The sequence below is a fragment of the Novosphingobium sp. GW835-FHT14H07 genome (assembly GCF_058793515.1).
The window spans coordinates 113908-171037 of sequence record NZ_JBXAFX010000006.1 but is presented as its reverse complement, the minus strand read 5'-3'; the positions used below and the strand labels follow the sequence as shown (position 1 = coordinate 171037).

Annotated in this window: 49 protein-coding genes (2 of these 49 running past the window's edge); 30 read left to right on the top strand and 19 right to left on the bottom strand. The window is 61.7% G+C overall.

From position 1 onward, the window contains the following. The 4 genes in view from AC1Q5P_RS08110 to AC1Q5P_RS08095 are tightly spaced (at most 33 nt apart) and all read right to left on the bottom strand, a layout consistent with a single transcriptional unit that may run on beyond the window. Positions 1 to 821, bottom strand: partial view of an acetyl/propionyl/methylcrotonyl-CoA carboxylase subunit alpha gene (locus tag AC1Q5P_RS08110; protein ID WP_492518675.1) — the 5' end (the start) only. 1051 nt of this gene lie to the left of the window's left edge; the window shows 821 of its 1872 coding nt (coding positions 1-821); its start codon is at positions 819 to 821; the stop codon falls past the left edge of the window. 14 nt (positions 822 to 835) lie between these two features. Next, the gene (locus tag AC1Q5P_RS08105) at positions 836 to 2437 is read right to left on the bottom strand and encodes a carboxyl transferase domain-containing protein (protein WP_492518674.1); all 1602 of its coding nucleotides are present in this window, start codon (positions 2435 to 2437) and stop codon (positions 836 to 838) included. After that, positions 2434 to 3420 (bottom strand): alpha/beta hydrolase, encoded by a 987-nt coding sequence (locus tag AC1Q5P_RS08100; RefSeq protein WP_492518673.1) that lies wholly within the window; start codon positions 3418 to 3420, stop codon positions 2434 to 2436. Before AC1Q5P_RS08100 ends, AC1Q5P_RS08105 begins: the two co-directional genes overlap by 4 nt. A 33-nt stretch (positions 3421 to 3453) precedes the next feature. Then, positions 3454 to 4617, bottom strand: a complete 1164-nt coding sequence (locus tag AC1Q5P_RS08095) for an isovaleryl-CoA dehydrogenase (protein WP_492518672.1) — start codon at positions 4615 to 4617, stop codon at positions 3454 to 3456. Between the two features lie 100 nt (positions 4618 to 4717). Here AC1Q5P_RS08095 and AC1Q5P_RS08090 point away from each other — a divergent pair, with 100 nt between their 5' ends. Further along, a complete protein-coding gene (locus AC1Q5P_RS08090; protein ID WP_427463394.1) occupies positions 4718 to 5575 on the top strand; it encodes a LysR family transcriptional regulator in 858 nt (285 codons plus the stop codon). On the opposite strand, the gene AC1Q5P_RS08085 is transcribed toward AC1Q5P_RS08090, so the two are convergent. Further along, positions 5568 to 6125: a murein L,D-transpeptidase catalytic domain family protein gene (locus AC1Q5P_RS08085; protein WP_230487648.1), complete on the bottom strand. Its 558-nt coding sequence runs from the start codon at positions 6123 to 6125 to the stop codon at positions 5568 to 5570. The two genes, AC1Q5P_RS08090 and AC1Q5P_RS08085, sit on opposite strands and share 8 nt — an antisense overlap. A 206-nt stretch (positions 6126 to 6331) precedes the next feature. Then, positions 6332 to 7522: a cytochrome P450 gene (locus AC1Q5P_RS08080; protein WP_492477795.1), complete on the bottom strand. Its 1191-nt coding sequence runs from the start codon at positions 7520 to 7522 to the stop codon at positions 6332 to 6334. Positions 7523 to 7628: 106 nt separating this feature from the next. Here AC1Q5P_RS08080 and AC1Q5P_RS08075 point away from each other — a divergent pair, with 106 nt between their 5' ends. Beyond that, a complete protein-coding gene (locus tag AC1Q5P_RS08075) occupies positions 7629 to 8513 on the top strand; it encodes a helix-turn-helix domain-containing protein (protein WP_492518671.1) in 885 nt (294 codons plus the stop codon). A gap of 125 nt (positions 8514 to 8638) precedes the next feature. Further along, positions 8639 to 9286, top strand: coding sequence for an RBBP9/YdeN family alpha/beta hydrolase (locus AC1Q5P_RS08070; protein ID WP_039333817.1), 648 nt, complete (start codon positions 8639 to 8641; stop codon positions 9284 to 9286). Here AC1Q5P_RS08070 and glgX read toward each other — a convergent pair. From glgX to AC1Q5P_RS08035, 7 genes are all read right to left on the bottom strand, one after another. Beyond that, positions 9210 to 11051 (bottom strand): glycogen debranching protein GlgX, encoded by a 1842-nt coding sequence (gene glgX / locus AC1Q5P_RS08065; RefSeq protein WP_492518670.1) that lies wholly within the window; start codon positions 11049 to 11051, stop codon positions 9210 to 9212. The two genes, AC1Q5P_RS08070 and glgX, sit on opposite strands and share 77 nt — an antisense overlap. Then, a complete protein-coding gene (locus AC1Q5P_RS08060; protein WP_492518669.1) occupies positions 11048 to 12676 on the bottom strand; it encodes an alpha-D-glucose phosphate-specific phosphoglucomutase in 1629 nt (542 codons plus the stop codon). The genes glgX and AC1Q5P_RS08060 overlap by 4 nt, the downstream gene beginning before the upstream one ends. Then, positions 12673 to 14151, bottom strand: coding sequence for a glycogen synthase GlgA (glgA, locus tag AC1Q5P_RS08055; RefSeq protein ID WP_492518668.1), 1479 nt, complete (start codon positions 14149 to 14151; stop codon positions 12673 to 12675). Before glgA ends, AC1Q5P_RS08060 begins: the two co-directional genes overlap by 4 nt. After that, a complete protein-coding gene (gene glgC, locus AC1Q5P_RS08050) occupies positions 14148 to 15407 on the bottom strand; it encodes a glucose-1-phosphate adenylyltransferase (RefSeq protein ID WP_082013340.1) in 1260 nt (419 codons plus the stop codon). The genes glgA and glgC overlap by 4 nt, the downstream gene beginning before the upstream one ends. A 16-nt stretch (positions 15408 to 15423) precedes the next feature. Continuing rightward, positions 15424 to 17589 carry a 1,4-alpha-glucan branching protein GlgB gene (glgB, locus tag AC1Q5P_RS08045; protein ID WP_492518667.1) on the bottom strand — a complete coding sequence of 722 codons (2166 nt, stop codon included), beginning with the start codon at positions 17587 to 17589 and terminating at the stop codon, positions 15424 to 15426. Next, the gene (locus AC1Q5P_RS08040) at positions 17586 to 20009 is read right to left on the bottom strand and encodes a glycogen/starch/alpha-glucan phosphorylase (RefSeq protein WP_492518666.1); all 2424 of its coding nucleotides are present in this window, start codon (positions 20007 to 20009) and stop codon (positions 17586 to 17588) included. Before AC1Q5P_RS08040 ends, glgB begins: the two co-directional genes overlap by 4 nt. A gap of 298 nt (positions 20010 to 20307) precedes the next feature. Beyond that, positions 20308 to 20847, bottom strand: coding sequence for a cytochrome b (locus tag AC1Q5P_RS08035; protein ID WP_039334047.1), 540 nt, complete (start codon positions 20845 to 20847; stop codon positions 20308 to 20310). A 202-nt stretch (positions 20848 to 21049) separates the two neighbouring features. On the opposite strand from AC1Q5P_RS08035, the gene AC1Q5P_RS08030 reads away from it, so the two are divergent. The 3 genes from AC1Q5P_RS08030 to AC1Q5P_RS08020 all read left to right on the top strand — a co-directional run bounded on the left by AC1Q5P_RS08030 (position 21050) and on the right by AC1Q5P_RS08020 (position 23763). Continuing rightward, positions 21050 to 21253 carry a hypothetical protein gene (locus AC1Q5P_RS08030; protein WP_039333830.1) on the top strand — a complete coding sequence of 68 codons (204 nt, stop codon included), beginning with the start codon at positions 21050 to 21052 and terminating at the stop codon, positions 21251 to 21253. Between the two features lie 184 nt (positions 21254 to 21437). Further along, positions 21438 to 22859 (top strand): ATP-binding response regulator, encoded by a 1422-nt coding sequence (locus tag AC1Q5P_RS08025; protein ID WP_492518665.1) that lies wholly within the window; start codon positions 21438 to 21440, stop codon positions 22857 to 22859. Continuing rightward, the gene (locus AC1Q5P_RS08020; protein ID WP_039333832.1) at positions 22846 to 23763 is read left to right on the top strand and encodes a response regulator; all 918 of its coding nucleotides are present in this window, start codon (positions 22846 to 22848) and stop codon (positions 23761 to 23763) included. Before AC1Q5P_RS08025 ends, AC1Q5P_RS08020 begins: the two co-directional genes overlap by 14 nt. Positions 23764 to 23857: 94 nt before the next feature. Here the strand turns inward: AC1Q5P_RS08020 and AC1Q5P_RS08015 are convergent, their stop codons facing one another. After that, positions 23858 to 24172 (bottom strand): UrcA family protein, encoded by a 315-nt coding sequence (locus tag AC1Q5P_RS08015; RefSeq protein ID WP_039333834.1) that lies wholly within the window; start codon positions 24170 to 24172, stop codon positions 23858 to 23860. A gap of 464 nt (positions 24173 to 24636) precedes the next feature. Here AC1Q5P_RS08015 and AC1Q5P_RS08010 point away from each other — a divergent pair, with 464 nt between their 5' ends. The 4 genes from AC1Q5P_RS08010 (at position 24637) to AC1Q5P_RS07995 (ending at position 29816) form a co-directional block, all read left to right on the top strand. Next, positions 24637 to 25620: an NADPH:quinone oxidoreductase family protein gene (locus AC1Q5P_RS08010; RefSeq protein ID WP_492518664.1), complete on the top strand. Its 984-nt coding sequence runs from the start codon at positions 24637 to 24639 to the stop codon at positions 25618 to 25620. Positions 25621 to 26009: 389 nt separating this feature from the next. Then, complete coding sequence (locus AC1Q5P_RS08005; protein WP_492477806.1) at positions 26010 to 27410, top strand: aldehyde dehydrogenase; 1401 nt, start codon at positions 26010 to 26012, stop codon at positions 27408 to 27410. Between the two features lie 29 nt (positions 27411 to 27439). Next, on the top strand, positions 27440 to 28294 hold the full coding sequence (locus AC1Q5P_RS08000; protein ID WP_427463378.1) for a p-hydroxycinnamoyl CoA hydratase/lyase: 855 nt from the start codon (positions 27440 to 27442) through the stop codon (positions 28292 to 28294). Positions 28295 to 28466: 172 nt separating this feature from the next. Continuing rightward, positions 28467 to 29816, top strand: a complete 1350-nt coding sequence (locus tag AC1Q5P_RS07995; RefSeq protein ID WP_492518663.1) for a M20/M25/M40 family metallo-hydrolase — start codon at positions 28467 to 28469, stop codon at positions 29814 to 29816. On the opposite strand, the gene AC1Q5P_RS07990 is transcribed toward AC1Q5P_RS07995, so the two are convergent. Next, a complete protein-coding gene (locus tag AC1Q5P_RS07990) occupies positions 29797 to 30411 on the bottom strand; it encodes a TetR family transcriptional regulator C-terminal domain-containing protein (RefSeq protein ID WP_492518662.1) in 615 nt (204 codons plus the stop codon). The two genes, AC1Q5P_RS07995 and AC1Q5P_RS07990, sit on opposite strands and share 20 nt — an antisense overlap. Positions 30412 to 30471: 60 nt before the next feature. Here AC1Q5P_RS07990 and AC1Q5P_RS07985 point away from each other — a divergent pair, with 60 nt between their 5' ends. Both AC1Q5P_RS07985 and AC1Q5P_RS07980 read left to right on the top strand, forming a co-directional pair. Continuing rightward, the gene (locus AC1Q5P_RS07985) at positions 30472 to 31653 is read left to right on the top strand and encodes an aromatic ring-hydroxylating oxygenase subunit alpha (protein ID WP_492518661.1); all 1182 of its coding nucleotides are present in this window, start codon (positions 30472 to 30474) and stop codon (positions 31651 to 31653) included. Between the two features lie 26 nt (positions 31654 to 31679). Beyond that, complete coding sequence (locus tag AC1Q5P_RS07980; RefSeq protein WP_492518660.1) at positions 31680 to 33281, top strand: phytoene desaturase family protein; 1602 nt, start codon at positions 31680 to 31682, stop codon at positions 33279 to 33281. On the opposite strand, the gene AC1Q5P_RS07975 is transcribed toward AC1Q5P_RS07980, so the two are convergent. Further along, on the bottom strand, positions 33235 to 34536 hold the full coding sequence (locus AC1Q5P_RS07975) for an amino acid permease (RefSeq protein WP_039333848.1): 1302 nt from the start codon (positions 34534 to 34536) through the stop codon (positions 33235 to 33237). The genes AC1Q5P_RS07980 and AC1Q5P_RS07975 overlap by 47 nt on opposite strands. Positions 34537 to 34616: 80 nt before the next feature. Between AC1Q5P_RS07975 and AC1Q5P_RS07970 the strand changes: the two genes are divergently transcribed. Next, entirely contained in the window at positions 34617 to 36248 is a 1632-nt protein-coding gene (locus tag AC1Q5P_RS07970; RefSeq protein ID WP_492518659.1) for a tetratricopeptide repeat-containing sulfotransferase family protein, read from the top strand. A 109-nt stretch (positions 36249 to 36357) separates the two neighbouring features. Continuing rightward, complete coding sequence (locus AC1Q5P_RS07965; RefSeq protein ID WP_492518658.1) at positions 36358 to 38913, top strand: TonB-dependent receptor; 2556 nt, start codon at positions 36358 to 36360, stop codon at positions 38911 to 38913. A 21-nt stretch (positions 38914 to 38934) separates the two neighbouring features. Here the strand turns inward: AC1Q5P_RS07965 and AC1Q5P_RS07960 are convergent, their stop codons facing one another. Then, a complete protein-coding gene (locus AC1Q5P_RS07960; protein WP_492518657.1) occupies positions 38935 to 39849 on the bottom strand; it encodes a ketopantoate reductase family protein in 915 nt (304 codons plus the stop codon). 134 nt (positions 39850 to 39983) lie between these two features. Between AC1Q5P_RS07960 and mdlC the strand changes: the two genes are divergently transcribed. From mdlC to AC1Q5P_RS07945, 3 genes are read left to right on the top strand one after another with little or no spacing between them, the layout of a single operon-like run. Further along, entirely contained in the window at positions 39984 to 41540 is a 1557-nt protein-coding gene (gene mdlC, locus AC1Q5P_RS07955; protein ID WP_039333855.1) for a benzoylformate decarboxylase, read from the top strand. Beyond that, the gene (locus AC1Q5P_RS07950) at positions 41489 to 42892 is read left to right on the top strand and encodes an aromatic ring-hydroxylating oxygenase subunit alpha (protein WP_492518656.1); all 1404 of its coding nucleotides are present in this window, start codon (positions 41489 to 41491) and stop codon (positions 42890 to 42892) included. Before mdlC ends, AC1Q5P_RS07950 begins: the two co-directional genes overlap by 52 nt. Beyond that, positions 42877 to 43377, top strand: coding sequence for an aromatic-ring-hydroxylating dioxygenase subunit beta (locus AC1Q5P_RS07945; protein ID WP_492518655.1), 501 nt, complete (start codon positions 42877 to 42879; stop codon positions 43375 to 43377). Before AC1Q5P_RS07950 ends, AC1Q5P_RS07945 begins: the two co-directional genes overlap by 16 nt. On the opposite strand, the gene ald is transcribed toward AC1Q5P_RS07945, so the two are convergent. After that, positions 43378 to 44493 carry an alanine dehydrogenase gene (ald, locus tag AC1Q5P_RS07940; protein ID WP_039333859.1) on the bottom strand — a complete coding sequence of 372 codons (1116 nt, stop codon included), beginning with the start codon at positions 44491 to 44493 and terminating at the stop codon, positions 43378 to 43380. Between the two features lie 141 nt (positions 44494 to 44634). Between ald and AC1Q5P_RS07935 the strand changes: the two genes are divergently transcribed. Continuing rightward, positions 44635 to 45120: an Lrp/AsnC family transcriptional regulator gene (locus AC1Q5P_RS07935; protein WP_039333860.1), complete on the top strand. Its 486-nt coding sequence runs from the start codon at positions 44635 to 44637 to the stop codon at positions 45118 to 45120. Here AC1Q5P_RS07935 and AC1Q5P_RS07930 read toward each other — a convergent pair. Further along, the gene (locus AC1Q5P_RS07930; protein ID WP_427463366.1) at positions 45098 to 45781 is read right to left on the bottom strand and encodes a TetR/AcrR family transcriptional regulator; all 684 of its coding nucleotides are present in this window, start codon (positions 45779 to 45781) and stop codon (positions 45098 to 45100) included. The genes AC1Q5P_RS07935 and AC1Q5P_RS07930 overlap by 23 nt on opposite strands. 169 nt (positions 45782 to 45950) lie before the next feature. On the opposite strand from AC1Q5P_RS07930, the gene AC1Q5P_RS07925 reads away from it, so the two are divergent. The 12 genes from AC1Q5P_RS07925 to AC1Q5P_RS07870 form a co-directional block, all read left to right on the top strand. After that, positions 45951 to 47117, top strand: coding sequence for an amine dehydrogenase large subunit (locus tag AC1Q5P_RS07925; protein WP_492518654.1), 1167 nt, complete (start codon positions 45951 to 45953; stop codon positions 47115 to 47117). Between the two features lies 1 nt (position 47118). Next, positions 47119 to 47604: a MauE/DoxX family redox-associated membrane protein gene (locus AC1Q5P_RS07920; protein ID WP_492518653.1), complete on the top strand. Its 486-nt coding sequence runs from the start codon at positions 47119 to 47121 to the stop codon at positions 47602 to 47604. After that, a complete protein-coding gene (locus AC1Q5P_RS07915; protein WP_174544573.1) occupies positions 47604 to 48191 on the top strand; it encodes a thioredoxin fold domain-containing protein in 588 nt (195 codons plus the stop codon). Before AC1Q5P_RS07920 ends, AC1Q5P_RS07915 begins: the two co-directional genes overlap by 1 nt. Before the next feature lie 3 nt (positions 48192 to 48194). Next, positions 48195 to 48752 (top strand): methylamine dehydrogenase light chain, encoded by a 558-nt coding sequence (locus tag AC1Q5P_RS07910; RefSeq protein ID WP_039333863.1) that lies wholly within the window; start codon positions 48195 to 48197, stop codon positions 48750 to 48752. After that, the gene (locus AC1Q5P_RS07905; protein ID WP_039333864.1) at positions 48749 to 49207 is read left to right on the top strand and encodes a c-type cytochrome; all 459 of its coding nucleotides are present in this window, start codon (positions 48749 to 48751) and stop codon (positions 49205 to 49207) included. The genes AC1Q5P_RS07910 and AC1Q5P_RS07905 overlap by 4 nt, the downstream gene beginning before the upstream one ends. After that, a complete protein-coding gene (locus AC1Q5P_RS07900) occupies positions 49204 to 49677 on the top strand; it encodes a hypothetical protein (RefSeq protein ID WP_039333865.1) in 474 nt (157 codons plus the stop codon). The genes AC1Q5P_RS07905 and AC1Q5P_RS07900 overlap by 4 nt, the downstream gene beginning before the upstream one ends. A 17-nt stretch (positions 49678 to 49694) precedes the next feature. Then, positions 49695 to 51902, top strand: a complete 2208-nt coding sequence (locus AC1Q5P_RS07895; protein ID WP_492518652.1) for a TonB-dependent receptor — start codon at positions 49695 to 49697, stop codon at positions 51900 to 51902. 42 nt (positions 51903 to 51944) lie between these two features. Next, positions 51945 to 53348 carry an aldehyde dehydrogenase family protein gene (locus tag AC1Q5P_RS07890; RefSeq protein ID WP_492518651.1) on the top strand — a complete coding sequence of 468 codons (1404 nt, stop codon included), beginning with the start codon at positions 51945 to 51947 and terminating at the stop codon, positions 53346 to 53348. Beyond that, positions 53345 to 54979 carry an AMP-binding protein gene (locus tag AC1Q5P_RS07885; protein WP_492518650.1) on the top strand — a complete coding sequence of 545 codons (1635 nt, stop codon included), beginning with the start codon at positions 53345 to 53347 and terminating at the stop codon, positions 54977 to 54979. Before AC1Q5P_RS07890 ends, AC1Q5P_RS07885 begins: the two co-directional genes overlap by 4 nt. A 540-nt stretch (positions 54980 to 55519) precedes the next feature. Next, positions 55520 to 56128 (top strand): hypothetical protein, encoded by a 609-nt coding sequence (locus AC1Q5P_RS07880; protein ID WP_492518649.1) that lies wholly within the window; start codon positions 55520 to 55522, stop codon positions 56126 to 56128. 119 nt (positions 56129 to 56247) lie between these two features. Further along, positions 56248 to 56802, top strand: coding sequence for a hypothetical protein (locus tag AC1Q5P_RS07875; RefSeq protein WP_492518648.1), 555 nt, complete (start codon positions 56248 to 56250; stop codon positions 56800 to 56802). A 31-nt stretch (positions 56803 to 56833) separates the two neighbouring features. Then, a protein-coding gene (locus tag AC1Q5P_RS07870; protein ID WP_492518647.1) for a hypothetical protein crosses the window boundary here: on the top strand, positions 56834 to 57130 show its 5' portion. It continues 225 nt past the right edge of the window; only the first 297 of its 522 coding nucleotides appear in the window; it begins with the start codon at positions 56834 to 56836; its stop codon lies beyond the right edge, outside the window.

Genomic DNA, 57130 nt, shown 5'->3' with positions numbered 1-57130 from the left:
ATGGTGCCCGCGCCCTCGTAGTCCACGGCCTTGGCCGCGCGGACGGCGGCAGCGCAGACCGCTTCGCGCGTGGTCTCGTCCATGCCGGGGGCAGGTGCTTCCTCGATCACCTTCTGGTGCCGCCGCTGCAGTGAACAATCGCGCTCGAACAGGTGGACGACATTGCCATGGGCATCGCCGAAGACCTGCACTTCGATGTGCCGGGGCGAGAGGATGTACTTCTCGATCAGCACGCGATCATCGCCGAACGAGGACGCCGCCTCACGCCGACACGAGGCCAGCGCCTCGGCAAAGCCGGCAGAGCTTTCCACCCGCCGCATGCCCTTGCCGCCGCCACCGGCCACGGCCTTGATCAGCACCGGATAGCCGATGGCATCAGCCTCGGCCTGCAGGCGCTCAGGCGTCTGGTCCTCGCCGAGATACCCCGGCGTCACCGGCACGCCCGCCGCGATCATGCGCGCCTTGGCCGCATCCTTGAGGCCCATCGCCGTAATCGAGGCAGGCTTCGGCCCGACCCAGACCAGCCCCGCATCCAGCACCGCCTGCGCGAACTCGGCATTCTCCGAAAGGAAGCCATAGCCGGGATGGATCGCCTCCGCTCCGGTCGCCTTGGCCGCCGCGATGATCTTCTCAGCCAGAAGGTAGCTCTCGCGCGCAGGCGACGGGCCGATGTGCACGGCTTCGTCTGCCGAGCGAACATGCAGCGCCTTGGCATCCGCATCGGAATAGACCGCTACCGTGCGAATGCCCAAGCGGCGTGCAGTCCGGATGACCCGACAGGCGATTTCGCCGCGATTGGCGATGAGGAGGGATTTGATCATTGCATTCGCCTCCATCACATCCTGAACACGCCAAAGCGCGGAGCCTCCGCAATCGGCGCTTCCAGACAAGCCTCCAGTGCCAAGCCCAGCACGTCGCGCGTCTGCACCGGGTCGATCACGCCATCGTCCCACAGCCGTGCCGTGGCGTAGTAGGGATTGCCCTCGTCCTCGTACTTCTGGCGGATCGGCGCCTTGAAGGCTTCGGCTTCCTCAGGCATCCACTTGTCCGCATCGCGGTGCACCGTCGCCAGAACGCTTGCCGCCTGCTCGCCACCCATCACGCTGATGCGCGCATTGGGCCAGGTGAACAGGAAGCGCGGCTGATAGGCTCGGCCACACATGCCGTAGTTGCCTGCGCCGAAGCTGCCGCCGATCAGCACGGTGATCTTGGGCACCTGCGCTGTCGCCACCGCTGTTACCAGCTTGGCGCCATGCTTGGCGATGCCCTCGGCCTCGTACTTGCCGCCGACCATGAAGCCAGAGATATTCTGCAGGAACAGCAGCGGGATCCGGCGTTGGCAGGCGAGTTCGATGAAGTGCGCCCCCTTCTGCGCGCTTTCCGAAAACAGCACGCCGTTGTTGGCAAGGATCGCCACCGGTGCCCCGTGGATATGGGCAAAGCCGCAGACCAACGTGGTGCCATAGAGCGCCTTGAACTCGTGAAACTCGCTACCGTCGACGACCCGCGCGATCACCTCATGCACGTCGTAAGGCGCGCGCACGTCCTCGGGGATGATCGAGTACAGCTCTTCCGGATCGTACTTCGGCGGCACCGGATCACGCCGCGCAACGCCCGCATCTCTTGCGGGGCCAATGTGCGATACGATGTCGCGCACGATTGTCAGCGCATGCTCGTCATTGTCGGCAAGATGATCGACCACACCGGACTTGCGTGCGTGGAGGTCTCCGCCACCCAGCGCTTCGGCGGTGATTTCCTCGCCTGTCGCAGCCTTTACCAGCGGAGGCCCGGCAAGAAAGATCGTCCCCTGTTCGCGCACGATCACCGTTTCGTCGGACATGGCCGGCACATAGGCTCCGCCGGCGGTGCAGGACCCCATCACGCTGGCAATCTGCGGGATGCCCCGCGCGCTCATGTTCGCCTGATTGTAGAAGAACCGGCCAAAGTGGTCGCGGTCAGGGAAGACCTCGGCCTGGTTGGGCAGGTTGGCGCCGCCACTGTCGACCAGATAGATGCAGGGCAAGTGGTTCTCCTGCGCAATCTCTTGCGCGCGCAGGTGCTTCTTTACCGTCATCGGGAAGTAGGTACCACCCTTTACCGTCGCGTCATTCGCAAAGACCATGCAATTGCGGCCCGATACACGGCCAATGCCCGCGATGATGCCTGCGCCGGGCACCTCGTCTCCGTACATCCCGTTGGCGGCAAGCTGGCCGATTTCGAGGAACGGCGAGCCCGGATCGAGCAGGCGCTCAACGCGGTCGCGCGGGAGCAGTTTCCCGCGCGATACGTGGCGTTCTCGGCTGCGCTCGTCACCACCCAGCGCGGCCTTTGCCACCCGCTCACGCAGCTCCCGAGCCAAGGCCCGGTTGTGCGACGCGCGGGCTCTGGCTTGGTCAGAGTTCAGATCGACGTTGCTGGAGAGGACCGGTGCGCTCAACGCGTGCTGCCTTTCAGGTGCTTGGAGAAGAAGGGCAGCACATGCGTGCGGAAACGCTCCTTCACCCGGTTGCCGTGGTCGCCCACATAAATTTCCCAGTCGTGCGCTATGCCGAACCGGGTCAGGGTATCGTGGATCAGTTCATCGTCAGCGCGCACGAAGTCGGTATCGCCGGTATCGATGGCGATGCCGCTCATGCGGCGCAGCGAGGGGAGGTACTGTGAAGCCATCGCTACGGGCGAATTTGCGGCCCATTTGGCGATGACCAGATCGTTCACCTTGCCATCGCTGGTGCCCAAATCGGCATAGAACGGAGGCTTGGTGGGATTGGGTGACCAGGCCGTGGCCACCGCGAAGTTGCCCCGGCTCATCCAGTCCGCCGTCAGTGCCTGATCGACCGACCAGCCTTCGTACTTCGGATCGGCTGAAGATGCCGGGCGCGGAATCTGGCAGCACGGGTTCATCGCGTAAAGCGCGCCGAACACGTCTGCGCGCTTCATGCCGAGCTTCAGCGTGCCGTAGCCGCCCATGGAATGCCCGGAAAGGCCGCGCGCCTCGCGCGAAGGGATCGTGCGAAAGTGCTTGTCGGTCCACGCCACCAGGTCTTCGGCGATGAAGTCCTCGAAGTTTCCGACCGTGGGAGAGTTCGAATACATCGAACCGCCCCACTTGGTCATGCTGTCGGGCACGACAATGATTGCTTCCGTGCCAGAGGCCTTCAGCGCGGCATCGAAGTCATTGCGCTCGACGTACTGGTCTGCGGTCGAATTATACCCATGCAGGAAATAGACGACCGGATAGCGCCGGCCCTTGGACTTGTCATAGCTGTCCGGCAGGAACACGTAGACCGTGCGATCGGCCGAATTGCCCTCTAGATTGCCTTCGACTGCGGCGCTGTGAACGGTCGCCTTCTCCATCCGGGCCATCGCCGGGTTGGCGATCCCGAGCAGGGCAGCACAGGCAAGGAAAGCTTTCAGGCGCATGGTTCTCTCCGCAAGATTGTTATCGTCTGCAGATCAGCGCACTCCAATAAGCTCACGACCGATCAGCATCCTGCGGATTTCATTTGTTCCGGCACCAATGTCCAGCAACTTGGCGTCGCGCAGGTAACGTTCCACCGGCCAGTCCTTGGTATAGCCCGCTCCGCCCAGCGCCTGCACCGCTTCGCCCGAAACGCGGAAGGCATTCTCGCTGGCGAGCAGGATCGCGCCCGCAGCGTCAAAGCGCGTGGTCTGCCCGGCGTCGCAAGCCTTGGCCACGGCATAGACATAAGCGCGAGCCGACTGGATGGCGACGTACATGTCGGCGACCTTCGCCTGCATCAGCTGGAAGGTGCCGATCGGTTGGCCGAACTGCTTGCGCTCGCGCACATAGGGGATGACCGTGTCGAGACAGGCCTGCATAATGCCGATCTGCATGCCCGCCAGCACCACGCGCTCGTAATCGAGCCCGCTCATGAGGACGCCGACACCACCGTGGAGCGGACCCATCACGTTCTCTTCCGGCACAAAGCAGTCGTCGAACACCAGCTCGCACGTGGGCGAGCCGCGCAGGCCCATCTTGTCGATCTTCTGCCCGATCGAGAATCCGGCCATGTCCTTCTCGATAAGGAATGCGGTTATGCCGCGACTGCCAGCTTCGGTCGAGGTCTTGGCATAGACCACCAGCGTATCGGCATAAGTGCCGTTGGTGATCCAGAACTTGGTGCCGTTGAGGCGGAAGCCGCCTGCAACCGGTTCGGCACGCAGCTTCATCGAAACGACGTCCGTCCCGGCGCCCGCTTCCGACATCGCGAGGCTGCCGACATGTTCACCGGAGATCAGCTTGGGCAGGTACTTCGCCTTCTGCTCGTCATTGCCCCAGCGGCGGATCTGGTTGACGCACAGGTTCGAGTGCGCGCCATAGGACAGGCCGACCGAGCCCGATGCCCGGCTGACTTCCTCGACCGCGATGACGTGATCCAGATAGCCGAGGCCCAGTCCGCCGAACTCTTCCTCGACCGTGATGCCGTGCAGGCCCAGCGCACCCATCGGCTCCCACAGCTCGCGCGGGAAGCGGTCGTTGCGGTCGATCTCGGCGGCGAGAGGCGCAATCTGCTCGTCGGCAAAGCGACCCGCAGCCTCGCGGATCATCAGGGCGCTTTCGGTCAGGCCGAAGTCGAAATCGGGCGTGGCGCGCATCTTGGGCATCCTCTGCAAACTTGTCGGGGCGAAGGATACCATCGTAGAACCATCGCTCAAAATTGATTTACATCGGGGTTTGCGATAGGTTTTTCCTATGATGAAGCGCACCCATCTCCGGCAGTTCCTGGCCGTGGTCGAGACCGGGAATTTTACCCGTGCGGCCGAGCGGCTGGCAATCTCGCAGCCGACATTGTCCGCCGCCATTGCCGAGCTTGAGCGCCTTGCCGGAACGCGGCTGTTCCTGCGCGAGCGGCGGCAGGTCCGCCTGACCGAAGCAGGCGCGCGGCTGGTCAATCACGCGCGTGCCATCGAGCGGGAATTTCGCGCAGCCGAAGCCGCCTTTGCCGAGGCGCCCGTGCCGCTCAGCCCCTTGCGGCTCGGCGTCCTCCCCTCGATCGCCACGCTTGCGCTTTCCAGTCTTGCCCGCCGCCACGCCGGACCGCAGCCGCTGACCATGGCCGAAGGCACTGATGCGGAACTGCGCCGCAAGCTGGGCGAGGGACAGGTCGACGCCATTCTGACGCTGATGCGGCCGGAAGACGCGGACAGGCCTTCGCTGCCGCTGCTGGAGGAAGGCTATCGCCTGCTCCTGCCCGAAGGACATGCCCTTGCCGGCGCGAGTTTGCTCGACGCCAGCGACGTTGCCGCGGAAACCATGATCGCCCGCCGCTCCTGCGAAATCCTCGGCGAGACCAGCCGCTGGTTCACCCAGCGCGGCGTGCGCCCGCCCTTCTTCCTGCGCTCGTCCAACGACGATCGCTGCATCGAGATGGTGAGGGTCGGAATGGGCGTGACGACCGCGCCGCAGTCACTCGCGCGCGACGGCGTCGTCGCGGTGCCGCTGGCCGATTACGATTTCCGGCGCACCATCGTGCTGATCGCTGCGCGCGAGCGTCCGGACCTGGTCGAAGAAGGCAGTGCGCTGGCCGAAGCCGCGCGCGCCGCGTTTACTTGACGGCGTAGAGCAGGCGGCCTTCGCCCAGCCGCTCGAGCACGCCGTTGATGTCGCTGTTCGAAAACGCGAAGCAGCCCTGGCTCCGTCCGATGCGGCCTTGCGTTGCGGCCATGTCCTCGCTGACATAGCTCGCCGCGTGGATCACGATACCGCGCTCGAGCGCGGCGCTGTTGGCGTCCTCAAGCCCGATCAGGCGGCGCGAACGGCCATGCTTGCCGTAATAGGTCACGCCGGTGAGGAAAGCGCCGGGGCTCGAGGCGTTGGAGCCATAGGCGTTCGAAAACCGCTGTACCCAGCCGCTGTTCGCCGGATCCGATCCGCTGCCGTGCGAGACGAGGTGCGAGGAGACGAGCTTGCCGCCTGCGACATCGACCAGATGGAAGCGAGCCTCGCGCGAGGCCTTGCCGAAATCGACCAGACCGACGAGATCACGATGGCGGATATGCGCGCCATGCGCATCGAGCGCGGCAATCGCGCGTTGCACCAGCAACGGCGGCGTCGGCCGGGCGAACGGCGAGACTTCCGGCTCTTTCACAGGTGTTACTGCCATCGCCGGCTGGCCCGAAACCGCCATGCTACCCAGCGTTGCAACCATGGCGCCCAAAAATTGGCGCCGATCAGGAACCATTATGCGAGACCCCGGTTATCGTCCATTGGGCCTCAAAATGTATGCGGTACATCACATCTGCAAGAGGGGCGGCCCGGCCTTGCGACGAGTCGTGCATGACCCGCCACCTGCCGAGCCGCCGGGTTAGCTTAGCCCGCCTTCTTCAGCCGCAGCGCTTTCGGACTGCGGAAGTTCGAGGATGAAACCCAGTCGAGCTTCTCATCCACCCGGGTGAAGTCCGGCACGACCTTGAGCAGTTCCTCGTAGGCAATCTGCGTCGCCAGCCGCCCGATCATCGAACCTAGGCAGGCATGGACGCCGCCGCCGAACCCGAGGTGCCGCTTCGCCTTGCGGGTAATGTCGTAGACGTCCGGATTGTCGAACATCCGCTCGTCGCGATTGGCCGAGCCATAGGCGAGGATCACCGCATCGCCCGCCTTCATGACCTGCCCGTGCAATTCCACGTCCCGTGTCAGCGTCCGCTTGAAGCGCTGCGCCGATGTGTTGAACCGCAGCGATTCCTCGATCGCGTCCGGGATCAGCGAAGGGTCGGCGACCAGCGCGCGCCGCGCCTCCGGGTAATCGGCGAGGTTCAACCCGAACATCGCCATGAAGCCCGAAAGGCTCTCGATCCCGGCCATGATCAGCGTGGTGACCGTCAGCTGCACTTCCTTGTCGAGCAGCTTCTCGCCGTCGATCTCGGCGGTGATGAAGTTCGAAAGCAAGTCATCGCCCGGGTTGGCCTTGCGCGCCGCCACCAGCTTTTCCGCATAGTCCGCCATCCAGTGGAACGCGGCGAGGTGTTCCGGTCCCTTCTTGCGCGTCACTGGATCGGTCTGCACCATCAGCACGGCGTTGTGCCGCACGAGGTCCGCGTTCTCCTCGGGCAGTGCGAACAGGTAGAACAGCAGGTCCACCGTCAGCTTCGAGGTATAGTCTCCGACAAGGTCGAACACCGGCTTGTCGGCAATCGCGGCCAGATGCGCGCGGGCCGCTGCCCTCGCAGGCTCGACGATGTGCTCCAGCGCGCGCTTGGTCACTGCCGACTGGATCAGCGCCCGCAGGCGGTCGTGGCGCGGCGGATCGCTGGAGCCCAGCGTCGATCCGGCGCGGCCCGGAAACTCGTCCACCAGGTTGCCCTGCGCCGAGGAATAGGTCCGCCAGTCCTGCAGCGCATTGAGCACGTCGGAATAGCGCGAAAGCACCCACTTCCCGGCCTCTTCGGACCAGAAGCAAGGGTGTTCATCGCGCAACGTCTTGTAGGCCGGGAACGGATCGGCATCGGTTGCCGGGGAATATGGGTCAAAGCGAAACGCGGGCCGCTCGATGACGGTAGCCATGACAGGTCTCCTCTCTCGATTGATGCTGCACGCGAAGCGCAAATGGCGCGACGCACCGCGCGCGCAAAAACTTGCACTTTTCGCGCAGCCTGCGAGATTGCGGCAGATGCGGAAGGAAGGCTTCAGTCGCTACACGCTCTACGGTGAGGAGGGGATTTCCCTGCCGCCGGAGTTCGTCCATCTCGAACGCATCCGCGATCGTGCCACCTTGCACGATTGGACAATCGATCCCCACGCGCATCCCCACATGCTGCAATTGCTGGTGGTGGAGAACGGCGGCAGCGAATTGCATGGGGAGCGTTCTGTCCAGAGCTTCGCAGCTCCGGTTCTGGTGATCGTCCCGCCCGCCTGCGTGCACGCCTTCCGCTTTGATGCAGGTGCCGAAGGCTGGGTGTTGTCCGTCGCTGCCGACCTCGCCAACGATCCGCGTCTCAGGGGCTTGCTCGGCAGCATGGAAGCGCTTGGCGGCAGTGCCTTGGCTATATCACTCGCCGCCCACCCGCTGATACTCCAGCGCCTTGCATGGTTGCTTGGGGATCTTGGCCAGCGCCTTGGGCAGGAGGATCAGGTCGGCCCGACACTGCTGGCCCAGGTCGCGCTTATCCTTGCCACGGCCATCGAAGCGGGCACAGGCAACCTCGATGCGCCGGCCGATGGGCGCGAACCCCTTGTCGCCCGCTTCAGGGCACTGGTCGAGCGGCACTATCGCGAGCATCTGCCCGTTGCCGACTACGCCGCCCGATTGGGCACGACCACGTCAACCTTGACCCGCGCCACGCGAGCGCTGGTCGGAAAGCCGCCTGCCGAGATCGTGCATGATCGCCTGGTCCTCGAAGCTCGCCGCAATCTTGCCTTCTCGGGGGCCAGTGCGGCGCAGATCGCCTATGCCTTGGGCTTTGCCGACCCGGCCTATTTCGCCCGCTTCTTCAAGGCGCGGACCGGGCAGACCACCACAGCCTTCCGCCGCGCACGAAGCTCCAAAGGAGCGTAATCAGTCTGACGCAAACGGCCTGCAATCCGGCGCACGCCTCTTGTCTATCGAATTAGTTGAGTTATCTCTGCTGGATGTCGGGACGTAATCCGAGTCGACCGGCCTTCCTTTTCTGGAGACAGCACATGACTCACCAACGCTCGTTCGCGGGGCAGGACCCGCTTGTCCTTACCGTTCCCGGCCTCGGCAACAGCGGCCCCGGCCACTGGCAATCGCAGTGGGAGCAGGACCTGCCCGATTGCGAGCGCATTGATCTCGGCCTGTGGGACGACCCGCATCGCAATACCTGGGTCAACAAGATCAACCTCGCCGTGCACAAGGCCGATCGTCCGGTCGTGCTAGTCGCTCACAGCCTGGGCTGCTTGGCGGTCGCCTGGTGGGCCGAGTTCGAAAAACCTGCAGACGGAAGGGTTCTGGGCGCATTGCTCGTTGCCCCGCCCGATGTCGAAGTGCGCCCGATCGACCGTCGGCTTACCCGTTTTGCGCCGTTCCCGCATGGAGAGCTGCCGTTCCCGTCGATCCTCGTCGCCAGCAGGAACGATCCTTACATGGGCATCGGGCAGGCCCGCCAGCTCGCCCAGGCGTGGGGCAGCCGCTTCGCCGACGCGGGTGAGGTCGGGCACATCAATGCTGAATCCCGCCTCGGTGAATGGACGTTTGGTCGGCTGCTGCTGAACCAGCTCCTGCCCAGGCCGGTCACGCTGGAAAGCGGTGAGCGCGTGCCGCTCGGCTCCTTTCACCCCGACCGCGCATTGCGCCGTCTGGGGGCATGATGATCAGGCCGGACCGGCGTTCGGTCCGGTCTATAAGAAGGCAATAGTCCGGGCCTTCCCACGAGAATCCGCGGGTCTGCGGCCATTCCCAGTCTCCCGGATGCATCGGCGCCCCATCCAGCCGACGCCATTGGCCGTTTTCTGAGAAGCGCACAAATGCGCTCGATCGTTCGTTGCGCCACGCGGCCAATCCGAAGACAAAGCTCTCGAGGTCGCGGTCACGGCCTTCCCAGTCGATCCAGGTGATCGCATTGTCCTGCGCATAGGCGTTGTTGTTGCCGAGCTGGCTGCGGCCGAACTCGTCCCCGGCGGTCAGCATGATCGTTCCGGTCGAAACGAACAGCGTGCCGAGCATGGCGCGGGCAAAGGCAGAGCGCCGGGCGAGGACTTCCGGATCTTCGGTCATGCCCTCGGCGCCGTTGTTCCAGCTGAAGTTCTCGCCGTGTCCGTCGCGATTGTCCTCGCCGTTGGCGTCGTTGTGGCGGTGCTCGTAGGCCAAGGTGTCGGCCAGCGTGAAGCCGTCGTGCGCGGCCAGGAAGTTGACCGAGCGGCAGTCTTTCCCGAACAGATCGGAGGAACCGGCAACGCGCGTGGCCAGCACGTCAACGCCAGCCTCGCCTTTCCAGAACCGGCGCACGTCATCGCGATACCTGTCGTTCCATTCGAGCCAGCCCGGGGGGAAACTCCCCAGTTGGTACCCGCCGGGGCCAACGTCCCAAGGCTCGGCGATCATGACGCGGTCGGCCAGGAGTGGATCGGCGGCAATCTCGGCAAAGATCGGAGCATCGGCGGCAAAGCCCGGGCTTCTTGCGAGGATCGGGGCGAGATCGAAGCGGAAGCCGTCAACGCCGCAGTGGCGGACGAAGTGCCGCAGGCTATCGAGCGCCAGTTGGCGCACCGCGGGATTGCCGAAGTCAAGGGTGTTGCCGCATCCAGTGTCGTTGATCAGTCTGCCGTCAGACGCTTTGGCATAGGCTCCGTCGTCCAGCCCGCGCAGCGACAGGACCGGCCCGAGCACGTCGGACTCGCCGCTGTGATTGAGTACGATGTCGAGGATCACGCCGATCCCTTCGGCGCGCAGTGCGGCAACGGTTTTGCGCAGTTCGGCAACGCCGCCGGGGCACAGCCGCGGGTCCAGCGCCATCATCGCCACCGGGTTATAGCCCCATGCATTGCTGAGGCCGAGCGGCGGGAGATGCCGCTCATCGATCCAGGCGACCACCGGCATGAGTTCCACGGCGGAAATGCGCAGGCGCTTGAGGTGCGCGATCACCGCCGGATGCGCGAGCGCGGCGACAGTGCCGCGCAATGCCTCGGGCACATCTAGGTGCAGCTTGGTAAAGCCGCGCACGTTGAGCTCGTAAATCAGGCCTCCGTGCCGGAATAGCGGCGGTGCAGGGGTAGCCGGTTCGTAGAGGCCTATCACCGCCTTCGGCACAATCGCCGCCGTATCCACGCCATAGACTGATAAGCTGGCGTCGTAGGTGAAGGGGCGGTCGAGTTCGATGGCGTAAGGATCGACCAGGAGCTTGGCGGGATCGAACCACTGGCCGGCCGCCGGATTCCACGCTCCCGAAGCGCGGTAGCCATAACCCATGCCGCACAACGCGCCGGGCAGTTCGGCCGTCCAGTTCTCGCCCACGCGCGTCATGGCCACGCGCTGTTCAGGCTCGCCGTCAAACAGGCAGAGCGTCAGGGCTTCGGCATGCGGCGAGCGGACGGTGAAGCGGGTCTTGCCGTCCGTGATCTCGACGCCGGGCGTCACGTCACCACGTCGGGCGCAGTCCGTCCGGTGTGCCGCGCAATCCCGGCGATGGCATCGGCTGCCGCGATCAGGTCGGCCAGCATGTCGGGCGTTTCGCGATCGAGGTCGCCGCCAACCGGTTCATAGCGTTCGAGGTAGACGCGCAAGGTCGCCCCTTCGGTACCGGTGCCGGAGAGGCGGAAGACCACGCGCGAGCCGCCCGCGAACATCACGCGCACGCCCTGGTTGCTGCTGGTAGAGCCGTCGACCGGATCGAAATAGGAGAAGTTGTCGGCCTGGGCGACTGCGAGCGATCCGAAAGTCTGGCCCGGTAGGCTTTCGAGTGCAGCTTTCAGTTTCGCCATCAGTGCGTCGGCCTTGTCGGTCGGCAGCGCTTCGTAATCGTGGCGGGCGTAATAGTTGCGGCCGAACTTCGCCCAGTGCTCGCGCGCAAGCTGGTCGACGCTGATCTTGCGGACGGCAAGGATGTTGAGCCAGAGCAGCACGGCCCACAGGCCATCCTTCTCGCGCACGTGATCGCTGCCGGTCCCGGCGCTTTCTTCGCCGCAGATCGTGGCCATGCCGGCATCCAGCAGGTTGCCGAAGAACTTCCAGCCGGTCGGCGTCTCGAAACAAGGCAGACCAAGCGCTTCGGCAACGCGATCAGCCGCGGCGCTGGTGGGCATCGAGCGGGCAATGCCCTTGAGGCCGCTCGCATAGCCCGGTGCAAGATGTGCGTTCGCCGCAAGCATGGCGAGGCTGTCCGAAGGCGTGACGAAGCGGTGACGCCCGACGATCAGGTTACGGTCGCCATCCCCGTCCGATGCTGCGCCGAAATCGGGCGCGTCAGCACCGAACATCGTCTCGAACAGTTCGTGGGCATGGACCATGTTCGGATCGGGGTGATGCCCGCCAAAGTCCTCCAGCGGAACGCCATTGCGCACCGTGCCCTTGGGAAATCCCAGACGGCCTTCTAGGATTTCAGTGGCATAGGGGCCGGTTACGGCGCTCATCGCATCGAACGCCATGGTGAAACCGGCGCTGACATTGGCGCGGATGGCGGCGAAGTCGAACAGCTCTTCCATCAGCTCGGCATAGTCGGCCACGGAATCGATCACCTCGACAGTGAGGTTGCCAACCTGCGTCGTGCCCAGCGTGTCGAGATCGACATCGGGGGCATCGACGGTCAGCCAGCGGTCGATGGTCCGGGTGCGGGCATAGATCGCCTCGGTCACGCCTTCGGGGGCAGGGCCGCCGTTGGCAATGTTGTACTTGATGCCGAAGTCTTCGTCGGGCCCGCCAGGGTTGTGGCTTGCCGAAAGGATCAGGCCACCGCTGGCGCCGTACTTGCGGATCACGTTCGATGCGGCGGGGGTGGAGAGGATGCCGCCTTGGCCGACCAGCACCTTGCCATAGCCATTGGCCGCGGCGATGCGGATCGCTTGCTGGATCACGGTGCGATTGTGGAAGCGACCGTCACCGCCGAGGACCAATGTACTGCCCGGCTCCCGCTCGACCACATCGAACACTGCCTGGATGAAGTTTTCAGCGTAGCCCGGCTGCTGAAAAACCTTCACCTTCTTGCGCAGGCCGGAAGTGCCGGGCTTCTGGTCGAAGTAGGGCGTCGACAGTACGGTACGGGTCATTGGTCCTCCGCGATGAGGGCGGCATAGAGGTCCGCATAGGCCTTGCCGGAGCGGTTCCAGGAGAAGTCGGTCTTCATTCCGGCGCGCTGCATGGCACGCCAGGTATCGCGTTGCCAGTAGAGTGTGACAGTACGGCTGATGGCATCGGCAAGGCTCGCATAATTCACGCCATCGAACTGCACCCCCGTCGCCACGCCGCCCATCACGGCCGCCAGATTGGCGTCGATCACGGTGTCCGCAAGCCCCCCAGTCCGCGCCACCACCGGCACGCACCCATAGGCAAGGCCATAAAGCTGCGTCAGGCCGCAGGGCTCGAAGCGCGAAGGCACGAGGATCGCATCGCCACCACCCTGCATGCGGTGCGAAAGGCCTTCGTCATAGCCGATCCGCACACCGACCTTGCCGGGGTGGCGCATGGCCGCGGCGTGGAAGGCGTTCTCCATCGCCTTGTCGCCTGAACCGAGGAGGGCGAGGCGCCCGCCGATGCCGACGAGGTGGTCGATGCACTCGAGAAGGACGTCGATGCCCTTCTGCCAGGTGAGGCGGGTGACGGCGATGAAGAGAGGGCCGTCGCTCGCTTCAAGTCCGAATTCTGCCTCAAGTGCGCGCTTGTTGGCTACCCGTTTGCCCAGGGAGAGTTGCCCGTTTGCCTTCGAGAGTTGCCCATATGCCCGCGGGAGTTGGATATCGGTTGCCGGATTCCATTGCACGGTGTCGATGCCGTTGACGATGCCCGTCACCCGATCGGCTCGACTGACGATAAGTCCTTCCAATCCCATGCCAAATTCGGCGGTGCGGATCTCGCGCGCATAAGTCGGGCTCACCGTGGTGATCATGCTCGCCGCCTCGAGTCCTGCCTTCAGGAAGCCGACGCCGCCGTGATATTCGACCCCGTCCATTGCCCAGGCATGGGGCGGCAAACCGAGCGCCGGGAAAACGTCCGCGCCGTAGTGCCCCTGGAACGCCATGTTGTGAATGGTCATTACCGAGGGCACGCGCTTGCCACCGTCGGGCGGCGAAAAACGCAGGTATGCCAATGCCATGGCCGCCTGCCAGTCATGCGCGTGGACCAGGTCAAACGCGCGTCCCTTGACCATGCACCCACCAACATCCGCCGCCGCCCGACCGAATGCGGCAAAGCGACGCCAGTTGTCGGCCCAGTCGCGGCCCGAAGAGTCGACGTATGGGTTGCCATCGCGCTGAAAAAAGGCTGGTGCATCAAGGACTAACAACGGGTGGCCGTCGATCTTGCCGCCGACCAGCCGCGCCTTTTCGCCCAGCAGGTTGTCCCAGGTATGCAGCGCTCGAGGGCGGGAAAGCGCCTTCATCACTGCCGGATAGCCCGGAAGAAACGTCGTCATTTCAACGCCATGCGGCGCAACCGCAGCAGGCAGCGCTCCTGCCACGTCGGCAAGGCCGCCGGTCTTGACCAGCGGCACCGCCTCGGAGGCTACGGACAGGACCCTGATCGTCATGCCAGCCGGTCGATCATCCGCTTGGTGATGAGGCAAACCCCGCTTTCGGAGCGGCGGAAGCGGCGGGCATCGAGTTCCGGATCCTCACCCACGACGAGGCCTTCGGGAATGCGCACGCCGGAATCGAGAATCACGCGGCTGAGCCGGGCGCCGCGCCCGATGTTGCAATAGGGCAGGATCACCGCTTCCTCGCAGGAAGAGAACGAGCCCATTTTTACCCCTGTAAACAACAGGCTGCGCCGGGCGATGGCGCCGGAGACGATACAATCCTGTGAGATCAGCGAGGAGATCGCCATGCCGCGACGGCCATCTTCGTCGTGCACGAACTTGGCCGGCGCGGCGATGATCTGGTCGGTCCAGATCGGCCAGTCGCGGTCGTACATGTTGAGCTTGGGCACCGTGTCGGTAAGATCGAGATTGGCCTCGAAATAGGCGTCGATCGTGCCGACATCGCGCCAGTATTCCTCGATTTCCTCGGCCGCACGGATGCAGGAATTGGTGAAGCGATGTGCCACCGCCTTGCCGTTCTTCACGATCTTGGGGATGATGTCATTGCCGAAATCGCGGCTTGAGTTCGGGTCGTCAGCGTCTTCCTGCAGCATCTGGAACAAGAACTTCGTCTCGAAGACATAAATGCCCATCGAAGCCAGCGCCATTTCCTCGTTGCCGGGAATGCCGGGAGGATCGGCAGGCTTTTCAATGAAGTCGGTGATCGTGTCGTGCTTGTCCACGGCCATCACGCCGAAGCCGGTGGCTTCCATGCGCGGCACCACGAGACAGCCGATGGTGACGTCTGCGCCGCTGTCGACGTGCTGGCGGAGCATCAGCTCGTAGTCCATCTTGTAGATGTGGTCGCCAGCGAGGATGACCATGTACTTGGGCGCATAGGAGGCGATGATGTCGATGTTCTGGAACACGGCATCGGCAGTGCCTTCGTACCAGTGATCTTCCGAGACGCGCTGCGAGGCGGGCAGGATGTCGAAGCTCTCGTTGCGTTCGGGACGCATGAAGTTCCACGCGCGCTGCATGTGGCGGATCAGCGAGTGCGCCTTGTACTGCGTGGCAACGCCGATGCGGCGGATGCCCGAGTTGATCGCGTTGGAGAGGGCAAAGTCGATGATGCGTGATTTGCCGCCGAAGTAGACCGCAGGCTTGGCGCGGTTGTCGGTCAGTTCCTTCAATCGGCTGCCCCTGCCGCCAGCCAGGACATAGGCCATCGCATCGCGGGCCAGTGGCTGAGAGTAAGTTTCGCGCATCCCCTGTTCTCCGTTCTTATCCCTGGAATTCGAGTATCAGCGTGGCCAGTGGTGGCAGCACCACGAAGGCGGCACCGCCTTCGGCCGTGACCTGCCCGAGATTGCCGATCCCGCTGCCGCCGTAGTCCTGCGCATCGCTGTTGAGCACTTCACGCCATTCGCCGTCGTGCGGCAGCGGCAGGCGGTAGTGGTCGTGCACCTGCGGCGTCATGTTGCAGATCACCGCGATGGGCCTGGCATCGGGAGCCTTGCGCAGCCAGGCGAAAACCGAGGCCTGTGCATCGTCGACGACCAGCCATTCGAAGCCATCCGGCTCGCAATCGCGGGCATGGAGGGCGGGGCGGGTTGTATAGACGCGATTGAGATCGCGGACCCAGCGGCGGACGCCTTCGTGGGCCGGGGCATTCAGCAGGTCCCAGTCGAGCGAGCGGGCCTCGCTCCATTCCCTTCGCTGCGCGAATTCCTGCCCCATGAACAGCAGCTTCTTGCCGGGATAGCCCCACATCAAGCCGTAATAGGCGCGCAGGTTGGCGAATTTCTGCCAGTCATCGCCGCTCATCTTGTTCAGGAGCGAACCCTTGCCGTGGACGACTTCGTCATGGCTGAGCGGGAGGACGAAGTTTTCGCTGAAGGCGTAGGTCAGCCCGAAGGTGATCTCGTTGTGGTGGTACTGCCGGTGGATCGGGTCACGCGCCATGTACTGCAGCGTGTCGTGCATGAAGCCCATGTTCCACTTGAAGCCGAAGCCAAGGTGCTCACGCGGGGCCTCGTCGAACGCTGGTTTGCTGACGCCGGGCCAGGAGGTGGATTCCTCGGCGATCGTCAGGAAGCCGGCGTGGCTGGCATAGACCGCGCGATTCATCGCCTTTAGGAATTCGACCGCTTCCCAGTTCTCACGCCCGCCTTCGGCATTGGGGATCCATTCGCCCGCCTTGCGCGAGTAATCGCGGTAGAGCATCGAGGCGACGGCATCCACGCGCAAGCCGTCGACGTGGTAACGCTCGGCCCAGAAGAGCGCATTGTTGACGAGGAAGCTGACGACTTCGCGACGGCCGAAGTTGTAGATCAGCGTGTTCCAGTCAGGATGAAAACCGAGGCGAGGGTCTTCATGTTCGTAGAGTGCGGTGCCATCGAAGCGGACGAGGCCGTGTTCATCGGTGGGGAAGTGGGCGGGTACCCAGTCAATCAGCACCGAAACGCCGGCGCGGTGCGCACCGTCCACGAAGCGCGCGAAGCCCTCTGGTGGGCCGAAGCGGGCCGAAGGGGCATACAGGCCGGTGGTCTGGTAACCCCATGACGGATCGTAGGGGTGTTCCGAGACGGGAAGGAATTCGATGTGGGTGAAACCCATCTCCGCGACGTAGGGGATCAGTCGGTCGGCCAGTTCGTCCCAGGTGTAGAAGCCCTCGTCATGCGGCTTCTGCCAGGAACCCGGATGGACCTCGTAGATGGACATCGGCTGGCGACGAGCATCGACGCTGGCCCAGTGGGCGCGGTGATCGGCGTCGCCCCAATCCATCTTGACCGGGTGCGCTGTGATCGAGGCCGTGCTGGGGCGGAATTCTGCGGCCTGGGCGAAGGGGTCCGCTTTCAGGGGCAGCACTGTGCCGTCGGCGCCGATCACGTGGTATTTGTAGGCGCGGTGTTCGCCGATGTCGGGGATGAAGATTTCCCACACGCCGATGTCGGCACGACGCCGCATCGGGTGGCGACGCTGGTCCCAATCATTGAAGTCACCGACAACGCTGACGACCTGCGCATTCGGCGCCCAGACCGCGAAGTGGACACCGCTGGCGCCCTCATGGTCGATCAGGTGGGCGCCCAACTTGTCAAACAGGCGGTGATGGGTGCCCTCGGCAATAAGGAAATCGTCGAGCGGGCCTAGGACAGGGCCGAAGGAGTAAGGATCGGTTACCAGCCATTCGTGCGTGCCTGCCGTGCAGGCGTACCGAACCGGCTGTCGCGGCCCCTTGACCTTCCCTTCGAACAGGCCGCGCCCGTCGACCCGCGTCAGTTTGCCGAGCCTCTTGCCGGAGAGTGACCATGCCACCGCCTCTTCGGCACCGGGCAAGACAGCGCGGGCGAATGCGCCCTCTGGTCCTTCGTGGATGCCGAGAAGCGAGAAAGGATCGGCGTGCGTCCCGTCAAGCAGGGCATCGATGGCGCTCGCCGGTGGCTTCATGCTGGCTCTCGGACCCCCCAGATATCGCGGGCGTATTCGCCGATCGTGCGATCGGACGAGAACCAGCCTACGTTGGCAATGTTGCGGATTGCCGAAGCGCGCCACGATGCCTGCTGTTCCCAGCGGCGGTCGATGTTGCGTTGGGCGGAATGGTAGGCGTCGAAGTCGGCCGCGACCATGAACCAATCGTGGTCATAAATCCCGCCCATGAGTCCGGCGTAGCGCTGCGGATCGTCAGGCGAGAATACCCCGGTGGCGATGGCGGCGATGGCCTGCTGCAACTCGCGCGAGGCTTCGATGACTTCACGCGGGTTGTAGCCGTTGGCGCGCTTATCCTCGACCTCTTGCGCGGTCAGGCCGAAAATCTCGATGTTGGGATCGCCGACGCGATCCTTGATCTCGATGTTCGCACCATCGAGCGTGCCGATGGTGAGAGCGCCATTCAGTGCAAACTTCATGTTGCCAGTGCCCGAGGCCTCCATGCCGGCGGTGGAGATCTGCTCGGACAGATCGGCCGCCGGAATGATCCTCTCGGCGAGGCTGACATTGTAGTTCGGGACGAACACGACCTTGAGCAATCCGCCGACGGAAGGATCGGAATTGACGCGGCGGGCGATGTCGTTCGCCAGTTTGATTATCAGCTTGGCATTGTGGTAACTTGAAGCTGCCTTGCCGCCGAAGATCTTCACGCGCGGCACCCAGTCGCGTTCCGGGTGGCTGCGGATCTGGTCGTAGAGAGCAACCGTCTCGATCAGGTTGAGCAGCTGGCGCTTGTACTCATGGATGCGCTTGATCTGGACGTCGAACAGGGCATCAGGATCGAGGCGGACGCCCATCAGGTCCTTGATGTGCTTGGCGAGCGCGATCTTGTTGGTGCGCTTGACCTCGGCAATGCGTTCGCCGAGCGCGGCATCGTCAGCCAGGGCGTTGAGATCGGCAAGCTTTTCGGCATCGTCGAGGAAGGCCGGCCCGATCGCGTCCTTGAGCACTGACGTCAGGCCCGGGTTGCACTGCTGCAACCAGCGGCGCGGGGTGACGCCGTTGGTCTTGTTGTTGATGCGGGTGGGGTAGAGCTTGTGCAGATCGGAGAAGACGGTGGTCTTCATCAGATCGGTATGCAGCGCCGCCACCCCGTTGACGCTGTGCGCGCCGGTGAAGGCGAGGTTGGCCATGCGCACCCGCCTTTCGCCGCCCTCGTCGATCAGGCTGATCGCGGCGATTGCGGCATCGTCCATCCCGGCCTTGCGAGCTTCACGCAGGACGCGGCTGTTGATGGCGTAGACGATCTGCATGTGACGCGGCAGCAGGCGCTCGAACAGCGGCAGCGGCCAGGATTCCAATGCTTCGGGAAGGAGCGTGTGGTTGGTGTAGGCGACGGTCGCCTTGGTGACTTCCCACGCCTCGCTGAACTCGAGCCCGTGCACGTCGACCATCAGGCGCATGAGTTCGGCGACGGCAACCGCAGGGTGCGTGTCGTTCAGCTGGATCGCGGCCTTCTCGGGCAGGGTGCGGATGTCGCCATGATATTGGACATGGCGGCGGACGATGTCCTGGATCGAGGCGGAGGTGAAGAAGTACTCCTGCCGCAGACGCAGTTCCTGGCCGGCGGGCGTGGAGTCAGCGGGGTAGAGCACGCGCACGAGGCTGTCGGCACGGACCTGTTCGGCAAGCGCACCGAAATGGTCGCCGGCGTTGAAGGCATCGAGCCGCAGGGGATCGAAGGCGTGGGCGGTCCACAGGCGCAGGGTATTCACGCGCTTGCCGCGCCAGCCGACGACCGGGGTGTCGACCGCGCTGGCTTCGACCTTCTCGGCCGGGCGCCATTCGACCGCATCGCCATTGGCAACGACTTCGCCGCCGAAGCCGATGATGTAGGCGCTTTCGCGGCGATCGAATTCCCAAGGGTTGCCGTGGCTGAGCCAGGTTTCGGGCAGTTCGACCTGCCAGCCATCGTCGATCCGCTGGCGGAACATGCCGTTCACGTAGCGGATACCGTAGCCATAGGCGGGAATGTCGAGGCTGGCGAGGCTCTCCATGAAGCAGGCGGCGAGGCGGCCAAGACCGCCATTGCCGAGCGCCGCGTCGGGCTCAAGGTTCTCCAGCGCCGAGAGGTCGAATCCGTGATCGCGCAGGGCCTTTTCCATTTCGCGCGTGAGGCCCATGTTGGATAGGGCATCACGCAGCAGGCGTCCGATCAGGAATTCCAGGCTCAGGTAGTAAACCCGCTTGCCGCCCTGCTCATAGGTCTTGCGGGTGGAATCCATCCACTGGTCGATGATTGCATCGCGAAGGGTCAGGACAGTCGCGGTGTACCAGTCATGCGGCTTGGCGGCGCGTTCATCCTTGCCGACGCGGTGGCGCAGCACGTCGATGATCTTTGCGTCGATCTCGCTTGCGCCTGATTGTTTCATGATGCTCATCGCACAAGTCCCACCCTGCTTGACGCCAGATGCGCGCTGCTGAGGACAGCGAGCGGCAAGCGTCTGTTGTACCGACCTGTCAGGACAGCGTGCCGCGCTCCACCTTGCCGCGGAGGATGACTGTCGCAGCGCCTTGCATCACACTCTCGAGCAGGACGGTAGGCGAGGCTTGGGCGCAAGGGCAAGCGTGGAGTGCGAGCCAAGTCAGTCATGGCAGAAATCCGTCGCCCCCCATGCACGTTTCGATGGGGCTAGTACGTGTTCTGCCTCGCTTTGTCGGTCAGAATACGTCTGCGCTTCAGAGCATGCGGCGCAAGACATTGTCCTTGATGACAAAATGATGATGAAGCGCCGCCGCAATATGCAGAATCACAAGGCCTGCCATCAGGAAGCCGAGAACTTCGTGCCCTTCATGCGCGGCTTCGGCGAGGGCAGACCCCTTGGCGACCGGAAGCTTCGGCCAGTCAAACAGGCCGTAGATCGAAAGGGGATACTTGCCCGCCGAGGAAAAGATCCAGCCCGTAAACGGCACGACGATCATCAGGACGTAAAGCGCACCATGCGTCAGGCGCGCCACGCTTTGCTGGAGCTTCCCCATGGTTGCCGGCCAAGCCGGCATGGTCCAGGTGAAGCGCCAGGCAAGCCGGGCGAGCGAGAGAAACAGGATCAGGATGCCGGTGGCCTTGTGTGCGGGGAAGGGCTGCCAGATATCTTCGATGGCCTCGCCGAAGATACCGGTCAGGATATTGAACAGAACCAATGCCGCAATGACGGCGTGAAACAGGCGCGCAACTGCATTGTACCGGACGAAATCGTGCGTGCCAGATAACGTGGCCATGACCATTCCCCTCGACTTGATCTGGAGCCACGATAGTGCGCAGTCTTTCGCTCGTCACGTATCCGATTGTCGCAGGGTACCTTCGGTGGCCGGCTTGCCAAAATATGACAGATGTCAAGTAATGGGATGCGGCAAATGACGTATGCCTGTTCGCCCCTGCAAAAAATATGGTGTCGGCAGAAACCATAGTCCGTGAGGGAACATGTCAACGCCGCGTCTCACCCAAGTCGAGCCCGCTGTCGTCCACAAGATGGCGTCCGTCCTCAAGAGCCAGAAGCCAGAGGTTATCCAGAACCATTTCGGTATCGGGCTCAACACATGGGTAAAGCTGCGCGAGGGGAAGGCAATCCGCCACTCCGTCGCGGTGCGCCTGCTGCAACGGTTGCAGCGAGACCAACTGATCTGAAGGGACAATCTGCCCTGCCGGGCACAGCTTGACAGGGCTTGAGTTCAAGCTGGTTGCAGTGCACAATCGCCGCGTGCCTCATACAACGACACAGGCACGCGGGGTCATTGAAATGCAGACTTCCCGGCGCGGCCGGAGCAGACAAGGGGCACAGGCAGGTCGACGGCTGCACCGGCAGTCGCGAGTGGAAACGCAGGATCAGTTGGCAGAGCTTCGCGCACGCTTGGCTGCGGCCGAAGCGGCCAACGAGGCGAAAAGCCGGTTTCTTGCCAATGTCAGCCACGAAATACGATCGCCGCTCAATGCAATCTATGGCTATGCCCAGCTTGTCGAGCGGGGCGCACAGGTCGATCCGTTGGCGGCCGCGCGTGTCATTCGCCGCAGCGCCGAACATTTGACCAACCTCGTCGAGGGCCTGCTGGATATCGCCTCGGTTGAACAGGGCGTGGTCCGGGTCGATAACGGAGTGATCCGGCTGGGGGCGCTGGTCGAGCAGGTAGCCGAGATGTTTTCGCCACTGGCGGCGCATAAGGGCCTGTCGTTCGTCTGCAGCATACAGGGCCGGCTGCCCGAGTTCGTGCGGCTTGATGAACGGCGCGTACGACAGGCATTGATCAATCTGGTGTCGAACGCGGTAAAGTTCACGCAGCGTGGGGAAATCCGGCTTGTGCTGCGGTGGTCGGGACAGATCGCCACGATCGAAGTTCATGATACCGGTCCCGGCATTGCGCTTGATCGGCAGGAGCAGATCTTTGCGCCTTATGAGCGTGCTGATGCTGCATCCGAGGCCGAGAAGACAGGGGCGGGCCTTGGTCTCGCCATCACGCGCGCTGTCGTGAACATGCTGGGTGGCGACCTCAAGCTGGACAGTGCGGTTGGCCGTGGGAGCTGCTTCACGGTCAAGCTCATGGCGCCGCAGGTTGCGGGAATGGTCGATCATGCGGCCGACAAGGTCCGCCCTGCCGGATACAAGGGGGACCGGCGCGCGATCCTGCTGGTCGACGACGACGCTGATCACCTGTGTGTCTTGCGGACCGTTCTTACCGAGGTCGGCTTCGACGTCGCAGAGGCGGGTGATGGAGCCACGGCGCTGGCACTGGCCGATGCGCAGCCTTTCGACGCCATAATCTGCGATGTCAGCATGCCCGGCATGTCGGGTTGGGATGTCGCGGAACGTCTGCGCGCCATGTGCGGACGCGATCTCAAGATCCTGATGTTGTCCGCCAACGCGTTCGAGCGCCACGGTCTGTCCGGTCAACAAGCCAGCCACGATGCATTTCTGCTCAAGCCAGTGGATCTGGGGTCGCTGCTCGACGCATTGGGGCGCCATCTTCAGCTGGAATGGATCATGCCTGAAGTGCGGGAAACTGGCACTGGCGCGCGTGACAGCGTTCAGGTTTCGGCCGCAACGCGCGAACACGTCGACAGGTTGAAGGCGCTGGTCCAGATCGGTCACGTCAGGGCTCTTGAAGGAGAGATCAAGTCGCTGGCGGCCGCTGATCCTGCTGCAGAAGCGCTAGCCACGCGCCTGTTCGATCATCTCGACCGCTTTGATCTCGCCGGGATCGGAAGGATACTGGAGGACCTGCCCGATGAGTGGCGATAACTTGCGTCGTGATACGGTTCTGGTCGTCGACGACGAGCCGGATTCGCTCCGTTTCCTGACCGATGCACTTGAAGGGGCGGGAATCACGGTGCTGGTTGCCATATCGGGGGGCGCCGCGCTGGACCTGCTTGAGCATGTCGTGCCCGACCTGATCCTGATGGATGCCGTGATGCCGGGAATCGATGGGTTCGCCGCAACCAGGCAGATCAAGGCACGCTCGCAGCTTTCGCACGTGCCGGTGATGTTCATGACCGGGCTTACCGAGAGCGAGCATGTGATCGAAGGCTTCGAAGCTGGTGGCGTCGATTATCTGCGCAAGCCGGTCAACGTGCACGAACTGCTGGCGCGGGTTCGAGTGCATCTGGGCAATGCGCGTGCGATGCAGGCGAGCGCTACCGGCCTCGATGCAACCGGACGGCTGATGATGTCCGTTGATCCCCAGGGCGGTTGCCTCTGGTGCACGCCACTCGCCGAACGCGCCATCCTTCGGGTAAGCCCGGAATGGAGCCGGGAGGAGCGGCAGTTGCCCGATGCGATCCGCCTGCCTTTGCTTCGCGTGCTGGCGCGAAATGCCACGGGGGCATCGGTCCGGATCGAGCAAGGGGAAAGCGCGCTCGAACTGGTCGTGATTGCACAGTACCGCGACAGTGAAGTGCTGATCCGGCTTAACGAACTCAATCCCAAGGCGGACGTGTCCCAATTGCAGCTCAAGCTGGGGTTGACCGACCGCGAGGCCGAAGTGCTGCTCTGGATAAGCTACGGCAAGTCCAACGGGATGATTTCGGAGGTGCTGGCGATCAGCCCGCGTACCGTGCAGAAACACCTCGAACGCATCTACGAGAAGCTGGGCGTAGAGACACGGGCTGCCGCGGCAGCGGTCGCGATCAAGGTGCTCGGCACCTGAAGGCGCTCACGCCGCCGGAAGGGGAAACATTCCTCCAGGCGGCGTTGCGCCCCTGGCCAAACTTCACGCCAGCGTGAGGCTGGTCCAAGGTCGATCAGCGGCGAGCCATCTTCCCGCTGCGGGCGGCGAGCGCAAGCTCCTGAACCATCGGTTCGACACTCGCAATCGCGGCACGGCGGCACTGATAATCAGGCATCGGTGTGACGATCATGCGGTCAGCCGGATCACAGGCTTCTGCAGCGGCGTCGGCAATGCGGTTCCGAAGACGGCGCATGTCCGAGGCGCGCGACAGGTCGAGGCCGTCGGCCGAGATGGCAATGTTGACGGTCTGTGGGGCAGGTGCGGCAAGAGCGATCTGCGGCGCAGACAGCAAGCCGACCGCCAAAGTGGCGGCGATAAGGGTCTTCATGAGCATTCTCCTGCGTACTGTCTTTATGTGCGGGTACCGTTTTTCGGCCTCGCTTATTTTGGTGGACCGTGCGGTTTTGCCCGGCTTGTTGATCCGTGCATAAAATAGGCTGAGGGCACGCGTCGGACAAGCCATTTTTATTGCAAAACCCTTGGATTTACGGGGTTTTCGCTGTTGCCACGCAGCATCTAGGCGGCGGCTGCAACGGAGATTTCATGCACGATTCCTCCACCTGAGAAGGCCGAGTTAGGACGCTTGTTCAAAATTCTTGGCAGAAGTCAGCCATTTGGCGGATGGGCTTCATTAAGATTTCAGAAAGGCGCTGGACCCATGCGCATTAGGCCATTTGCTTTGTGCGCTGCAGCAATGGCGCAGGAAATTTTATTGGTGATCGGTCAAGAAGTGGCAGTTGGAGAGCCCATCGGAATGCGTCACGCTCTGCGGGGGAGATGGAGATGACCAGAATGATGCGAGCGCTGCAGGTCCAGAATCTGAGCGCCGACCTGTCCGGTGTTAGCATTGTGGATACCGCGATTCCGGAGCCGCAGTCGGACGAGGTCCTGGTACGGATCGAAGCCGCAGCGCTTGGATTTCCCGATCTTCTGATGACCCGCGGGGAGTATCAGGCAAAACCGGCCTTGCCATTCATTCCGGGCATGGAAGCTGCGGGCGTAGTGGTTCGGGCGAAAAGCGATGGGCCTTGGCGCGAAGGCGACCGTGTGATTGCAGGGATGCTCACCGGTGGGGTCGCCCAATTCGGGTGTTTTCCCGAAGGAGCCCTCATCAGATTGCCAGACCGGCTGTCGATGGCCCAGGGCGCGGCCTTGCGGGCTGCCTACCTGACTGCCTGGGTGGCACTAGTATGTCGTGGAGTGGCGCAGGCAGGCGAATGGTTGTTGGTGCACGGGGCGGCTGGCGGCGTGGGACTGGCTGCCGTCGATCTTGGGGTGGCTCTTGGCCTGAAGGTCATTGCCGTGGCCTCCACGCAGGAAAAACGGAAGACCATCAGCGACTTCTACAAGCCCGCCCACGTTATCGACGGCAGCGCGGGCTTCCGTGAGCAGGTGCTGACCATTACAGGCGGCAGAGGCGTGGACCTCGTCTACGATCCCGTCGGTGGAGACGTGTTCGATGAATCGACGCGCTGCATCGCGTTCGACGGTCGGTTGCTGGTTGTCGGCTTTGCGGCCGGCCGGATTTCGCAGATCGGTGCGAACATTCCTCTCATCAAGGGGTTCTCGGTGGTCGGCGTAAGGGCAGGGGAATATGGGCGCCGCTTCCCCGATCGAGGCAGGGAGAACATCGCGCATATCCTGGAATTTGCGGATCAAGGCAGGATCAAACCCCACGTCCACGCCGCCTTCCCCTTGGATGACTGGAAGCTCGCGTTCCAGGGCATGGAGCAACGCAGTGTCATCGGGCGGAGTGTCGTCCTGCCACACGGGTGACGTGGGACACGTAGCGCGAGGGCTGCACAAAGACAAAAAATGGGCCGCACCGTTGCCGGCGCGGCCCTGAAAAGTTTGGGAGAGGATGCCTGAAAGGCCTTTCCGAAATGGGGAAACTGCGCTCTGTGTGCAAGTGCGAAAGCGACATATCTAGTTGCGTTTATTGCAATTTAGTGTGTGAGTGCGCGCATTTGTGTGGGGGATTGCCCGGCGTCAAAAGCCCGGATTTCCTGGGGATTTCGCTGCGTCGTCTCCAAGCTGTTCATCCTTCCCCCGACCGCTGACGATGCATTCCCTGCACAAAAGATCAGGTGCGGGGTTTTGCAAATGACCTGTTGCGACCACAGACATTGATTGCTATAACCCATAACAGAAATGGGAGAGAGCACATGCTGTTTGAGCGCATCAATCCAATGACTGGCGCGGTAGCTTCGACGGCCGAAGCCATGCAGGCGTCGGATATTCCTGCAATCACCGCGCGTGCAGCTTCAGCATTTCCAGCTTGGGCGGCCATGGGACCCAATGCCCGGCGCGCTGTATTGATGAAGGCGGCTGCTGCGCTCGAGAGCCGCGCCGATGCCTTCGTCGAGGCGATGATGGGCGAGATCGGGGCGACCAAGGGCTGGGCGCTCTTCAACCTCGGGCTGGCCGCAAGCATGGTGCGTGAAGCCGCCGCCCTGACGACGCAGATTTCGGGTGAGGTCATCCCTTCGGACAAACCTGGCTGCGTGGCCATGGCCTTGCGCGAACCGGTCGGGGTGATCCTCGGCATCGCACCGTGGAATGCGCCGATCATTCTGGGCGTTCGCGCCATCGCCGTGCCCCTCGCCTGCGGCAACGCTGTGATCCTCAAAGCCTCGGAGCAGTGCCCGCGGACGCACGCCCTGATCATCGAAGCCTTTGCCGAGGCTGGCTTCCCTGAAGGTGTGGTCAATGTCGTCACCAATGCCCCGAAGGATGCGGCCGACGTCGTCGGGGCACTGATCGACGCGCCGCAGGTGAAGCGCATCAACTTTACCGGGTCTACGGCTGTGGGCAGGATCATCGCGGTTCGCGCGGCGCAGCATCTCAAGCCCTGCCTGCTGGAATTGGGCGGGAAGGCCCCGTTGATCGTTCTGGACGATGCCGACCTTGATGAAGCCGTAAAGGCAGCTGCGTTCGGCGCGTTTATGAACCAGGGTCAGATCTGCATGTCGACCGAACGCATCATCGTGGTTGATTCTGTTGCGGACGCCTTCGCCGAGAAGTTCAAGGCAAAGGTAGCCGCCATGCCGGTAGGTGATCCGCGCGAGGGGACGACGCCGCTGGGTGCGGTGGTGGACGCAAAGACAGTCGCACACTGCAAGAGCCTGATCGACGATGCGCTTGCCAAGGGAGCGCAACTGCTGACCGGGGGCGAGACCACGCACAATGTCTTGATGCCGGCGCATGTCGTCGCGGGCGTCACCCAGGACATGAAGCTGTTCCGCGACGAAAGCTTTGGTCCGGTCGTTGGCGTTATCCGTGCGCGCGATGAAGCCCATGCCATCGAACTGGCAAACGACACCGAGTATGGGTTGTCGGCCGCAGTCTTCACCCGCGACACGGCACGCGGCCTGCGCGTGGCGCGGCAGATCAAGTCTGGCATCTGCCATGTGAACGGCCCCACCGTGCATGACGAGGCGCAAATGCCTTTCGGCGGCGTCGGGGCGTCTGGATACGGGCGCTTCGGTGGCAAAGCCGGCATCGACAGTTTCACCGAGCTGCGCTGGATCACGATGGAGACGCAGCCCGGCCATTATCCCATCTGAATTTGCACGATTGCCCTAGAGGAAAGACCATGACCGAACAGCAGAAGATCGAGCGTGCGGAAGAAGATACCGTCGCTTTCACCGTGGAAGACGGCATTGCCTGGGTGAAATTCAACCGCCCGGAAAAGCGCAACTGCATGAGCCCTAAGCTTAACCGCCGGATGAAGGCGGTGCTTGAGGAACTCGAGTTCCGCGAGGATGTGAAGGTTCTGGTGCTGACCGGCGAGGGTGATGCCTGGACCGCAGGAATGGATCTCAAGGAGTACTTCCGCGAGACCGAGGCTCAGGGTCTTGGAGCGGTGCGCAAGTCACAGCGCGAGAGCTATGGCTGGTTCGAGCGTCTGCGCTGGTACGAGAAGCCGACCATCGCGATGATCAACGGCTGGTGCTTTGGTGGAGGTTACGGCCCTCTGTTTGGCTGCGACATCGCGATCGCAGCTGAAGATGCCCAGTTCGGTCTTTCCGAGATCAACTGGGGTATTCTGCCCGGTGGCGGAGCATCGAAGGTCGCCCAGGAACTGATGCCGTTCCGCAAGGCCATGTACCACGCCATGATGGGCGAGAATCTTACCGGCAAGCAGGCCGAAGAACAGGGTCTCGTCACCGAAGCCGTCCCTGCTGACAGGCTGAAGGCGCGCGTTCTGGAGATTTGCGAAGCGCTCAAGAAGAAGGACACGCATGCTCTGCGTGCAACCAAGTGGACGATGCGCCGCATGGTCGACATGACCTACGACAACGGTCTGGAGTACCAGATCCGTGCGCAGGAAGCGCTGCACAGCTTTGGCGGCGCCGCTGCTCGCAAGGAAGCCACGCGCCAGTTCCTGGATGAAAAGAGCTTCAAGCCCGGCCTCGGCACGTTCGACACGAGCAAGGTCAAGGCCTGATCATCTAGACGGGTTTCGGAAGGCCCCGGACGCAATCGCGTCCGGGGCCTTTCTGATATGCCCAGTAAAAGCGGTTGCCTGTAGTCTCGCAAGAGGTCAGCTTGGTGGCAGAGGAGTCTTGTACATGCCGCCCAAGTTCCGAATTGTCCTTGCCGCTTCAATTGCGTGCTCCATGCCTGCCGTCGCGAAGGAGCCCACTTATCCAAAGGCCGAGGCTCAGGTACTCGACCTGTCGCAGAAGGCCATTGCCATTCGCTCGGTGCGGGGGGACGGCAACAAGACCATCGATGTCGCCAGGCTTTTCGGTGACGCGCTGGTGGCGGGCGGCTGGAGCACCTCGGATATCGAGATCACGCCGGTGGACGATACCGCCTATATCATCGCGACGTGGAAGGGCAGCAATCCGGCGCTCAAACCTCTGGTGATCTCGGGTCACATGGACGTGGTCGAGGCCAGGCGCGAGGATTGGGAGCGCGATCCTTTCGTGCCAGTGGTTGAGGACGGCATCCTCTATGGCCGTGGCGCGAGCGATATGAAGTTCGACGGGGCGCTGGCCCTTTCGACGCTCATCGAACTGCGCCGACAGGGCTTTAAGCCCAGGCGCACCATCGTCATCGAGTTTTCCGGAGACGAGGAAACGACGATGAAGACCAGCGCGATCATAGCCGAGAAGCTGAAGAACGCGGAATTGGTCATCAATGTTGATGGCGGTGGCGGACTCCTCGACGAGGCGACTGCCAAGCCTCTGTTCTGGACCTGGCAGGGCGCGGAGAAGACCTATGCCGACTATCGGCTGGAGGTGACCAATCCAGGCGGGCACAGTTCCGCGCCCCGGCCGGACAATGCGATCGTGCAACTCTCGCAAGCATTGGTGAAAGTTGGTGCCTACAAGTTCAAGGCCGAGCAGAACGAAATCACCAAGGCCGCGTTCGAGAAGGCAGCGCCGTTTACCGAAAAGCCCGAGGTAGCTGCTGCGATGCGCGCCTTTGCGGCCAATCCTGCCGACGAGACGGCCTTGGCTACTCTGCGGGCCGATCCGGCCATGGTCGGACTGGTTGGCACTACATGTGTGCCGACGATGCTGGGCGGTGGGCACGCGGAAAATGCCCTGCCGCAGCGGGCCTTCGCCAACATCAACTGCCGCATCTTCCCGGGCCATTCCAAGGAAGAGATCATGGCGGAACTGGTCAAGGTCATTGGTGATCCGGTGGTAAAGGTCACCGATGTCACGGTCGGGTCGGTGGCTTCGCCGGCATCGCCGCTACGGCCTGATCTTATGGCCGCAGTGGCGAAGGCGATGGCCAAGGCCTATCCCGGTGTGCCGTTGATCCCCTCGCAATCATCGGGGGCATCTGATTCAATGTGGTTCCGCGCTGTCGGCGTACCGAGCTACGGCCTGAGTCCGACGTTTGCGAAGGACTCGGAGTCGTTCGCCCATGGCCTCAATGAGCGGACCCGCCTCTCCAACATTCGTCCGGGGATCACCTATTACTTGAGCCTGATCACCGAACTGACGAAGTGATCGAAGCGAGGAAGCCGCGGGCGATGTCCCGCGCTTCTCCGGCTGTGAAACACCCGGGCGACAGGCACAGTTCGAGCCAGAGCCCGTCCACCAGCGCCGTGACCGCTATGGCGTGTCGACGGCGTGCCGAGACCGGCACGCCGCAATCTCCTAACAGGGCTTCGAGCCGGGCGCGGTAAAGGGCGTATTGCTCGTCATGCTGACGAGCAATGTCCTTGCGTGCCGTGACAAGGCTCCAGAACGCGATCCACGTGGCCAGCAGGGCCGTATCTGCAATCGGCGGCGCAAAGGAGGCCGTGACGAAAGCTTCCAACCTGTCCTGAGGCGCGGGGCCGGCCTCGGCGACTGCAAGGTCGAGCGCTTCGGCAACACGGCGATCGACATGTTCGTACGTTGCGGCAACAAGCGCATCAACGCCACCGAAGTAGTGACCCACGAGGCCGACCGAGGCACCTGCTTCCTGCGCAATGGCACGGACGCTCGCCCCGGCAGCCCCGTTGCGGGCAAGCACGCGGGCACAAGCTTCGATAAGGCTCAAGCGCCGGACGTCGGGTTCTGTGCGACGGAACGCGGGGGATGCTGCTGCTTCGCTCATCTCTTGAACAATCTGCCCGTTGTTGTACGATTGTTCAACAGACAATCTGGATTCGGGTTCATGGGCGATCTATCCGGCGCATTCCGCCATATCTCATCGGACGAAGTCGATCCTGACGCGGACTGGAGCCTGCCGGGCTGGCTTTATACCGATCCGGAGTACTTTGCCGTCGAGATGGAGCGGGTGATCCGGCCGTCGTGGCAGATCGTCTGCCATGAAGGCGACATTGCCGCTGCCGGAGAATACCGGACGCTGGATTACCTGAACGAAAGCGTAATCGCGATCCGAGGAGACGATGGCGTCATCCGTGCCTTCACCAACGTCTGCCGCCACCGCGCCATGCGTCTTGTCGAGGGCCCTGCAGGTTGTGCCAGAAAGCTGGTCTGCCCCTATCACGCCTGGACATTCGAGCCTGACGGACGGCTTTCGGGCGTGCCCATGAAGTCGGATTACCCGGCGCTGAAACTCGAAGATAATGGCCTCGTGCCGGTTGCGGTCGAGATCTGGCGTGGTTTTGTGTTCGTGCGTCTGGTTGATGCAGGCTTCCCGAGCGTCGCTGAAATGATGGCGCCGTTCGAGGAAGAGGTTGAGCCTTATCGGTTTGAGGATATGCGTCGCATCGGCGACGTGCGCCTGCGCGACAGGCAGGTGAACTGGAAGAACGTTGGCGATAATTATTCCGACAACTTGCACATCCCGGTTGCGCACGATGGCCTGACGCGCATTTTCGGGAAATCGTACGAGATCTCCGACCACGGCTGGGTTGACCGGATGAAGGGCGATCTTGTCGACAAGCCTTCGGCGAATTTCTGGGAACGGTTCTATCAGACGCACCTGCCAGAAGTGCCGCATCTTCCGCAGCAATCGCAGCGCCGGTGGCTGTATTACAAGCTCTGGCCGAACATGGCGTTCGATATCTATGCCGACCAGATTGATTTCATGCAGTGGTTGCCGTTGACGCCCACGACTTCGGTGCTGCGCGAGATGTGTTTTGCGCTACCGGACGAACGCCGAGAGATGAAGCTGGTGCGCTATGCAAATTGGCGGATCAACCGGGTGGTCAATGCAGAAGATACCTGGCTGATCGAACGGATTCAGCAGGGCATGGCGTCGAACTCCTACGGGGCAGGGCCGATTGGCAAGAGCGAAGTGTGCCTGCGCAGCTTCGCCCGCAAAATCCGCGCGATCACGCCCGAGGCGCGACTGCACAGGGCTCCGTCGGCTGGCTGGTCGAAGAAGTAATCACGAGGGTTTCGGGGAATTATCGCATGTCCAACCGTTACGACGCACTGATCATCGGCGGCGGCCATAATGGCCTGGTCTGCGCATTCTATCTCGCCAGGGCGGGAATGAAGGTGCGCGTGCTGGAACGTCGCGACATTGTCGGTGGCGCAGCAGTCACCGAGGAATTCCACCCCGGCTTCCGCAACTCGACCGCGAGCTACACTGTCAGCCTGCTGCGGCCCAAGGTGATCGCAGACATGAAGCTCCACGATCATGGCTATCGCGTGATCGAGCGGACAATCAGCAACTTCTTTCCGTTTCCCGATACGTACCTCAAGCTGGGTGGCGGGCCGGGGCGCACGGAGGCGGAGTTCGCGCGCTTTTCCAAGAAGGATGCCGAGGCCTATCCCAGATACGACGCCGCGCTGGAAAAGGTCGCCAACGTGCTGCGCGACATTTCGCTGCAGACGCCGCCGAATGTTGGTGGCGGCATTGCTGCGCTGAAGTCTGCTGCAATGCAGGGGTGGCCGATCGCCAAGCTCGACATGGCAACGCAGCGTGACCTGCTGGATATCTTCACCAAGTCGGCGCGCGATTTCCTTGATGGCTGGTTCGAGGACGATCACGTCAAGTCGGCATTCGCGTTTGACGCGGTGGTGGGCAACTATGCTGGCGTTTCGACGCCCGGCTCTGCCTATGTGCTGCTCCACCATGTCTTTGGCGAGGTAAACGGCAAGCTGGGCGCCTGGGGCCATTCTGTCGGCGGCATGGGCGCGATCACGCAGGCGATGGCCAAGGCCTGTGCCGAGGTCGGCGTCGAGATCAGCCTTGAAGCACCGGTTTCCAAGGTGCTGGTCAGCAACGGCAAGGCTGCGGGCGTGAAGCTGGAAGGTGGCGAAGAGCTTTACGCGCCGATCGTCGCTGCCAATGTCGGCCCCGCGCTGCTCTACCGGCAACTGGTCGACTCCTCGGATCTCGATGAGGACTTCAACCGCCGGATAAAGGGCTACAAGACCGGTTCCGGCACCTTCCGCATGAATGTCGCGTTATCCGAACTGCCGGATTTCACTGTGCTGCCCGGCAAGGATCAGGCCGAACATCACACGGCCGGAATCATCATCGCGCCAGGCATGGATTACATGGATCAGGCCTTCATCGATGCCCAGCAGCACGGCTGGTCGAAGAAGCCGATCGTGGAGATCAAGATCCCGAGCACCGTCGACGACAGTCTGGCGCCTCCGGGGCAGCACGTAGCGAGCCTGTTCTGCCAGCAGTTCGATCCGAACATTGATTGGGATGCGCATCGCGAAGAAGTGGCGGACCTGATCATCGATACGGTCACCGAGCATGCGCCGAACTTCAAGGGTGCAGTCATCGCACGGCAGATACATTCGCCTTTGGACCTGGAGCGCAAGTTCGGGCTTATCGGGGGCGACATCTTCCACGGCACCATGGGCCTCGATCAGCTTTGGGCTGCGCGCCCGGTGCTTGGTCATGGTGACTATCGTTCGCCGATCAAGGGCCTCTACATGTGCGGATCGGGAACCCATCCTGGGGGCGGCGTGACCGGAGCGCCCGGCCACAACGCGGCGCACGAGATCATCCGTGACCGTTCAGTGCTGTGGAAGCTGCTGCATCGCTCCTGACCCAGAGATAGACCGGCAAGCCGAGCGCAATGAAGCCCGCGCCATAAGAGAGGGCTTCGCCGCCGAGGCCCCATGCCGCCCAGGCAATGAAGCCTGCTCCGATGAGAGCTGCGACGGCCAGAATGCGCTCGCCCGGTAGCAGGCGCACGGCCGAGAGCATGGCGAGGAAATAGGACAGCATGCCGGCGGCGAGGCTTACGGAGGCGATGAATGCGAAGAGGTCTCCCATCCCGCGACCGAAGTTCAGCAAGGTCACGATGCTCAGCAAGACACTTGAAACCAGGTGCGAGCGTACCGGTGTGCCGCGGGACCCTTCTGTTGCGAACCAGCGCGGGAAGACGCCGCCCTTCGCCATAGCCCAAGGCACTTCGCCTTGAAGAAGGATGAAACCATTGAGCGTGCCGAACGCGCTGATCGCGGCGAAGACTGCGACGATCTGACCCACACCGGACCCGAAGAACCGCGCGAGAAAATCGGCCACTGGCGCAGGAGATGCGGCGGCAGCTTGCATGGGCATGTAAAGTGCGAAGGCGGTGGAAATGCCGATGTAGACGAACCCGGTCAGTGCGACGCCGATTAGTGTGGCGCGCGGGACGACCGAGGCGGCGTTCTCCACCTTGTCAGCAGGGACGGTTGCTGACTCAAGGCCGAGGAAGCCCCAGAAGGTGAGGCCAGCTGCCGCTGCAACCACCGTGCCTGACAGCGGCACCGCAGGCTGCACTGCACGGGGGGCGCCAGTAAGCAGCAACCACAGAGTCAGGCCAATAAGGCCAACCAGCGGCACCAGTTTGAGTACCGTGGTGACAACCGATACATCGCCAGCGGCGCGGACACCCCGAATGTTGACCGCGGTGAGCAACCACACGCACCCGACGGAGATGATCGCAGGAAACCCGGGAACGCGGCCCATGACGGGAAAGATCAGGCTCAGGTTGGATACGACCGCGACTGCTACGGCGCCGTTGCCCGCCCAGATCATTGTCCAATACGACCAGGCAGTTACAAAGCCTCCAACCGGTCCGAATGCGGTCTGCGCATACGCATAGGGTCCTCCCGCCAACGGCAGGCGTGCCCCAAGGCGGGCAAAGGTGAAAGCAAGGCACAGCGCACCGGCGATCGTCACCGCCCAGCCAATCAACTGGTTTTGACCCAGGGGTGCAAGCGTTGCGGGCAGGATGTAGATTCCCGAACCGATCATGTTGCCAACGACCAGCGCCAGCGTCATCCAGAAGCCCAGCTTGCGCGTCGCGATCATTGGCAACTGGTTCCCTTCATTGTGCTTGGGTGAAGACTAGCGCTTGATCGCGAGGCGTCACCATGTTTGTGATGCAGTTGATGACCAATGTGACCACGTCTTCGCCGCGCATTGCTGCACCGGTCTACGATCCCCGGCTTGTCCGTGCGGCAGTCGCCATGAACGAGAACGACTTGCCAACGGCCGAGCCGCTTCTGCGGTCGCTGCTGAAGGACGATCCCTTCGATGTCCGCGCCATCCGACTGTTTGCCGAACTGGCGGGACGTATCGGGCGCTATAATGACGCAGAGAACCTGTTGCGCAGGGCAATCGAGCTTGCTCCGCAGTTCACGGCAGCAAGGGCGAACCTCGCCTTGGTCCTCTACCGCACAAATCGTGCGCCCGAGGCGTTGGAAGAGCTCGCAAAAGTCACGGCTGACGATCCGGACAACGCCGGGCACGCCAACTTGCAGGCAGCTGCCTATGGCCGCATAGGCGAGTTCGACGAGGCTCTTGCGCTCTACCAACAAGTGCTGAGGCAAGCGCCCAACCAGCCCCGCGTCTGGATGAGCTATGGTCATATGCTCAAGACCGTTGGGCGGCAGGCGGAGGGTATCGCCGCCTACCGCAAGGCCATCGAACTTCTGCCAGTGCTTGGAGAGGCCTGGTGGAGCCTTGCAAATTTGAAGACGGTGAAGTTTAGCAATGACGACATAGCGGCCATGCAGCAGGCACTGGCGCGGACGGACCTCACTGCGGAAGATCGCTGGCATCTCGATTTCGCGCTGGGCAAGGCTTTCGAGGATCGAGGAGAGGCAGAGGCGTCGTTTGCGCACTACGCGGCAGGCAACGAGTTGCGTCGTCGTCGGATACCATATCGAGCGGAAGATACGACCCAGAACGTGAATGCTGCGATCGCAGCTTTCACGCCGGCTGTCGTCGCTGGATTGCAGGGGAAGGGGTGCACAGCGCCTGATCCAATCTTCGTTCTTGGCATGCCCCGCGCGGGCTCGACGCTGGTCGAACAGATTCTGTCCAGTCACTCGCAGGTGGAAGGTACGAGCGAGCTCTCCGACATCGGCTTCCTTGCACGTAGTGTCGAAGGCTATCCCGAAACGCTGTCAGCTCTCGATGGTGACGAACTGCGCAAGCTTGGGGAAGCCTATCTTTCGCGGACCCGGGTGCAACGGCATACGGCACGGCCATTGTTCATCGACAAGATGCCAAACAACTGGCTGCATGTGCCCTTTATCCATGCGATCCTGCCTAATGCCAGGATTATCGATGCCCGTCGTCATCCGCTCGCCTGCTGCTTTTCGAACTTCAAGCAGCATTTCGCGCGGGGGCAGGGCTTCAGTTATTCGCTGGATGACATGGGCCGCTATTACCGCGACTATGTGCGGGCGATGGCGCACTTTGATCAGATGCTCCCGGGCGTCGTGCACAGAGTGATATACGAGCGGATGGTAGAGCAGACGGAAGCCGAAGTTAGGGCTCTGCTGGCCCATTGCGGCTTGCCATTCGAGGAGTCTTGCCTGACGTTCCATGAGACCGAACGCGCAGTGAGGACTGCAAGTTCGGAACAGGTGCGTCGCCCGATATTTCGCGATGGAACAGAGGCATGGAAGCCTTTCGATCAATGGTTGGAGCCTCTCAGATCGGTGCTGGGTGACGTTCTCGAGGCCTATCCGGATGCGCCGGCAGACTTCGGAACCGACATCGTTGTAAATTAGCCACGCTTGCAGGGTTAACGCTCGCTTCGTGCAGTATCCTGCTTGACGATAAGGATCGCGGAAGAGCAGCATCGTCGCGCAAAACAGAAACATGAGGGTAAATTCTGCTATGCGCGGGCACACCAAGATCAATCGTCGTACGCAGTTGGCCAAGGTTCTCATGTTGGCGGGGGCGGCAGTTAGTTTCCCGGCGATGGCGCAGGAAGCGCAGACGGATGCTGCGGAATCCGACCCCAACGTCATCATCGTTACCGCGCAAAAGCGCAGCGAGAACCTGCAAAACGTGCCCATTTCGATCCAGGCGCTTGGCACGCAGAAGCTGGAGCAGCTCGGGGTCGCCAGCTTTACCGATTATGCGCAGCAGCTGCCCTCTGTCACGTTCCAGGCACTTGGCGGAACGCCGGGCACGAACGTTGTCTACATGCGCGGTGTGGCCTCGGGCGGCGATGGCAATCACTCTGGCTCACTGCCATCGGTCGGCGTCTATCTCGACGAGCAACCGGTTACCACCATCGGCGGCAACCTTGACGTGCATGTCTATGACATCGCCCGCATCGAAAGCCTCTCGGGTCCGCAGGGCACGCTCTACGGGGCATCGTCCGAGGCGGGGACGATTCGCATCATCACCAACAAGCCCGATACGTCCGGCTTCTACGGCAGCATCGACGGCGAGGTGAACACGGTCCGCAAGGGCGGACAGGGCTACAAGCTCGAAGGCATGATCAACGCGCCGCTGTCCTCCAACGCGGCTTTGCGTGTGGTGGGCTGGTATCAGCGCGATGCCGGCTTCATCGACAATGTGCCCGGCACGCGCACGTTCTGCGGCACGCCGACCTTCGACGACGAAGATAACATCAACGGCTGCATCAAGGATGGCGTCAGCGTCAACAACGCGGCCTTCGTCAAGAAGGACTACAATTACACGGACATCTACGGTGGCCGCGCTGCGCTCAAGGTCGATCTGGACGAAAACTGGACCGTCACACCGCAGTTCATGTACCAGGAAACCAAGAGCCGCGGGTCTTATGGATACGATCCGTCGGTCGGTGATCTTCAGGTGCAGCACTTCTTCCCGGAGTTCCGCAACGACAAGTTCTGGCAGGCTGCGCTGACGATCGAGGGCAAGTTTGGCAACTGGGACGTGACTTACGCAGGCGCGTATCTTGATCGCAAGACCTTCCAGTCAAGCGATTATACCGACTATTCGGAAGCTTACGATTCGCTGTATGAATCCGTTGGCGGCTTGGCCAACTACTTCTATTATCAGGACTCTCTCGGAAACACGATTGATCCTCGGCAGAAGGTTATCGGGAGTGACCACTTCAAGAAGTTGAGCCAGGAGTTCCGCGTAGCCTCGCCCTCGTCGGACCCGTTCCGCTTTGTTGGCGGCCTTTTCTACCAATATCAGTCGAACCTGATTCATCAGGACTACCAGATTGCCAATCTGGGGCCGCTGGTTTCGGTCAACGGCCTTCCGGGCACGCTCTGGCTGACACAGCAGAAGCGCGTCGATCAGGACTACGCGGCGTTTGGTGAATTCAGCCTCGACGTTTCGCCGACGGTGACGCTGACTGCGGGCGGGCGCGCATTCATCTATGATAACACGCTGGTCGGCTTCTTCGGCTTCGGGCGCAATCCTGCCTTCATCCAGGGCGCTGACGACAATCCTCCGCCGAATGCTGCGGGCTCATCGCGGACTGGCGTTGCTGCGTGCTTTACGCAATCAGGGCTGCGACTGCGGGATGCGCAATTAGCCGGCCAATCCAACACCACCTTGCTGCCGCCTGAAGTTGCTGGCAGTCCATGCACCAACCTTGGCGTCTACACCACCGATGGTGTCAAACCAGTCAAGGCTTCCGGGACGGGCGGAACCTACCGCTTCAACGCAACGTGGAAGCCCAATAGCGACGTTCTCGCTTATGCGACTGTCTCGCGAGGCTTCCGCCCGGGTGGCATCAACCGTCGCGGTGATTTCGGGGCCTATCAGCCCGATTACCTGACCAACTACGAGCTTGGCTTCAAGACGACGCTGGCCAACGGACTGCTGCGCTTGAATGGCGCGGTATATCAGCAGGATTGGAAGAACTTCCAGTTTGCCTACCTCGGGCCAAACAGCTTCACGATCATCACCAACGGTCCGAATGCTCGCATTCGCGGCTTTGATCTTGACGCTTCGATCTCCCTCGATCGCCTAAGCATCAATCTTTCAGGCGCTTACACTGACGCGAAGATCAGGAACAACCTTTGCGCTGCAGTCGATCCTACCTTTACCTGCTCTGACCCGGACAACAGCATAAGCGCGCCGGTAGGAACCCGCCTTCCGATTACTCCGCAGTGGAAGATGAGCGGAACCGCTCGCTACACGGTGCCGATGGGCGAGGGCAAGGTCTACGGACAAGTCAACGCGACATACCAAAGTTCCGCAAGCTCGGACCTTCGCGTTGATTTTGCAGCGGCGCAGGGGCGGCTAGAGGGCTTTGGCCAAGTCAATCTTGCGATCGGGGGTGAGTGGTCGAGTTATTCGATCGAAGCCTTTGTACGCAACCTGACCGACGAACGTGGCCAATTGTCGCGCTTCGTTCAGTGCGGCGCCTGCACGCAGCGTCCCTACATCGTGCCTACAACGCCGCGCATGTTCGGGCTGCGGGCCGGCGCAAAGTTCTGACAATGCGCCGCCCGGTCGGGATCAAATCCGGCCGGGCTCGCCCATCCTGACAAGTTCGGCGAGTGCCTCGGTAACCGGGGCGGCAAGTCCTGCTCGTTTTGCTGCTGCAATGATCTGACCGTTGATCGCCTCTATCTCCGTTGTGCGACCTGCCTGTCTGTCTTGTAGCATGGACGGCTTGTGCGCCCGGTGGTTGGTGAGCGCGAAATCGGTCTTGGCCAGGAGGCGGTCCCTATCCATCCGGATGCCCTGTGCGTTCGCCACTGCGATCGTCTCGTCGATTACTGCTGTGGCAACTCTTCGGCCTTCCGGGGAATCGAGGCCACCAACAGGACGTTCGAGGATGGTCGCAAGCGCGTTCAGTGCGGCATTGAAGGCTGCCTTCTCCCAGATTGCTGCAAGCACGAGGGGATCATGCTGCGCCTGCATTGCTGCAGCATTGAGACATTTGACAGCTTCGACTGCCGAGCTTTGTCCACCTGCCGTGAACGATCCAAGCCAGACGTGGCCCGTCCCGTGCGCCGCCACGGCGTTGGGAGGGGACAGGTCCGCTGGCCAGTCTGTCACGCCGACAAGCGTACGGTCTGGCGTGAACACCTCCGAAATGGCCTCGGCATTTCCCAAGCCATTTTGAAGGGTCAATGCACAGCAATGCCCGTCTGCAAGGTGGGCAACGGATTGAATCGCAGCACGACTGTGCATGGCCTTTGTGAAAAGCAGCAACAGATCTGCGTTGGGTGCATCGATTGCCAAGGCAGTGCCTACGTCCACCACGCCGTTGCCGCATTCGTCGTGGAGTTCGACGCCCCTTTTTGCAATCTGCTCGAGGAGGTCCGCATCGATGTCCACCAAGGTGACCATTTTTCCTGCACGGGCCAGACGTCCGGCGAAAAGACATCCCATGGCTCCCGCACCTACCACCACCACTCGTTCCATGTTCCCTCCCAGGCGGGGTGGGCTTACAAAGTGTGCCCAACTCCGTTTCACTTACGGGGGGCAGCAAGATATAACAATTGTGCGCATGCCAATGACGCACCATGCTTTGCACCGGGTGAACCTAGAGGAGCGAGATGCCGACAGTTCGAGAAATTTCGCTAGAGGTGATGCGCGAAGTTGGGATGACTACGGTTTTCGGAAATCCGGGCTCTACCGAATTGCCGATGTTCCGGGATTTTCCGGCAGACTTTCGATATGTGATGGGGCTGCAGGAAAGCATCGTTCTCGGCATGGCCGATGGATATGCACAAGGAACGGGCCGCGCGGCGCTCGTCAATCTCCATAGCTCAGCCGGGGTCGGGCATGCTTTGGGAAACCTGTTTACCGCGTACAAGAACCAGACGCCGCTGGTGGTGACGGCTGGGCAGCAGGCTCGGTCCATACTGCCATATGAGCCATTCCTGTTCGCAGAGCGCGCCAGCGAGTTTCCTCGGCCATTCGTGAAATGGTCGTGCGAGCCGGCGCGCGCGGAAGATGTTCCTGCAGCCCTTCACCGCGCTTGGCTGGTGGCGATGGAGCCACCCCGAGGCCCCACGTTCGTTTCGATCCCGATCGACGACTGGGATCGCGAGTGCGAGCCATTTGTATTACGCAAAGTCCATCCCGCCCGCGCTCCGGACAGCATTGCACTGGCCGAATGCGCCAATGCCCTAGCACGTTCCGATCGCCCTGCGTTCGTTGTCGGAGCAGGTGTTGCGCGCGACGGGGTGTGGGATGAGGTCGTCGCGCTGGCCGAAAGGCACAATGCCGCGGTCTGGGTTGCGCCGATGTCCGCACGGTGCAGCTTTCCCGAAAATCATCCGCTCTTCGCCGGCTTTCTCACGGCGGCCCGCGAAGCCATCGTTTCTGCACTTGCTCCATATGACTTCGTTCTGGCCCTCGGCGGACCCATGAATCTGTATCATGTCGAGGGAGGCGGGCTCCATGTTCCCGAAAGCTGTGAAGTCTGGCTGATCGGCGATAATCATGTGCACGCAGCATGGGCGCCAGCGGGAACGGCAATAGTTGGCAATTGCAGAGATGCGATTGTCTCGCTGCTTGCCGAAGGCGGCGTCGCGCAGCGAACGGCACCCATGTCGCGACTGCACCCTGAACCGCTCGATGGTGCGGTCATGTCGGACGCGTTCGTCCTGCAACGACTTGCGGCCTTGCGTGATCCGCACAGCATTATCGTTGAGGAGGCTCCGTCAAGTCGTGGCGCAATGCATGATCGCTTGCCGATCGTGCACAAGGATACCTTCTACACCACGGCCAGCGGCGGTTTGGGGCATGGCCTACCGGCCGCAGTGGGAATGGCGATGGCGCGTCCTGAAGAGAAGGTGGTTGCCGTACTTGGGGATGGCTCTGCCATGTATGCAATCCAGGGCTTACACGCAGCGGTGCAGCATGGGCTTCCAGTCAGCTTCATCATAATCAAGAACAACCGCTATGAAGCGTTACACCATTTCGGGCATCACTTCGGAATGCAGGAGCTCGTCGGGACCAAGTTTCCGGAACTCGATTTCTGCAAGATTGCCGAAGGCCATGGCTTGACGGCGCGGAGGGCTGTTGACGCAGCCTCGCTTGATGCCGCGCTTTCATGGTCGCTGGCTTCGAAGGATCCCACGCTTGTCGAAGCAATTGTGGCATGACGCTGCGTCTTACAGACCTCATTGACGACAGACCTGATGAAGGCGTGTTCCGCGTGAGCCGTGCGATCTTCGCCGATCAACGCGTTTTCGACGCCGAGATCCGGCGATTGTTCGAGGGCGGCTGGATATTCCTCGGACTGGAAAGCCAGGCGAGCGGGGCACACGACTTTTTCACGACTTTCGCCGGGCGGGTGCCGGTCCTCGTCCAGCGAGATGGTGGGGGCATCCTGCGAGGCTTCATAAACTCCTGTCCTCACAAGGGAGCGCGCCTGGCGCAGGTGCGACAGGGCAACGCGCGCCTGCACGTCTGTCCTTACCACAGCTGGTCGTTCGACAGCGCGGGCAGGAACAAGGCGGTGAAATGGAAGGCGGCCGGGTGCTATTCGGAGGCCTTCGATCAGGACAATCACGGGCTCGTGCCTTTGGCGCAGTTTTCCTCCTATCGCGGTTTCCTGTTTGGTAGTCTGGCGGCAGACGTCCCGCCTCTGGTGGAATACCTTGGCGAGGCCGCCAAGTTGCTCGATCTCGTTGCCGACCAGAGCGCCGATGGCTTGGAGCTTGTACCCGGTCAGGTCACCTTTACCTTCGAGGCCAACTGGAAATTGCAATTGGAGAACTGTTCGGACGCTTATCACTTCACCTCTGCTCACCCGTCCTACATCCGAGTTCTCGAGCAGCGGCAGAAGGAGTTGAGCGCGGACGTCGTCGCTTCGGTCTGGGAAAACAGCGATTACTGGAAGGAGGATACGAAAGGTATCGGCGGTGGCAGTTTCAGCTTCGCCAACGGGCACGTGCTGAACTGGGGCGTGTTTGGCGTGACGCCGGCCATACCCCTGTATGAACGGGCGGAAGCGCTTGCTGCGCAACATGGCGAGGCTAGGCGTGACTGGATGTTCAACATGCGCAACCTCACCATCTTTCCGAACCTACAGATTGCGGAGAATGCTTCAAGCCAGCTGCGCGTGATACGTCCGCTCGGGCCGGGCTTAACGGAAATGCGAACGTGGTGCATCGCGCCGAAAGGGGAGAGCGATGCCGCCAGGCGTCAACGCATTCGCCAGTACGAGGATTTCTTCAATCCCACCGGCATGGCCACGCCCGACGACACGGTATCGTACGAGAACTGCCAGATCGGCTTTGCTGCAGAAATCGAACCTTGGCTACAGGGTTACGCACGAGGGATGACGGCGTCCGCCATAGGGGGAAATCGCTTCTCGGACAGAATTGATCTCTACCCGGAACGCAGTGTTCTGGCTGATTCCCAGCTTTGCGACGAGACGCTGTATCACAGCTACTACCGTGCGTGGGCAAAGCGCATGAGCGCGGAGTTTGCGGAATGGCGCCAGCGATGACGCGAGAGCAAGCCGAAGAACTCCTTTATCTGGAGGCCCTGCTGATCGATACCGGTCGCTTCGACGAATGGATCGACCTGTTTACTGCAGACGTGGAATTCTGGATGCCCGCGTGGCGTGATGAAGTGACGCTTACCGATGACCCGGATCGAGAGTTGTCGCTGATCTACTACAGGGGGCGCCGCAACCTTGAGGATCGAGTCATGCGGCTTACGTCCGGTCTGTCTACCGCTTCTTCGCCTTTGCCGCGCGTGGTTCACCAGGTGACGAACGTTCTGTTGACTGACGCAGGGGACGGATATGCCGAAGTGTGCGCAGCATTTAACTGCCACCGCCATGACGTGCGCATGAACCGGTCGGACTGCTTTTTTGGCCGATACGAGTACCGTCTGGTCATCTCCGACGGGCGGTGGCGGATCGCACGCAAGAAGATCACTCTTCTCAACGACACGATCCCTACCGTGGTTGATATCAACGCCGTCTGATCAGGCGAGGACCTCTCCAACCGGAACGAAGTCGTACCCGAGTTCACGGGCAACGGCTTGATATGTAACCTTGCCTTCGTGAACGTTGAGACCCTCGGCGAGATTGGGGTCGGCCTTCAACGCTGCCATCCAGCCCATGTTCGCAATGCGCAGCGCGTGGGGCAGGGTGACGTTGTTCAGGGCATAAGTGCTGGTGCGTGCCACAGCGCCAGGCATGTTCGCCACGCAATAGTGAACGACGCCATCGACGATGTATGTCGGCTCGGCATGAGTTGTCGCCTTCGAGGTCTCGAAGCACCCGCCTTGATCGATGGCAACGTCCACCAGAACGGCGCCTGGCTTCATGGTCGACAGCATGTCGCGCGTAACGAGCTTCGGCGCGGCTGCTCCGGGGATGAGCACTGCGCCGATGACCAGATCGGCATCGGCAATGAGAGAGGCAAGCGCAGCCTTGCCTGAATAAAGCGTGCGGGCGCGGCCTTCGAAGTGGTTGTCGAGGCGCTCGAGCACGTCCGGGTCACGATCAAGGATCGTTACGTCCGCGCCAAGCCCAACGGCCATTTGCGCCGCGTTGAAGCCGACGACGCCACCGCCGATCACGACGACCTTTCCGGGCAATACGCCGGGTACGCCACCGAGGAGCACGCCGCGTCCGCCATGTGCCTTTTCAAGAGCCGTCGCGCCCGCCTGAATTGCCATGCGGCCTGCAACCTGGCTCATCGGCTTGAGAAGAGGCAGGGTGTTGCCCGTGCCCGTAACCGTCTCGTAGGCGATGGCCGTGACGCCGGACTTTACCAGATCGGCAGTCTGCTCGGGATCCGGAGCGAGGTGGAGATAGGTGTAGAGGATCTGGCCCTTGCGGAGCATTGCCCGCTCGACCGCCTGCGGTTCCTTGACCTTCACGATCATCTCGCAGCCGTCGAAGACGATCTTGGCGTCAGCTTTGATCATCGCACCGGCGGCTTCGTAGTCCGCATCACTGGCCCCAATGCCGTTCCCAGCGCCGGTCTCCACCCACACCTCGTGTCCGTGTGCGGCCAATTCCCGAACGCTTTCCGGCGTCAGGCCGACGCGATATTCGTGATTCTTGATTTCCTTGACGGTGCCGACGCGCATTGAATCGCTCCCAGAAGCAGGTCTATTCAGTGCGGGCAGAGTATCGCGATATGGCCGGCAGTTTTTGCCTAATTTTCGCGTTGAACAGCTTCGTGGTGGTGATATTCTTCGCATAATCGGAGATCAATGGGATATTGTCCTTTGGACCGTGCAGACCTCGCCCTGCTTGAAGCCTTGCAAAACGACTCGTCCTTGTCCGTGTCCGACCTTGCGGAGAAGGTCGCTCTGTCCTCTTCCGCCTGCCATCGTCGCATCAAGGCGCTGGAGCAGAGCGGCGTCATTGCGCGGTATGGCGCAGTATTGGATCCACGTGCACTTGGCCTGTCGGTCGAGGTATTCGTGGAGATCACGCTGACTAGCCAGAGCCGCGAGGCGATGGACCGCTTCGAAAGGTCAGTTTGCGATTTCGACGAAATTCTCGAATGTCATTTGATGTCCGGTGCAGCGGACTACATTCTGCGCGTGGCGGCAAAGGATCTGGAGCAATACGACTGGGTGCACCGCGAGTGCCTTGCTCGCCTGCCCGGTGTTTCTGCGATGAGATCCAGCTTTTCCTTGCGCCGGATAAAGCAGATGCGGGGCTATCCCGTCAGGATTGGCGCAATCAGGAGTGGCCAAGCCCCTTGATTTCGCTTTCGCTTATCGTCTTGACCAGCAGTACAAACGAACGCGCTGCAATACGTTCGATCTGCGGCATCCGGCGTTCGAACGGCTTGCCGTGCCCAGCGAAGATGGTCATTCCCTCCATCGATCCCGAAATGAAGAGAGCCACCGTTTCCCGGCTCGCCTCATCCAGATCGGGACGCATTTCGGCGATGATCTCGAGAAGGGGGGCGCGAGCCCGGACGTAGAGTTCCTGAACGCGTTCCAGAACGAACGTGTCGTGGTTCGACAGCGCCCAAAGTTCCGGAAAGAAATTGGTTGTCTTCTTCGATCGGATGTCGTCCAGGATGAGATTGCAAATCCGGCATAGCCGCTCCTCTGCCGGTACTCCCGGCATGTGCACGATCTCGACAAACTCGAGTTCGTAACTGCGGATCACGGCTTCGAGCAGCTCCCGAACCAGGTCTTCCCGGCTTCTATAATGGTACGTCAGGTTGCCGAACTTCATACCGCTGGCAGCTGCGACTCGGCGCATCGACATAGCCCGATATCCCTCTTCAATCAGGATGGATAGCGCCGTGCGGAGAATGTGTTCGCGAGTTTCATTACCTTTGACGTAGCCGCCTTCTCGCTCCGGCATGACCATGTCCGTCACGTACTTCGGCGCATCATCAGCCTGATTCATCACAATAACCCTTCAACTCAATTCTAACATATCGCCACTTCGGACCCCTGTCACAAAGGATATTTAGGTCACTTGACAGATTTGTTGCTCCTCTGAGACTATGGTTCGCAGCCGATGAGCGGGCTCGGCGGACAAGGGGAGTGCCGGCATGAGAATTGTTGGATTGACCATGGCTTTTACCCTGGCAGCCAGTGTTGCAGCGGGTGCTGCTGCTAACCCCGTAAAAGCCACTTCCCGGTTTCCCGAGCCGCTACCTGAAGAGCCCATTCCTTCGGTCAGAGGCCTGCCAACAGCTTGGCCAGCAGCATGGGTGCTTATCCACGATTTCCATTTCAGCTCGATCGTTGATGGTCGGGTCATGCTCGTGGACACCTCGTCCGAAGACCAGCCCCTGAAAGGCATCGTGCGCGCTGCGCAGTTCGCGAACATGCTCGTCTCCCCTCGGCGCGGAGAGGTCTTGACTGCAGAGACCTTTTACTCGCGCTTGACGCGTGGCGATCGGACAGATGCGATTACCATCTGGGACATGGCCACGCTTCAGCCGAAAGGTGAAATTGTGTTGCCGGGCGGCAAGCGCCAGCAGTCGGTCACCTATCCGCAGCTGTTCCAGTTCACCAATGCGGACAAGTGGGCACTTGTCGCAAATTTCACACCTGCTCAGTCAGTTAGCGTTGTCGATCTCGACTCGCGTAAAGTCCTGGCGGAAGTCGATCTCCCTGGCTGCGCGCAGGTTTATCCCACTGGTGAGCGCGGGTTCTCAAGCTTCTGTGCGGATGGTTCAATCTTGAGCGTGACGCTTGGCGCTGATGGACAGGCCGTGTCGTCGAGGACGATCAAGCAGGTTCAGGATATCGACAATCAGCCGCTGTTCAGCACCCCGGCATGGGTCGGGCGCACAGCATGGTTTGTCAGCTACCGTGGACAGATCAAGGCTTTCGATTTTTCGGGGGATGTTGCGCGCGCGCTCGGCGGATCCTTCAACGTCGGGACCGCAGACGGTGGCGCGCCGGAATGGCGGCCGGGCGGCTGGCAAGTGATCGCAGCCGATGGCGCAGGCAAGCTGTTTGTCCTGATGAGTCCCAATGGCCGCGAGGGAAGCCATAAGGATGGCGGGACGGAAGTCTGGGTTGTCGATACGGCGTCCAAGGCACGCGTGGCTCGCATTCCCCTGCGCGCAGTGGCATCGGCAATTGCGCTGACAAGGGAAAGCAAGCCGCAACTTGTTGTCGCTCGCGGTGACGGGGTCATCGATATTCACGATGCAGCCACCGGCTCATTCGTGCGCTCCCTCGGCACTGCAGGTGGCGCAAATCCCATCTTGATCACGGCGCCCTGATATGGCCCCGGTCATTATCTTTCTCGCCATGCTGCTTGCCGGATCAGCCGTGCACAAGGCAGTCTCTCATCGGCGTCTGGCCATTACCGCAGCACGATTGGTCGGCATGCCGTCGCAGGGTCAACTGTTTCTCATCATCGCCGGCACGTTGGAAGTAGCAGCCGCTGTTTGCCTGTTGGTTGCACCGCTTCAGAAGACCGGTGCGATATTGGGACTGGTCGTATGGTTGGCTTATGCCGCAGCCCTGCTGGCACATCGCGGACAGAGTCTCGACTGCGGTTGCGATCTTGTCGGTCGCGAGAGGCCAGTTGGCTGGCTGACTATCGCTCGTCCCACAGCGCTCGCCATGCTTGTCGCTATCGCTTCCACCCTGCCGGCGGCATCGATCGGAGTTGACGCTCCATTTGCTGCCGCCGGCCTTTTGGCGCTCTATCTCGCTGCTTCGGAACTGCTGGCCATTCCCCTTCCACGCTGGAGGAAATCGTGATGTTGACGTCCCAGATTCTCTTGTGGACCGCTGTGGTCGTGCAGGCTTTGTTGATCGCGGCCCTCGCTCGCCAGGTTGGCATCCTTCACGAACGCATTGCCCCTGCTGGCGCGTTGACGCTGCACCAAAAGGTAGAGGTCGGAGAAGTCGCCAGTCTGATGACCGTCACCACGATCGAGGGCGCAACCATCGAGATTGGTGGCAAGCGGGAAGGGCGCAGCCAATTGCTGTTCTTTGCCTCGCCTGACTGCCCAGTTTGCAAGACCTTGCTACCAGTTGTGCGATCGGCGGCGAGCGCCGAAGCCGATTGGCTTGATGTCGTAATCGCTGGAGATGGAACCAAGGCTGAATACCTGCGGCTCCGCGGCACGCATGGTCTCGAGCGTGTTCCCATTGTCCTTTCCGAAGCGGTCGGCAGGGCATTCGGTGTCTCCAAACTGCCTTATGCGGTCCTGCTGGACGAAAATGGCCGCGTTGCCTCGCTCGGTCTCGTCAACAGCCGCGAGCATCTGGAAAGCCTGTTCGAGGCGAAGGAGCGCGGTGTTGCCTCGATCCAGGAATTTCTCGCACGCCGAAAGGAGGCCTGATCAATGGCTGGCTTCGACAAGTGGACTGAGCGCCTGACCCGCAGCATTGCACGGGGAACATCGCGGCGCAGCACTCTCGCCTGGTTGGGAGCGACGATTACCGGTGCGGCAGTGTTTCCGGTCCTGCCCGTTGCCCGGGCGGCAAGCGGATCATCGCATGCCGATGGCGGCAAGCACGCTCCCATCTCATCCGGCAATCCGCAGGATCCGGGCGATCAGTCTTCGTGCGATTACTGGCGCTACTGCGCGATCGACGGGTTCTTGTGCTCGTGCTGCGGCGGTACTGTCAGCTCCTGCCCTCCCGGCACCGAAATGTCGCCGATTACGTGGATCGGCACGTGCACCAATCCGGCCGACAACCGCGCCTACGTGATCAGCTACAACGATTGCTGCGGCATTTCCTCGTGCGGACAGTGCCTGTGCAACCGTAACGAAGGGGACCGTCCACAAGTCCGCCCGCAATCGAACAACGACTACAATTGGTGCTTGGGCACGGAAAGCAGCATCTACAACTGCTCGACCGCAGTGATCGTCGGCGTAGCGTTGGACGCACCGAAATGAGAGCGCTGGTCGGTCTGATCCCGGTCATGGTGATGGCGGCAGTGGCGCTGCCTGCCACTGCCGCCCCCGATGGCGCGGCAGTGTTCCAGCGCTGCGCTGCGTGCCACACCAAGACTGGTGCGGGCGTGCCGGGTGCCTACCCTCCGCTCGGGGCGGATTTTCGGGCCTTGGCAACCAAGCCGGCAGGGCGCCGCTATCTTGCGCTTGCAGTGCTGCGCGGTCTGTCAGGCCCGATCACGGTCGAGGGAAAACCCTATCGCGGTGTCATGCCCGCTCAAGTGCTGGACGATGCTGCGGTGGCCGCGGTGTTAAACCATATTGGTACGCAGGTCGCAAAGACCGGGCCGAAATTCACGCCGTACAGCGATAGGGAGGTTGCTGCCCATCGCGATTCCGGCGCTTCGCTCTCTGCAGCGGATGTCGCAAGGCTTCATTCGGGAGCCGGCGGGAAATGAAGCGCCTGGCGCTCGCTCTGGTTGCCGTCCTCGCTGCGCTGGCAGCGGGGGCCGGCGTCGAGGCGGGCGAGCCGGTAATGCGTGGCGTCAGCAATCCACAGCAGGCTCGGATCGATTACATACTGAAGTGCCAGGGGTGCCATCGCCCCGATGGCGGCGGCGATGATCGCTCCAATCCGCCGATGAAGAATGTTGTCGCCCGATTTCTACAGGTCCCCGGCGGGCGAGAATTTCTCGGTAGGGTGCCGGGTGTCTCGACCGTCGATCTCGATGACGTGCGTCTGGCAAACCTCCTGAACTGGACACTCTACACTTACGACCCGGCGCACATGCCGGCCGATTTCAGACCATACACGGCTCAGGAAATCGGCAGCCTGCGGCGCCACCCCCTGAGACTGGAAAGAGCGCCGATGAGGGCGCGGCTTGTCGCAGGGTTCGAGCAGGAAAGAACACAAACGCAGTCACCCTGAACTTGGGAGCAAAGACAATGAGGGAACGTCTTTTCCGTGGGATCGCGCTGGCTGGGGTAGCCGCAACATGCGTTCTCGTCGCGACACCGGCTCTTGCCCAGGATGCCAAGACCGAAGAAGCAGCACCAGCGGGGGAGATCGTCGTCACGGCGACAAAGCGGGCCGAAAGCCTGCAGTCCGTTCCGATCTCCGTTTCAGCGATCGGCGGCGACACGCTCTCCAAATCACGGGTTGTAAATGTTGACAGCCTCGTCACCAAGGTTGCCAATCTGCAGCTGACATCGATCGTGGGCGACAATACGCCAATCTTCTCGCTGCGTGGCGTTTCGATGTCGGACTACAGCCTCAATCAGGCAAGCCCCGTCGCGACCTATTATGACGAAGTCTACAAGGGGAACTTCGCCTTTCTAGGCGTTGCCATGTATGATCTCGAACGGGTCGAAGTCCTGCGTGGCCCCCAGGGCACGCTTTATGGCAAGAACACCACGGGCGGCGCGGTCAATATCATTGCCAATAACGCCAAGCTTGGCGAAACCAGCGGTTACTTCAATGCAGGCTATGGGAATTACAACCGCGTCGACCTGAACGGCGCAGTCAACGTGCCGCTGGGGGAAAAGGCGGCGCTGCGCGTTGCCGGGACCTATGCCAAGGCCGATGGCTGGTTCAAGAACGTGGTGCCGGGAAAGCCGGACCTTGCCTCGACTGACGAGTACGCGATCAGGGCCACCTTGAATGTCGAGGCGAGCGAGACGGTCCGGTTTGTCCTGCGCGCATCGACCAGTTTCCAGAACCCTTACAATTACGGAATCTATGCGCAGCCCGAAGCAGCGAACCGTCCTGGCCTTGGCAGGCGGGAGATCGCTTCGAACATCGATGCCAAGCGCCGGGCGCGCACCTATTCGGTGGCACTGACCGGCACGTTCGACATATCCGATACGCTGACCGTCACGAGCATCACCGCCTGGGACAAGGGTAGCCTGTTCTTCTACGAAGATACCGATGGCACGGCCAGTGAATTGCTGGAGATTCCCTACAACGACCGTGCGACCCAGTTCGCCCAGGATCTGCGCCTGACCAGCGACTTCGGTGGCCCATTCGAATTCATCCTTGGCGGCTATTTCCACCGCGAGAAGGTGTTCAACGAAACGACCTTCGAGATCGGCAAGGATATAGACTCTGACGGCGTCCCGGGAATCACCGCCGATGACTGTGCGGTGGGCCTTCCGCTCGCGTGCCTCTTCCGCAATCGCTTCGATCAGTTGAAGAAGAGCTATGCCATCTATTCCGATGTCAAATACGAGCTGACAGAATCCGTCACGATGCGGGGTGGCCTGCGCTACACCCACGATACCGGCGTCCAGAGCGGTTTCCGGTCAGATGCACTTGGCGTTGATGGCACATTGATCGCCAATCTGATCCCGCTGTCCTCGCTGCGCTATTCGCAGGACAACCTCTCGGGCAAGATTGGCCTCGATTACAAGCTGGCCGACGGCAACCTTGTCTATGCAAGCATCAGCCGGGGCTATCGTGCGCCGAGTTTCAACGCTCAGGCCTTTTTGGATCCGTCCGAGTTGTCGATCGCCAAGCCGGAGCAGGTCACGTCCTACGAGGTGGGAGCCAAGACACAATTCGCTGACCGCAAGGTCACGCTCAATGTCGCTGGCTTCTATTACGACTATCGCAACCAGCAGTTCATCAATGTCGATCCGGCGTCGGCTGCACAGACACTGCTCAACATTCCCAAATCCCGTATCTATGGCGGTGAGGCCGAGCTGACCATCCGTGCGAGCGACCGGCTGACTTTCCATGGCGGCATGGGCCTGCTGGCGACCAAGATTCAGCGTGGCAGCGTGAGCGGCGTGAACGTGGCAGGCAACCGCCTTTCAAATGCGCCGACGCTGACCTTCAACGCGACCATCGACCTGACGGTTTTCGACGGCGGAATGGGCAAGCTCTCGCTGCATCCTGACGTCGCATACCAATCGAGCCAGTTCTTCGAAGTCCTCAATGTTCCCCGCTTGCGCCAGTCCTCCTACGCTCTGGTCGGCGGGCACATCGACTGGGAAAGCGCGGACGGGCGGTTCAATGCCTCGATCTGGGGTAAGAACTTGACCGACAAGTTCTACTTCACCTCTCGGGTTGATCTGCTGGCAGGCTTCGGGTTCGACTACAACCACATCGGCAACCCTCGCATGTACGGGGTCACGGTGGGCGCAAAATTCTGACATTCTGACAGTGCAAGGCGGCAAAGCCGCCAGGAGAGGACCATGGCTGACTACAAGCTGCTGATCGGCGGCAACCTCGTCGATGGCGATATGACGATGGATGTGATCAACCCCGCAACCGGGGAGCCGTTCTGTACGGTTCCCCGAGCCTCCGTCGCTCAGGCAGATGCGGCTATCGCAGCAGCCAAGATGGCCGTCCCCTCTTGGTCAGCCGTGCCTTGGGCCGACCGGCAGGCAAAGCTCCTTGAGCTTGCGGACGCAATTGCTGCTCGCAAGGACGAACTGGCTCGGACCTTGACCATGGAACAAGGCAAGCCGCTTGCCGAGGCCATGGGCGAATTGGCCATGACCGATGGCTATCTGCGCCATTATGCCACGCTGGAGCTGCCCGATCGTGTCATCCAGGACGATGAATCGGGTTACATCGCGGTCAAGCACCGTCCGTTGGGCGTGGTGGTCGGAATTATCGCCTGGAACTTTCCGCTGCTCGTCGCCTGCTGGAAGATTGGTCCTGCGGTTCTGGCGGGCAATGCCATTGTGCTCAAGCCCGCGCCGACAACGCCGGTCTGTGCGCTGATCCTTGGCGAGATCTGCCGGGACGTATTCCCCGCTGGCGTGGTCAATATCATTACAGATGCCAATGACCTCGGACCGCACCTGACAGCTCATCCGGACGTCGCCAAGGTCGGCTTCACCGGTTCTACGGCCACTGGCAAGCGCATCGCTGCAAGCGGTGCCGATACGTTGAAGCGCGTTACACTGGAGCTGGGCGGTAACGACCCTGCTATTGTACTGGAAGATGTGGATGTTCGCGAGACGGCGCAGGCGATCTTCGGCAACGCCTTCTTCAACAACGGGCAGGTCTGCCTTGCCGTGAAGCGCGCCTACGTCCACGCTGACATATATGACGCCATGTGCGAGGAACTCGCCCGCCTTGCCGAAGCTGCCGTCGTGGACGACGGGCTGCAGCAAGGCACCCAGATCGGGCCGATCCAGAACGCGATGCAGTTCGAGAAGGTCAAGGATTTCATCGCGGCGGCTCGAGCCGATGGCACGATCGTTGCGGGCGGCGAAGTGATGGAGCGTGCGGGGTACTTTATCCGCCCTACCATCGTCCGTGACGTGACCGACGGTGACAGGATTGTCGATGAAGAGCAGTTTGGCCCCATTCTTCCAGTAATCGAATTCAATGATGTCGAAGATGTGATCGCACGCGCCAACGCATCGGACTACGGTCTTGGCGGTTCGGTATGGTCAAAGGATGTAGCGCGTGCGGCGGACATTGCTTCGCGGATCGAAAGCGGGCAGGTGTGGGTCAATCAGCACATCGCGATTGGCCCCCACATTCCGATGGCCGGTTTCAAGTCCAGTGGCCTTGGCGTGGAACAATCGGTCGAGGGCCTTGCCGAATACACACAGACCCAAGTGGTGAATATCAAACGATGACGCATTTTTCCTACACCAAGGGCGCCACGGAAGAGCCGCTCCTGGAAAAGACGATCGGACAGGCTTTGCGCGACGCGGCGCAATCATGGGGAGGGGAACTGGCTCTCGTCTCTCGCCATCAACGCATTCGCTGGACGTGGGCGGAATTGGACATCGAGGTCGATCGGATTGCCACCGGCCTGCTCGATCGTGGGGTGGCAAAGGGCGATCGCGTCGGCATCTGGGCACCCAATTGCGCTGAATGGACCGTGCTGCAGTTTGCCACGGCCCGGATTGGCGCGATTCTGGTCACTATCAATCCTGCCTACCGCACCAGCGAGGTGGAATATGCGCTGAACAAGGTCGGCTGTACCTTTCTCGTCACCGCAGCCAGCTTCAAGACCAGCGACTACATTGCGATGCTGCGCGAACTGGGACACGCCAAGTTGCCGATGCTGCGCGGCATGGTTGCTCTTGGTGATGCGGTACATGATGGCTTCGAACCGTGGGACGCCTTGCGCGCCGAACCTGATCATGGTCGGCTAACGGCCGTAGACGCCACGCTTAGTCAGAACGATCCGATCAATATCCAGTTCACCAGCGGCACGACCGGCTTCCCCAAGGGCGCAACGCTCACCCATTGCAACATCCTCAACAATGGCTACTTTACGGCGCGGACAATCAAGCTCGGGGTGAGCGACCGCATCTGCATTCCGGTCCCGCTGTATCACTGCTTTGGTATGGTCCTGGGCAACCTCGCCGCCTTGGCGAGTGGCGCGGCCATGGTCTATCCCGGTGAGGCATACGATCCCAAGACGGCGCTTGAGGCGGTGCAGGCTGAAGGTTGCACTGCGCTGTACGGCGTCCCCACGATGTTCATCACCATCCTCGCACAGCCCGACCTCGATGATTACGACGTCAGCACATTGCGTACCGGAATCATGGCGGGCTCGCCTTGTCCGGTTACCACGATGCGCCAGGTCATGGATCGCCTCAACATGACGGAAGTCACGATTGGTTATGGCATGACCGAGACCAGTCCGCTGACCACGCAGACGGCTACCGACGATCCAATTGAGGAGCGCGTTGGCACCGTCGGCCGCGTCCATCCCCATGCCGAGGCCAAGATCGTGGGGCTCGATGGCGAGGTCCTTCCGATTGGCGAACAGGGCGAGTATTGTTCGCGCGGTTATGCCGTCATGCTTGGTTACTGGGATGATCCTGCCAAGACTGCCGAAGCCATCGATGCTGACGGCTGGATGCATTCCGGCGATCTGGCTACCATGGACGAGAATGGATACATCCGGATTACCGGCCGTATAAAGGACATGATCATCCGCGGTGGTGAAAACATCTACCCGCGCGAGATCGAGGAGTTCCTGCTCACCCACCCGGGCGTTCAAGACGCGCAAGTGTTTGGTGTTGCGGACGAGAAGTTTGGCGAGGAAGTCTGCGCGTGGGTCATCGCCCGGGCAGGGGAAGACCTCGGCCCGGATGATGTGCTGGCGCACTGCAAGGGGCGCATCGCGCACTACAAGGTCCCCAGTCACATCCGCATAGTCGAGGCTTTCGCCATGACCGTGACTGGCAAGGCCCAGAAATTCGAGATGCGGAAGATGATGGAGGCAGAGCTTCAGTCATCTCGCCGGTAGACGCTGCGAATCGGAAGCGAACAGGTGCAAATTCTCTGAGATTTTGATTGATTCTTGTCATTCCTAACGGATCGGCGCCTGCCGGTAATTAACTATATTCTTTAATATTATCAGTTTCTTCGCTCTTCTGAGTGTAGATAAGCTCTCGGCGAGTGGCGGTAAAAAACCACCAAGATACGAAAACAAAAGGAATTTTCGGTTTTACCAGCTGTTCCCTGTTTCAAGCGACGGGGCCAGGTGAAGCCTGTTTACTCTATTTTTTAATTCTCCAGATGCGACGCATCTGGGGCAAATTCTGTCGGATTTGGATGCATCGTGAGTCACGGCAGGCGTTGTGTCGAGCGTAAAAGGTTACCTGCAAGTTAACCAATTCAGGCGCATTGCCACCGAAGACGAACACTGAAGCCAATTTCATCCGCTTGGAGATGTCGACCTACATTTCCAAGGTTGAAGAATTGCGCCCGTAAAAGGGCAAGTGTTTCCATCGCAAGGCAAGCGCGCCGAGTTGCCGTAAGGCAGCAGGGAGCAGTGCGCATGTTGATGCACAAGATCAGGATCGGCTTGACGGCGATTGCGGCCACGTGCCCGTCTGCCGTTCTGGCACAGTCAACCATCGCGGGGCCGACGGCATACGCCGGTGGTACTCCCGTGTCGCTGACCCTACCTGTCACCGCATCTGTTGGTGGCCGGTGCGGCTTCGCTATTGGCGGTGCACCATCCGGCAGCTTCGATGCCGGGCAAATTGACCAGTCAGGTTGGTCCAATCAGTTTCCGTTCACCCTGAACTGCAACGGCGCAGCGCGGGTGGCGGTCACCTCGGCAAATGGCGGATTGCGCAGCGCCACGCAGTCATCCGATGCTGGCTATGCCGGTATCGCGCCCTATCAGGTCACCCTCAATCTGGTCGGCGCCGGAGGGGGTAGCGTGACCGATCAGTGCGAGGCGTCCACCCTTTCCGTCGCCGCTAGTGCGCCTTGCTCGTTCATAGGGCCGGCGACGCAGAGTCAAGGTCTGCGCGTTGCACCAAGTTCGCAAAACCTCGCCGGTGCCTATCTCCAGGTAAGTGCACCCGCATACACCGGTCCAGCCATCCTGGTTCAGGGCACCTACTCGGACACCCTGACCGTCACCGTTTCCGCTGCCTTGTAGCTCGAAGCCTCCAGCCGGCCCGGTTCCGGCAACCACTCGCGCCGCCTGCGGCGGCAACTGAAAGGCCGATTGCGATGAAGACCATGCTATCCCTGCTGGCTGTAACTACTGCAGTTGCAATGACAGCTGCCCCCGCACAGGCGCAGACGGTGACGACTGGCACGGTCAATGTCACTGGCAGCGTCTTTGGAAGGTGCTCCGTTGTTGCACCGGGCGGCTCGGCGACCCAGGCCTTCACCGGCACGATCGCGCTAGGCGCGCTGGACGCCTCGGACGGCACCTTGGCGACCGGGTTCACCACCACCACCAGTGCAGCCTCGGGCGGAACCCCGGTCGCCACGCGCGTGGTTTGCACTTCGGCCAGCGTCTCTCTTGCGATAGTGGCTGACCGTCTCAGCACAGCTGCCGCCGCCGTTTCGGGCTACTCCAACGAGATTGACTATACCGCCGAAATGCAGGTCGCGCTCGCGGCCGGCGGAAATGGCACCGTGACATACAGCACCGCAACCGGCGCCACCGCAGCCAATTCAGCGACTGTCGGTCGTCTCGCAGCTTCGGGCAACAACATTGCCGTCAAGGCCTATGGCTTCTCGACCAGAGGTGGCGCGTCGAACCTGCTCGTCGCCGGCAATTACACCTCCACCATCACCGTAAACATCCAACCCGTGGCCTGAATTGATCGAGCCTTTTTCCAGGAGAAATGAAATGCGTAAGATCCTTCTCGCGGCGACCGCCGCAGCAACCCTCTCGGCAATGCCTGCTTCTGGTCAAAGCGTTACCGGCACTGTCAACATCACCGGTTCCGTAACCGCCAAGTGCAAGTTCGTGACGTCCTCGCAGGACCTGCCGCTGGGCGAACTGGCTGACGCAGACGGCGGCCTCGACACCAGCAAGGTTGATGGTCAGACCCGCACGCTCACCGGTTGGTGCAACAATTCTGCAGCCACCCTCTCTGTCAAGGCGACCGCGTTGACCGGAGACCAGCCGGTCACGTCCGGCGCC

Coding starts and splice junctions, on each gene's coding strand:
- AC1Q5P_RS07980 (WP_492518660.1), top strand. CDS start 31,680: ATGTCCAACCGTTACGACGCACTGATCATCGGCGGCGGCCATAATGGC.
- AC1Q5P_RS07915 (WP_174544573.1), top strand. CDS start 47,604: ATGTTGACGTCCCAGATTCTCTTGTGGACCGCTGTGGTCGTGCAGGCT.
- AC1Q5P_RS08095 (WP_492518672.1), bottom strand. CDS start 4,617: ATGCGCGCCACGCCCGATTTCGACTTCGGCCTGACCGAAAGCGCCCTG.
- AC1Q5P_RS07900 (WP_039333865.1), top strand. CDS start 49,204: ATGAAGCGCCTGGCGCTCGCTCTGGTTGCCGTCCTCGCTGCGCTGGCA.
- AC1Q5P_RS07890 (WP_492518651.1), top strand. CDS start 51,945: ATGGCTGACTACAAGCTGCTGATCGGCGGCAACCTCGTCGATGGCGAT.
- AC1Q5P_RS08030 (WP_039333830.1), top strand. CDS start 21,050: ATGTCAACGCCGCGTCTCACCCAAGTCGAGCCCGCTGTCGTCCACAAG.
- AC1Q5P_RS07965 (WP_492518658.1), top strand. CDS start 36,358: ATGCGCGGGCACACCAAGATCAATCGTCGTACGCAGTTGGCCAAGGTT.
- AC1Q5P_RS07880 (WP_492518649.1), top strand. CDS start 55,520: ATGCACAAGATCAGGATCGGCTTGACGGCGATTGCGGCCACGTGCCCG.
- AC1Q5P_RS07975 (WP_039333848.1), bottom strand. CDS start 34,536: ATGATCGCGACGCGCAAGCTGGGCTTCTGGATGACGCTGGCGCTGGTC.
- AC1Q5P_RS07905 (WP_039333864.1), top strand. CDS start 48,749: ATGAGAGCGCTGGTCGGTCTGATCCCGGTCATGGTGATGGCGGCAGTG.
- AC1Q5P_RS07895 (WP_492518652.1), top strand. CDS start 49,695: ATGAGGGAACGTCTTTTCCGTGGGATCGCGCTGGCTGGGGTAGCCGCA.
- AC1Q5P_RS08005 (WP_492477806.1), top strand. CDS start 26,010: ATGCTGTTTGAGCGCATCAATCCAATGACTGGCGCGGTAGCTTCGACG.
- AC1Q5P_RS08060 (WP_492518669.1), bottom strand. CDS start 12,676: ATGACCCGTACCGTACTGTCGACGCCCTACTTCGACCAGAAGCCCGGC.
- AC1Q5P_RS07990 (WP_492518662.1), bottom strand. CDS start 30,411: ATGAGCGAAGCAGCAGCATCCCCCGCGTTCCGTCGCACAGAACCCGAC.
- AC1Q5P_RS07995 (WP_492518663.1), top strand. CDS start 28,467: ATGCCTGCCGTCGCGAAGGAGCCCACTTATCCAAAGGCCGAGGCTCAG.
- mdlC (WP_039333855.1), top strand. CDS start 39,984: ATGCCGACAGTTCGAGAAATTTCGCTAGAGGTGATGCGCGAAGTTGGG.
- AC1Q5P_RS07925 (WP_492518654.1), top strand. CDS start 45,951: ATGGCTTTTACCCTGGCAGCCAGTGTTGCAGCGGGTGCTGCTGCTAAC.
- AC1Q5P_RS07910 (WP_039333863.1), top strand. CDS start 48,195: ATGGCTGGCTTCGACAAGTGGACTGAGCGCCTGACCCGCAGCATTGCA.
- AC1Q5P_RS07885 (WP_492518650.1), top strand. CDS start 53,345: ATGACGCATTTTTCCTACACCAAGGGCGCCACGGAAGAGCCGCTCCTG.
- AC1Q5P_RS08035 (WP_039334047.1), bottom strand. CDS start 20,847: ATGGCCACGTTATCTGGCACGCACGATTTCGTCCGGTACAATGCAGTT.
- AC1Q5P_RS07920 (WP_492518653.1), top strand. CDS start 47,119: ATGGCCCCGGTCATTATCTTTCTCGCCATGCTGCTTGCCGGATCAGCC.
- AC1Q5P_RS07985 (WP_492518661.1), top strand. CDS start 30,472: ATGGGCGATCTATCCGGCGCATTCCGCCATATCTCATCGGACGAAGTC.
- glgA (WP_492518668.1), bottom strand. CDS start 14,151: ATGACGATCAGGGTCCTGTCCGTAGCCTCCGAGGCGGTGCCGCTGGTC.
- AC1Q5P_RS08075 (WP_492518671.1), top strand. CDS start 7,629: ATGCGGAAGGAAGGCTTCAGTCGCTACACGCTCTACGGTGAGGAGGGG.
- AC1Q5P_RS08070 (WP_039333817.1), top strand. CDS start 8,639: ATGACTCACCAACGCTCGTTCGCGGGGCAGGACCCGCTTGTCCTTACC.
- glgB (WP_492518667.1), bottom strand. CDS start 17,589: ATGAAGCCACCGGCGAGCGCCATCGATGCCCTGCTTGACGGGACGCAC.
- AC1Q5P_RS07970 (WP_492518659.1), top strand. CDS start 34,617: ATGACCAATGTGACCACGTCTTCGCCGCGCATTGCTGCACCGGTCTAC.
- AC1Q5P_RS07930 (WP_427463366.1), bottom strand. CDS start 45,781: ATGAATCAGGCTGATGATGCGCCGAAGTACGTGACGGACATGGTCATG.
- AC1Q5P_RS08020 (WP_039333832.1), top strand. CDS start 22,846: ATGAGTGGCGATAACTTGCGTCGTGATACGGTTCTGGTCGTCGACGAC.
- AC1Q5P_RS08100 (WP_492518673.1), bottom strand. CDS start 3,420: ATGCGCCTGAAAGCTTTCCTTGCCTGTGCTGCCCTGCTCGGGATCGCC.
- AC1Q5P_RS07960 (WP_492518657.1), bottom strand. CDS start 39,849: ATGGAACGAGTGGTGGTGGTAGGTGCGGGAGCCATGGGATGTCTTTTC.
- AC1Q5P_RS08080 (WP_492477795.1), bottom strand. CDS start 7,522: ATGGCTACCGTCATCGAGCGGCCCGCGTTTCGCTTTGACCCATATTCC.
- AC1Q5P_RS07875 (WP_492518648.1), top strand. CDS start 56,248: ATGACAGCTGCCCCCGCACAGGCGCAGACGGTGACGACTGGCACGGTC.
- AC1Q5P_RS08090 (WP_427463394.1), top strand. CDS start 4,718: ATGAAGCGCACCCATCTCCGGCAGTTCCTGGCCGTGGTCGAGACCGGG.
- AC1Q5P_RS07950 (WP_492518656.1), top strand. CDS start 41,489: ATGGTCGCTGGCTTCGAAGGATCCCACGCTTGTCGAAGCAATTGTGGC.
- AC1Q5P_RS08015 (WP_039333834.1), bottom strand. CDS start 24,172: ATGAAGACCCTTATCGCCGCCACTTTGGCGGTCGGCTTGCTGTCTGCG.
- glgC (WP_082013340.1), bottom strand. CDS start 15,407: ATGCGCGAAACTTACTCTCAGCCACTGGCCCGCGATGCGATGGCCTAT.
- ald (WP_039333859.1), bottom strand. CDS start 44,493: ATGCGCGTCGGCACCGTCAAGGAAATCAAGAATCACGAATATCGCGTC.
- AC1Q5P_RS08010 (WP_492518664.1), top strand. CDS start 24,637: ATGATGCGAGCGCTGCAGGTCCAGAATCTGAGCGCCGACCTGTCCGGT.
- AC1Q5P_RS08000 (WP_427463378.1), top strand. CDS start 27,440: ATGACCGAACAGCAGAAGATCGAGCGTGCGGAAGAAGATACCGTCGCT.
- AC1Q5P_RS08040 (WP_492518666.1), bottom strand. CDS start 20,009: ATGAGCATCATGAAACAATCAGGCGCAAGCGAGATCGACGCAAAGATC.
- AC1Q5P_RS08085 (WP_230487648.1), bottom strand. CDS start 6,125: ATGGCAGTAACACCTGTGAAAGAGCCGGAAGTCTCGCCGTTCGCCCGG.
- AC1Q5P_RS07945 (WP_492518655.1), top strand. CDS start 42,877: ATGGCGCCAGCGATGACGCGAGAGCAAGCCGAAGAACTCCTTTATCTG.